This is a genomic window from Streptomyces sp. NPDC006314 (assembly GCF_040613075.1).
Classification (GTDB): Bacteria; Actinomycetota; Actinomycetes; order Streptomycetales; family Streptomycetaceae; genus Streptomyces.
Window position 1 is genome coordinate 1 of the sequence record NZ_JBEXRL010000017.1, and the last position, 55,339, is coordinate 55,339.

Annotated in this window: 51 protein-coding genes, 4 pseudogenes and 1 riboswitch (1 of these 56 cut by a window edge); of the genes and pseudogenes, 31 read left to right on the forward strand and 24 right to left on the reverse strand. The window is 72.5% G+C overall.

What is annotated here, in order from left to right; genetic code table 11:
- Positions 1 to 215 (reverse strand): cbb3-type cytochrome c oxidase subunit I (locus ABZ079_RS26900; RefSeq protein ID WP_356942026.1); only part of this gene is annotated, 215 nt, incomplete at its 3' end.
- Positions 216 to 321: 106 nt separating this feature from the next.
- Here ABZ079_RS26900 and ABZ079_RS26905 point away from each other — a divergent pair.
- Positions 322 to 819: pseudogene (locus ABZ079_RS26905) on the forward strand (sigma-70 family RNA polymerase sigma factor); the annotation flags it as partial.
- Between the two features lie 262 nt (positions 820 to 1,081).
- Positions 1,082 to 2,062 (forward strand): CU044_5270 family protein, encoded by a 981-nt coding sequence (locus ABZ079_RS26910; protein WP_356942027.1) that lies wholly within the window; start codon positions 1,082 to 1,084, stop codon positions 2,060 to 2,062.
- A gap of 4 nt (positions 2,063 to 2,066) precedes the next feature.
- On the opposite strand, the gene ABZ079_RS26915 is transcribed toward ABZ079_RS26910, so the two are convergent.
- Complete coding sequence (locus ABZ079_RS26915; protein ID WP_356942028.1) at positions 2,067 to 2,915, reverse strand: bifunctional 5,10-methylenetetrahydrofolate dehydrogenase/5,10-methenyltetrahydrofolate cyclohydrolase; 849 nt, start codon at positions 2,913 to 2,915, stop codon at positions 2,067 to 2,069.
- Between the two features lie 26 nt (positions 2,916 to 2,941).
- Positions 2,942 to 3,022: riboswitch (ZMP/ZTP riboswitch) on the reverse strand.
- A 304-nt stretch (positions 3,023 to 3,326) separates the two neighbouring features.
- Positions 3,327 to 3,692 (reverse strand): nuclear transport factor 2 family protein, encoded by a 366-nt coding sequence (locus tag ABZ079_RS26920; protein WP_356942029.1) that lies wholly within the window; start codon positions 3,690 to 3,692, stop codon positions 3,327 to 3,329.
- A 761-nt stretch (positions 3,693 to 4,453) separates the two neighbouring features.
- On the opposite strand from ABZ079_RS26920, the gene ABZ079_RS26925 reads away from it, so the two are divergent.
- Both ABZ079_RS26925 and ABZ079_RS26930 read left to right on the forward strand, forming a co-directional pair.
- Complete coding sequence (locus tag ABZ079_RS26925; RefSeq protein ID WP_356942030.1) at positions 4,454 to 5,071, forward strand: DUF4158 domain-containing protein; 618 nt, start codon at positions 4,454 to 4,456, stop codon at positions 5,069 to 5,071.
- 66 nt (positions 5,072 to 5,137) lie between these two features.
- Entirely contained in the window at positions 5,138 to 6,025 is an 888-nt protein-coding gene (locus tag ABZ079_RS26930) for a Tn3 family transposase (RefSeq protein ID WP_356942031.1), read from the forward strand.
- Between the two features lie 139 nt (positions 6,026 to 6,164).
- Here ABZ079_RS26930 and ABZ079_RS26935 read toward each other — a convergent pair whose 3' ends face one another.
- Entirely contained in the window at positions 6,165 to 7,037 is an 873-nt protein-coding gene (locus ABZ079_RS26935) for a hypothetical protein (protein ID WP_356942032.1), read from the reverse strand.
- Between the two features lie 303 nt (positions 7,038 to 7,340).
- On the opposite strand from ABZ079_RS26935, the gene ABZ079_RS26940 reads away from it, so the two are divergent.
- From ABZ079_RS26940 to ABZ079_RS26955, 4 genes are all read left to right on the forward strand, one after another.
- Entirely contained in the window at positions 7,341 to 8,609 is a 1,269-nt protein-coding gene (locus tag ABZ079_RS26940) for a recombinase family protein (RefSeq protein ID WP_356942033.1), read from the forward strand.
- A complete protein-coding gene (locus tag ABZ079_RS26945; protein WP_356942034.1) occupies positions 8,518 to 9,606 on the forward strand; it encodes an S-(hydroxymethyl)mycothiol dehydrogenase in 1,089 nt (362 codons plus the stop codon). The genes ABZ079_RS26940 and ABZ079_RS26945 overlap by 92 nt, the downstream gene beginning before the upstream one ends.
- Positions 9,606 to 10,235: an MBL fold metallo-hydrolase gene (locus ABZ079_RS26950; RefSeq protein ID WP_356942035.1), complete on the forward strand. Its 630-nt coding sequence runs from the start codon at positions 9,606 to 9,608 to the stop codon at positions 10,233 to 10,235. The genes ABZ079_RS26945 and ABZ079_RS26950 overlap by 1 nt, the downstream gene beginning before the upstream one ends.
- A 222-nt stretch (positions 10,236 to 10,457) precedes the next feature.
- The gene (locus ABZ079_RS26955; protein ID WP_356942036.1) at positions 10,458 to 11,372 is read left to right on the forward strand and encodes an SDR family oxidoreductase; all 915 of its coding nucleotides are present in this window, start codon (positions 10,458 to 10,460) and stop codon (positions 11,370 to 11,372) included.
- A 474-nt stretch (positions 11,373 to 11,846) separates the two neighbouring features.
- Here ABZ079_RS26955 and ABZ079_RS26960 read toward each other — a convergent pair whose 3' ends face one another.
- Positions 11,847 to 12,197: a hypothetical protein gene (locus ABZ079_RS26960; protein WP_356942037.1), complete on the reverse strand. Its 351-nt coding sequence runs from the start codon at positions 12,195 to 12,197 to the stop codon at positions 11,847 to 11,849.
- Between the two features lie 304 nt (positions 12,198 to 12,501).
- On the opposite strand from ABZ079_RS26960, the gene ABZ079_RS26965 reads away from it, so the two are divergent.
- Positions 12,502 to 13,005, forward strand: coding sequence for a hypothetical protein (locus ABZ079_RS26965; protein ID WP_356942038.1), 504 nt, complete (start codon positions 12,502 to 12,504; stop codon positions 13,003 to 13,005).
- Between the two features lie 90 nt (positions 13,006 to 13,095).
- On the opposite strand, the gene ABZ079_RS26970 is transcribed toward ABZ079_RS26965, so the two are convergent.
- Positions 13,096 to 13,725 carry a TetR/AcrR family transcriptional regulator gene (locus ABZ079_RS26970; protein WP_356942138.1) on the reverse strand — a complete coding sequence of 210 codons (630 nt, stop codon included), beginning with the start codon at positions 13,723 to 13,725 and terminating at the stop codon, positions 13,096 to 13,098.
- 112 nt (positions 13,726 to 13,837) lie between these two features.
- On the opposite strand from ABZ079_RS26970, the gene ABZ079_RS26975 reads away from it, so the two are divergent.
- The 7 genes and pseudogenes from ABZ079_RS26975 to ABZ079_RS27005 all read left to right on the forward strand — a co-directional run bounded on the left by ABZ079_RS26975 (position 13,838) and on the right by ABZ079_RS27005 (position 19,172).
- Entirely contained in the window at positions 13,838 to 14,422 is a 585-nt protein-coding gene (locus tag ABZ079_RS26975; RefSeq protein ID WP_356942039.1) for a dihydrofolate reductase family protein, read from the forward strand.
- Positions 14,423 to 14,479: 57 nt separating this feature from the next.
- Positions 14,480 to 15,262, forward strand: coding sequence for a VOC family protein (locus ABZ079_RS26980; protein WP_356942040.1), 783 nt, complete (start codon positions 14,480 to 14,482; stop codon positions 15,260 to 15,262).
- Between the two features lie 57 nt (positions 15,263 to 15,319).
- The gene (locus ABZ079_RS26985; RefSeq protein ID WP_356942041.1) at positions 15,320 to 16,201 is read left to right on the forward strand and encodes a GNAT family N-acetyltransferase; all 882 of its coding nucleotides are present in this window, start codon (positions 15,320 to 15,322) and stop codon (positions 16,199 to 16,201) included.
- A 332-nt stretch (positions 16,202 to 16,533) separates the two neighbouring features.
- Positions 16,534 to 16,758: pseudogene (locus ABZ079_RS26990) on the forward strand (oxidoreductase); the annotation flags it as partial.
- 432 nt (positions 16,759 to 17,190) lie between these two features.
- Positions 17,191 to 17,829: a maleylpyruvate isomerase family mycothiol-dependent enzyme gene (locus ABZ079_RS26995; RefSeq protein ID WP_356942139.1), complete on the forward strand. Its 639-nt coding sequence runs from the start codon at positions 17,191 to 17,193 to the stop codon at positions 17,827 to 17,829.
- Positions 17,830 to 17,947: 118 nt separating this feature from the next.
- Entirely contained in the window at positions 17,948 to 18,643 is a 696-nt protein-coding gene (locus tag ABZ079_RS27000) for a L,D-transpeptidase (protein ID WP_356942042.1), read from the forward strand.
- A gap of 337 nt (positions 18,644 to 18,980) precedes the next feature.
- Positions 18,981 to 19,172 carry a hypothetical protein gene (locus ABZ079_RS27005; RefSeq protein WP_356942043.1) on the forward strand — a complete coding sequence of 64 codons (192 nt, stop codon included), beginning with the start codon at positions 18,981 to 18,983 and terminating at the stop codon, positions 19,170 to 19,172.
- A 123-nt stretch (positions 19,173 to 19,295) separates the two neighbouring features.
- Here the strand turns inward: ABZ079_RS27005 and ABZ079_RS27010 are convergent, their stop codons facing one another.
- From ABZ079_RS27010 to ABZ079_RS27020, 3 genes are all read right to left on the reverse strand, one after another.
- Positions 19,296 to 20,681 carry a S1 family peptidase gene (locus tag ABZ079_RS27010; protein ID WP_356942044.1) on the reverse strand — a complete coding sequence of 462 codons (1,386 nt, stop codon included), beginning with the start codon at positions 20,679 to 20,681 and terminating at the stop codon, positions 19,296 to 19,298.
- A gap of 162 nt (positions 20,682 to 20,843) precedes the next feature.
- Positions 20,844 to 21,674, reverse strand: coding sequence for an SAM-dependent methyltransferase (locus tag ABZ079_RS27015; RefSeq protein WP_356942045.1), 831 nt, complete (start codon positions 21,672 to 21,674; stop codon positions 20,844 to 20,846).
- Positions 21,675 to 21,725: 51 nt separating this feature from the next.
- Positions 21,726 to 22,721 carry a hypothetical protein gene (locus tag ABZ079_RS27020; protein ID WP_356942140.1) on the reverse strand — a complete coding sequence of 332 codons (996 nt, stop codon included), beginning with the start codon at positions 22,719 to 22,721 and terminating at the stop codon, positions 21,726 to 21,728.
- 73 nt (positions 22,722 to 22,794) lie between these two features.
- Between ABZ079_RS27020 and ABZ079_RS27025 the strand changes: the two genes are divergently transcribed.
- Both ABZ079_RS27025 and ABZ079_RS27030 read left to right on the forward strand, forming a co-directional pair.
- Positions 22,795 to 23,973: a MalY/PatB family protein gene (locus ABZ079_RS27025; RefSeq protein ID WP_356942046.1), complete on the forward strand. Its 1,179-nt coding sequence runs from the start codon at positions 22,795 to 22,797 to the stop codon at positions 23,971 to 23,973.
- A 65-nt stretch (positions 23,974 to 24,038) separates the two neighbouring features.
- On the forward strand, positions 24,039 to 24,425 hold the full coding sequence (locus ABZ079_RS27030; RefSeq protein WP_356942047.1) for a PPOX class F420-dependent oxidoreductase: 387 nt from the start codon (positions 24,039 to 24,041) through the stop codon (positions 24,423 to 24,425).
- A gap of 21 nt (positions 24,426 to 24,446) precedes the next feature.
- Here the strand turns inward: ABZ079_RS27030 and ABZ079_RS27035 are convergent, their stop codons facing one another.
- On the reverse strand, positions 24,447 to 27,212 hold the full coding sequence (locus tag ABZ079_RS27035) for a hypothetical protein (protein WP_356942048.1): 2,766 nt from the start codon (positions 27,210 to 27,212) through the stop codon (positions 24,447 to 24,449).
- A 558-nt stretch (positions 27,213 to 27,770) separates the two neighbouring features.
- Between ABZ079_RS27035 and ABZ079_RS27040 the strand changes: the two genes are divergently transcribed.
- Together ABZ079_RS27040 and ABZ079_RS27045 are read left to right on the forward strand one after the other, a co-directional pair.
- Entirely contained in the window at positions 27,771 to 27,983 is a 213-nt protein-coding gene (locus ABZ079_RS27040) for a hypothetical protein (protein WP_356942049.1), read from the forward strand.
- 220 nt (positions 27,984 to 28,203) lie between these two features.
- Entirely contained in the window at positions 28,204 to 28,389 is a 186-nt protein-coding gene (locus ABZ079_RS27045; RefSeq protein ID WP_356942050.1) for a hypothetical protein, read from the forward strand.
- Positions 28,390 to 28,428: 39 nt separating this feature from the next.
- Here the strand turns inward: ABZ079_RS27045 and ABZ079_RS27050 are convergent, their stop codons facing one another.
- Both ABZ079_RS27050 and ABZ079_RS27055 read right to left on the reverse strand, forming a co-directional pair.
- Positions 28,429 to 28,845 carry a zinc ribbon domain-containing protein gene (locus tag ABZ079_RS27050; protein ID WP_356942051.1) on the reverse strand — a complete coding sequence of 139 codons (417 nt, stop codon included), beginning with the start codon at positions 28,843 to 28,845 and terminating at the stop codon, positions 28,429 to 28,431.
- Between the two features lie 158 nt (positions 28,846 to 29,003).
- Positions 29,004 to 29,747 (reverse strand): TetR family transcriptional regulator, encoded by a 744-nt coding sequence (locus ABZ079_RS27055; RefSeq protein ID WP_356942052.1) that lies wholly within the window; start codon positions 29,745 to 29,747, stop codon positions 29,004 to 29,006.
- An 847-nt stretch (positions 29,748 to 30,594) separates the two neighbouring features.
- Here ABZ079_RS27055 and ABZ079_RS27060 point away from each other — a divergent pair.
- Positions 30,595 to 31,437, forward strand: coding sequence for a hypothetical protein (locus ABZ079_RS27060; RefSeq protein WP_356942053.1), 843 nt, complete (start codon positions 30,595 to 30,597; stop codon positions 31,435 to 31,437).
- On the opposite strand, the pseudogene ABZ079_RS27065 reads toward ABZ079_RS27060, so the two are convergent.
- Positions 31,424 to 31,666: pseudogene (locus ABZ079_RS27065) on the reverse strand (hypothetical protein); the annotation flags it as partial. The gene ABZ079_RS27060 and the pseudogene ABZ079_RS27065 sit on opposite strands and share 14 nt — an antisense overlap.
- A gap of 212 nt (positions 31,667 to 31,878) precedes the next feature.
- On the opposite strand from ABZ079_RS27065, the gene ABZ079_RS27070 reads away from it, so the two are divergent.
- Both ABZ079_RS27070 and ABZ079_RS27075 read left to right on the forward strand, forming a co-directional pair.
- The gene (locus tag ABZ079_RS27070) at positions 31,879 to 32,622 is read left to right on the forward strand and encodes a peptidoglycan-binding domain-containing protein (protein ID WP_356942054.1); all 744 of its coding nucleotides are present in this window, start codon (positions 31,879 to 31,881) and stop codon (positions 32,620 to 32,622) included.
- A gap of 225 nt (positions 32,623 to 32,847) precedes the next feature.
- Positions 32,848 to 33,321, forward strand: coding sequence for a flavin reductase family protein (locus ABZ079_RS27075; RefSeq protein ID WP_356942141.1), 474 nt, complete (start codon positions 32,848 to 32,850; stop codon positions 33,319 to 33,321).
- Positions 33,322 to 33,403: 82 nt separating this feature from the next.
- On the opposite strand, the gene ABZ079_RS27080 is transcribed toward ABZ079_RS27075, so the two are convergent.
- The 5 genes from ABZ079_RS27080 to ABZ079_RS27100 form a co-directional block, all read right to left on the reverse strand.
- Positions 33,404 to 35,794, reverse strand: coding sequence for a SpoIIE family protein phosphatase (locus ABZ079_RS27080; RefSeq protein ID WP_356942142.1), 2,391 nt, complete (start codon positions 35,792 to 35,794; stop codon positions 33,404 to 33,406).
- 177 nt (positions 35,795 to 35,971) lie between these two features.
- A complete protein-coding gene (locus tag ABZ079_RS27085; RefSeq protein ID WP_356942055.1) occupies positions 35,972 to 36,352 on the reverse strand; it encodes a hypothetical protein in 381 nt (126 codons plus the stop codon).
- A gap of 468 nt (positions 36,353 to 36,820) precedes the next feature.
- Positions 36,821 to 37,738, reverse strand: a complete 918-nt coding sequence (locus ABZ079_RS27090; protein WP_356942143.1) for a MurR/RpiR family transcriptional regulator — start codon at positions 37,736 to 37,738, stop codon at positions 36,821 to 36,823.
- Positions 37,739 to 37,817: 79 nt separating this feature from the next.
- Positions 37,818 to 39,545, reverse strand: a complete 1,728-nt coding sequence (locus tag ABZ079_RS27095; RefSeq protein WP_356942144.1) for a phospholipid carrier-dependent glycosyltransferase — start codon at positions 39,543 to 39,545, stop codon at positions 37,818 to 37,820.
- A gap of 610 nt (positions 39,546 to 40,155) precedes the next feature.
- On the reverse strand, positions 40,156 to 40,845 hold the full coding sequence (locus tag ABZ079_RS27100; protein WP_356942056.1) for a nucleoside/nucleotide kinase family protein: 690 nt from the start codon (positions 40,843 to 40,845) through the stop codon (positions 40,156 to 40,158).
- A gap of 207 nt (positions 40,846 to 41,052) precedes the next feature.
- Here ABZ079_RS27100 and ABZ079_RS27105 point away from each other — a divergent pair, with 207 nt between their 5' ends.
- Together ABZ079_RS27105 and ABZ079_RS27110 are read left to right on the forward strand one after the other, a co-directional pair.
- Positions 41,053 to 41,793: a beta-phosphoglucomutase family hydrolase gene (locus ABZ079_RS27105; protein WP_356942057.1), complete on the forward strand. Its 741-nt coding sequence runs from the start codon at positions 41,053 to 41,055 to the stop codon at positions 41,791 to 41,793.
- Positions 41,790 to 44,132, forward strand: coding sequence for a glycosyl hydrolase family 65 protein (locus ABZ079_RS27110; protein ID WP_356942058.1), 2,343 nt, complete (start codon positions 41,790 to 41,792; stop codon positions 44,130 to 44,132). The genes ABZ079_RS27105 and ABZ079_RS27110 overlap by 4 nt, the downstream gene beginning before the upstream one ends.
- A gap of 270 nt (positions 44,133 to 44,402) precedes the next feature.
- Here ABZ079_RS27110 and ABZ079_RS27115 read toward each other — a convergent pair whose 3' ends face one another.
- The 3 genes from ABZ079_RS27115 to ABZ079_RS27125 are packed head-to-tail and all read right to left on the reverse strand — an operon-like array spanning position 44,403 to position 45,357.
- Entirely contained in the window at positions 44,403 to 44,606 is a 204-nt protein-coding gene (locus ABZ079_RS27115) for a hypothetical protein (protein ID WP_356942059.1), read from the reverse strand.
- A 56-nt stretch (positions 44,607 to 44,662) separates the two neighbouring features.
- Positions 44,663 to 44,977 carry a hypothetical protein gene (locus ABZ079_RS27120; RefSeq protein ID WP_356942060.1) on the reverse strand — a complete coding sequence of 105 codons (315 nt, stop codon included), beginning with the start codon at positions 44,975 to 44,977 and terminating at the stop codon, positions 44,663 to 44,665.
- Complete coding sequence (locus tag ABZ079_RS27125; protein ID WP_356942061.1) at positions 44,974 to 45,357, reverse strand: BlaI/MecI/CopY family transcriptional regulator; 384 nt, start codon at positions 45,355 to 45,357, stop codon at positions 44,974 to 44,976. Before ABZ079_RS27125 ends, ABZ079_RS27120 begins: the two co-directional genes overlap by 4 nt.
- A 186-nt stretch (positions 45,358 to 45,543) precedes the next feature.
- On the opposite strand from ABZ079_RS27125, the gene ABZ079_RS27130 reads away from it, so the two are divergent.
- The 4 genes and pseudogenes from ABZ079_RS27130 to ABZ079_RS27145 all read left to right on the forward strand — a co-directional run bounded on the left by ABZ079_RS27130 (position 45,544) and on the right by ABZ079_RS27145 (position 49,708).
- Positions 45,544 to 47,058 (forward strand): hypothetical protein, encoded by a 1,515-nt coding sequence (locus tag ABZ079_RS27130; RefSeq protein WP_356942062.1) that lies wholly within the window; start codon positions 45,544 to 45,546, stop codon positions 47,056 to 47,058.
- Positions 47,055 to 48,003 (forward strand): annotated as a pseudogene (locus tag ABZ079_RS27135) (lysylphosphatidylglycerol synthase domain-containing protein). Before ABZ079_RS27130 ends, ABZ079_RS27135 begins: the two are co-directional and overlap by 4 nt.
- 195 nt (positions 48,004 to 48,198) lie before the next feature.
- Complete coding sequence (locus ABZ079_RS27140; protein WP_356942063.1) at positions 48,199 to 48,819, forward strand: hypothetical protein; 621 nt, start codon at positions 48,199 to 48,201, stop codon at positions 48,817 to 48,819.
- A gap of 412 nt (positions 48,820 to 49,231) precedes the next feature.
- On the forward strand, positions 49,232 to 49,708 hold the full coding sequence (locus ABZ079_RS27145) for a DUF5709 domain-containing protein (RefSeq protein ID WP_356942064.1): 477 nt from the start codon (positions 49,232 to 49,234) through the stop codon (positions 49,706 to 49,708).
- Positions 49,709 to 49,932: 224 nt separating this feature from the next.
- On the opposite strand, the gene ABZ079_RS27150 is transcribed toward ABZ079_RS27145, so the two are convergent.
- Complete coding sequence (locus ABZ079_RS27150; protein ID WP_356942065.1) at positions 49,933 to 50,139, reverse strand: hypothetical protein; 207 nt, start codon at positions 50,137 to 50,139, stop codon at positions 49,933 to 49,935.
- Positions 50,140 to 50,336: 197 nt separating this feature from the next.
- Here ABZ079_RS27150 and ABZ079_RS27155 point away from each other — a divergent pair, with 197 nt between their 5' ends.
- Both ABZ079_RS27155 and ABZ079_RS27160 read left to right on the forward strand, forming a co-directional pair.
- Positions 50,337 to 52,175 carry a glycoside hydrolase family 15 protein gene (locus ABZ079_RS27155; RefSeq protein WP_356942066.1) on the forward strand — a complete coding sequence of 613 codons (1,839 nt, stop codon included), beginning with the start codon at positions 50,337 to 50,339 and terminating at the stop codon, positions 52,173 to 52,175.
- A gap of 201 nt (positions 52,176 to 52,376) precedes the next feature.
- On the forward strand, positions 52,377 to 52,613 hold the full coding sequence (locus tag ABZ079_RS27160; protein ID WP_356942067.1) for a hypothetical protein: 237 nt from the start codon (positions 52,377 to 52,379) through the stop codon (positions 52,611 to 52,613).
- 13 nt (positions 52,614 to 52,626) lie between these two features.
- Here the strand turns inward: ABZ079_RS27160 and ABZ079_RS27165 are convergent, their stop codons facing one another.
- Positions 52,627 to 53,946 carry a hypothetical protein gene (locus tag ABZ079_RS27165; protein WP_356942068.1) on the reverse strand — a complete coding sequence of 440 codons (1,320 nt, stop codon included), beginning with the start codon at positions 53,944 to 53,946 and terminating at the stop codon, positions 52,627 to 52,629.
- A 76-nt stretch (positions 53,947 to 54,022) separates the two neighbouring features.
- Positions 54,023 to 55,339, reverse strand: the 3' portion of a protein-coding gene (locus ABZ079_RS27170) for a SpoIIE family protein phosphatase (protein WP_356942069.1). The gene runs 1,422 nt beyond the window's last position; only the last 1,317 of its 2,739 coding nucleotides appear in the window; its start codon lies off the right edge, out of view; the stop codon is at positions 54,023 to 54,025.

The following is a 55,339-nucleotide window of genomic DNA, read 5'->3' on the forward strand; positions in this document are numbered from 1 at the left end:
AGCATCACGGTGCCGTGCATCGTGAACGCCTGGTTGAACTGTTCGTTCGACATCATCTGCAGGCCCGGCCGGGCCAGCTCGGCGCGCATGAGCAGGGCCATCACGCCACCGATCAGGAAGAACGCGAACGACGTCGCCAGATACAGCGTGCCGATCGTCTTGTGATCGGTGGTGGTGAGCCACTGCACGGCCCTGGTGTCTCTGATCCTCTTCACGTCCCGCCTGTGTCCGCGCCCGGCCGGTGGGTCACACTCGGACGGCGCGAGAAGCATCACGGAAGAAGGGTGTGACGATCCGGGGAGTGCCGGACACGAACCGAGCATGAGCAACGACGAGATCTTCGCCGCTGCCTATCGCGAGCACTACTGGGCGGTCAGCCGCTATGTCGCGAGGCGACTTCAGGGCCGGGCCGGCGAGGTGGAGGAAGTGGTGGCGGAGGTGTTCACCGTCGCCTGGCGGCGCCGCGGCGACCTGCCGGAGACGCCGCTGCCCTGGCTGTACGGGGTGGCCCGGAACTGCCTGGCTAACGCGGTACGCGGCTATGGGCGCCGGCGCCGGCTGGTGGACCGGCTGGGCAACGACGAGGCCGCGCACGGCCGGCACCTGGTGGACAGTCCCGACGCCGAGGCTCCGGGCGCCTGGGTGCACGAGGCGCTGGACCGGCTGTCCCCGGCGGACCAGGAGGTGCTGCGCCTGGCCGCCTGGGAGGAACTCGGCACCGAGGAGATCGCGGTCGCCCTGGGCTGCGGCAAACGCGCGGCGGTGATGCGCCTGCACCGCGCCCGCCGCCGCCTGCGCACCGAGATCGACCGCATACGGCCCGCGGCGACGCCGACCGACTCGCTGCCCGAGCACCGCATGCGGCCTGCCGCTCCGACGGCCGTTGCGTTGCCCGAGCACCGCATACCGCCTTCGGCGACGTCCCCCGACGCGCTGCCCGAGCGGTCACCCGGCGACGGCCGGTGGCCGACAGGTCCCGCCCGCACCGACGCCCCGACGGCCGCGGGGGAGGACGGTTCCGGCCGGCGATCGCCGTGCTCCGTGCCCACCGCCGACGCATGCCCGCCCAAGGACCCCCGCCATGCCTGACGAACTCGACCTCCTGCGCCACGCCAACCCGGTCCCGGCCGACGGCGCCGACTTCGGTGACGGCCCGCTGGATCACCGCGCCGAACGGCGGCTGGACCGGCTGCTGCACGAGCCCCGTCCGACGCGCCGTGCGCCGCGCGCCCGGCTGCTGTGGGGCCTCGCCGCCACCGGTGTCGTCCTCGCGACCGCCCTCGCCCTGCTGCTCGGCGGACCGAACACTCAGTCCGCCCTCGCCGCACCCCGGCCACTCACCGTCCACGCCCACTCCACGCCCGTACCGCTGGCGCGGCTTGCCGAACTGGCCGAGGCCGCCGCCACCGACGGCTCGCCGCGGCTGCGGAAAGGCACACATGCGCAGTCGTGGAGCCTCAGCATGAGCGACGGCGAACCGCCCGTCACCCTCCCCGAGGAGCGCGTCGTGCGCTGGCGGGCGGACGACAGCCACACCGAACTGGTCGTGGCGACCGACCCGCGTCGTCCGGGCCGCCCGGTCCTCACCGACGAGGGCGGCGATCCCCGTGTGGTGGCGGACGGCCATGTCCTGAGCCGGACCACGTACCCGCCGAGCTGGAGCGATGCCCCGCCCGAGGTACCCCCGCCGCACACCCCGGCCGCCCTGCGTGCCTACCTCGCCGAAACCGTGCGCAACGACTCCCCGGGCACCCCCGAACTCCTCGACGGCATCGCGGAGTTGCTGGGCCACTGGACGCTCGGAGCCCGCGAGTCCGCGGCTCTGGTGCGAGTCCTCGCGGACGCCAGGGGCCTGCGGCCCGTGGGACAGGTGACGGACCGGCTCGGCCGCCCGGGACAGGCATATGTCTACGGGGGCGCGGGCGGGGGCGGTCGGCGGATGCTGATCCTCGACCCGCGAACCGGTGCCGTCCTCGGCCTGGAGACGACCTTCACCCAGGACGACCCCGACTACGGGGTGAAGGCCGGTGACGTGATGGAGTACAGCGCCTGGATGCGCTGACCCCTTACGCTCCGAGCTGCCGGGCGGCGGCGTCGACGGTCTGCTCCAGCAGCGTGGCTATGGTCATCGGACCGACGCCGCCCGGCACCGGCGTGATCAGGGAGGCCCGCTCCACGGCCGAGTCGAAGTCGACGTCGCCGACGTTCCTCGGGTTGTAGCCGGCGTCGACCACGACCGCGCCGGGCTTGAGGTCCTGACCGCGGACCAGCCGCGGCCGCCCGACGGCGGCGACGACGATGTCGGCCTCACGAACCGCCGCCGACAGGTCCCGGGTGCGCGAGTGACAGTACGTCACGGTCGCGTCCCGGGCCAGCAACAGCATGCCCACCGGCTTGCCGAGGATCGCGCTGCGGCCCACCACCACCGCCCGCTTCCCGGCCGGGTCGACGCCGTACTCGTCGAGCAGCCGCAGGATGCCGCCGGGCGTGCACGAGACGAACCCCGGCAGGCCGAAGCTCATCGTGGCGAACGAGGCGAAGGTGACGCCGTCGACGTCCTTCTCCGGTGCGATGGCCTCGAACGCGGCCCGCTCGTCGATGTGATCGCCCACCGGGTGCTGGAGCAGAATCCCGTGCACCCCCGGATCGGCCGACAACTCCCGCAGGGTGCCGACGAGTTCGACGGTGGTGGTGGACGCGGGCAGGGCCACATGACGCGACTCTATGCCGGCCTTGCGGCACCGGTTCTGCTTCATACGGACGTACGTCACGGACGCCGGGTCCTCCCCGACCAGCACGGTCGCGAGGCACGGCGCGATGCCCGTCCGTCCGGCGAGGTCGGCGGCCTTCTTCGCGGTGTCCTCGACGATACGGCGGGCGAGGGCGGTGCCGTCCATGAGACGGGCCTGGGTCATGCTGCACACTCCTGAGCTGGATCGACTCTCCTCGCCCAGGCGCGCGGCATCCACCTCGGGCCGCTCCCCGGTGGTTGTCCACCTCAGCGCCAGTCACGGCCCGGGTACAGCGTAACCGAGGGTGGGTGCGAGGAGGGTCGGCCCCTCCGGCGCGGGCGGCGCTCTTCGTGGCCGGCCATGCCGGGTCCGCCGCGCACGCGGCGGCGCAGGGCGCGGGCGCGCTGCCCTCGGCACCGACCGGAGGAGCGCGGCGGACACCGGCAGACCCGCCGCGGAGGGCGGCACGCGCCGCCGATGGCGGCCCCTTCGGGCCTGGCCAGGGCTGCCCGAGCCGAGAAGGTCCAGGTCAGCCGGGTGGTGACCTGAACCCTCGCGACCGTCCTCGAGCCACCTGCCATGTTCCGGGTGTGCCTACTCGTCCCAGGCCTGGATGATCAACTGATCGGCGATCTTGCCGTCACGCAAGGTGACCATCGACTCGGCGAGAACCCGGGTGCCGTCCGCGTACTCGCAGGCCTCGCTGAAGGCGGCGTGGTCGCCCTGCACGACACACCGCTCCAGCTTGTGCGTCATGTCGCGGCTGTAGACGTCGTCCAGCAACTCGGCGATCTGGCCCCGGCCGTGCAGGACGGTGGGGTGGCTGGGCTGGTTGTTGTGGTCGACGATGCGGATCTCCGCGTCGTCGGCGTAGAGCGACAGAAGGGTGTTTCCGGTGTTCCCTTCTATGCCCCTGCGCAGAGTCTCGGCGTCGAAGACGGAGCCTGTCGAGGTGCCCATGGTGACCTCCTTCAGGCGCCCGCGGCCCGACGAGGAACGGGCCGCTCGGGCCCCACCTTCGAGACTCCTCCGGCCCGGCGGCCTCGGCAAGCGCAGGCGGCGCGCTCCGCCTCCCGCGGGTCTCCGGACAGCTGCAACGGTGAAACATCTCAACGCGCTGAACCAGCCGAACCAACGGGAGCAGCCCACGCCCCATCGCGCCGGTGCTCGGTCTGCCGTCCGCCGTCCATCGATCCCGCACCCCGTACCAGGGCCGCCTTGACCGGGACGGCCCTCGCCGCTGTCGGGCCCAGGCCATGCCGGCACGCCGGCCGTCACCTCACACCGGTCCGCACCCGCAGCGCCTGCCGGCCCGGAGCAGGAGCGAAGAGAGACGCAGGGACGTCCGGCAGGCGGCCGGGAAGCAGGCGGGTGAGCGCGCCCCCGGGGCCCGGCTCCAGCCAGGTGCGGGCGCCGTCCTGGAGCAGCCGGCCGACCGCCTCCGCGAACCGGACCGGCGTAGACGGCGCCCAGCTCCCGGCTCGCCGGTCCCGGAGCCCACCGGGCGGGTGGTGATGTCGCAGAGGAGCGGGAGGCGCGGTGCCCGCGGGTGGAGGGTGGCCGGCGTACGGCCGTAGGCGGCCGTGTTCTCGTATAGCTGCCGCCATCCGTCATGTAGCAGAACGTGATGGATCTGCGGTGTGGTTCTGCGCTTTCCGTCCAGGTGGGGCGGGTGGTCGCCACGATGTGGAGATCCAGTTGCTTGAGGCGCGGAGGCATCGGTGCGGCAGGAGTGGGAGCCGGAGGACCTGATCGAGGTCTGGACGCTTCTTGAGGACGAGGTTGTGCGGCTCCGGAACAAGACCGGGGCGAACCGGCTGGGCTTCGCCCTGCTGCTGAAGTTCTTCGAGGTCGAGGCGCGTTTCCCTGAGAGTGCAGGGGAAGTCCCGGCGCCCGCGGTGGTGTACGTGGCTCAGCAGGTGAGGGTGCCCGCCGAGCAGTGGGCCTCGTACGACTGGCAGGGCCGGGCGATCACTCGACACCGTACGGAGATCCGTACGGCTTTCGGGTTCCGGGCGGGTACCGAGGAGGACCAGGAGCGGCTGGCGGAGTGGCTGGCCGCAGAGCTGTGTCCGGTGGAACTCTCTCGCGAGCGTCTGATGGCGGCCGTGGTGGCCCGGTGCCGCAACGACCACGTCGAGCCGCCGGCCCCGGGCAAAGTGCAGAGGCTGGTGGGCCGGGCGGTCACGGACTTCGAGGCCCAGTTCTGCCGCAGCAGTCGCCCGAATTCACCTCGGTGGCCACCCGCGAGAACCTGTCGAAGGACGTGCTGCGGCGCAGGCTGCTGCTGGTCCTGTTCGGACTGGGCACGAACATGGGCATCAAGCGGGTCGCGGTGACCGGCAAGCACGGCGAGTCGGAAGCGAAGCTGCGCAGGGCACCAGCGCTACCGCGGGCCCGGGGTGATGATCTACTGGCATGTGGAGCGAAAGTCCGTCTGCATCTACTCCCAGCTCAAGAGCTGTTCGGCCTCCGAGGTCGCCTCGATGATCGAGGGTGTGCTGCGGCACTGCACCGACATGGAGGTGGACCGGCAGTACACCGACACCCATGGCGCGTCCATCGTCGGCTTCGCCTTTGCCCACATGCTCGACTTCAAGCTGATGCCGAGGCTGAAGAACATCGGCTCCGCGAAGCTGTACCGGCCGGCGGCCGGTCAGGACGAGAAGTGGCCGTACCTCGCGCCAGTGCTGTCCACCAAGACGATCAACTGGGATCTGATCGCCCAGCAGTACGACCAGATCGTGAAGTACACCACCGCCCTGCGCCAGGGCACCGCCGAGGCCGAGCAGGTCCTGCGGCGCTTCACCCGTGGCGGCCCCAAGCACCCCACGTACCAGGCGATCGAGGAACTCGGGCGGGCGGTGCGTACGGCGTTCGTGTGCGACTACCTCGCCGACGTCGAGATGCGCCAAGAGATCCACGAAGGGCTCCAGGTGGTGGAGAACTGGAACTCCGCGAACAAGGACCTCTTCTACGGCAAGGACGGCGACCTGGCCGGTGCGGACAAGGAGTCCCAGGAGGTCAGCATGCTCGCGCTGCACCTACTCCAGTCCGCATTGGTGCACGTCAACACGCTGCTAATGCAGGAGGTCCTGGCTGATCCGAAGTGGGCGGACAAGCTGACCGACGCGGACCGGCGGGCGCTGTCGCCGCTGTTCTGGACGCACGTGAATCCGTACGGCCGGTTCGAGCTGGACATGAACAGCCGCCTCGACTTGGACCTGTCCATCCGGACGACGGTGCCTGGCCCACGCACCCCGCACGATGAGGCAGCCGCGACCCCAGCGTGACACCCGGACTACCGATCCTGGCAGGAGCCGTGATCAAGACGATGTTGCCGGGACGCTTCAGCGCCCCAGCAACATGCTGAGTGGCCGGGCTAATGGAACAGCCGCACGCCCCGGCCCTCGCGGGGCCTTCAGCAATGGCCTATTGGATCAGATCGGTATGCGTATAGCACTTCGGGCAGAAGTAGAGCTGCAGATTATTCGCGTCGGAGACCTGGATACCGGGCGGGTTCGACACAATGTCGTTGTCGATCACGGCGATGGCCTGCTCCTCGTTCGGGACCCAACCCCTTCTGTAGTCGCGGCATTCATTCGAGGCGATGGTCAGCAACGGGCTCATCGCGGAGCCACAGTTGATGCAGAACCGGGCGATGGGATCGGTGAGGCCCCACGGCGGCCAGCCACCGACCTTCCATCCGGGAGCTTCGGACAACTCGGCGGAGTAGAACTCATCCGGTTCCTCATAGGAATCATCTATCTCGACGCCGGCCGCATGCCACGCGGTCCAGTCCCTCAGCTGCTGCTTCAACTCCTCGTCCAGCTCCAGAATGTTGGGGTACTCGGTGACTTGCTCCGGTGCGAGCACGCACGGCTCCGGCGTGTAGCCGTACTGCGCTTCGGTCGGTTTGGGCGGCGAGGCGAGGATGTGGGTGACGTCGGCGGCAGTTCGCCAGAACAGCTCAGTCGTAGGCTTGTACTCCGGCGGGTGCTCAGAGGGACACCACAGCACCTGGAGCAGATCGGTCCGTCCGGGCGGTCGCAGCAGGGGCACGTCGCGCACGTACAGCTGCGCCACTGGCAGAAGGGGAGAGACCGGACCCTCATGCCACTTGTCGCAGTACAGCCATGGCTGTCCGGCGGGCCACAGCAGCGGCCCGCCGACCGAACTGTCGTACGGTGACGGAGAACCGGGGCGGGGATGTAGCCGGGTTGTCGTGCGTGCTAGCGGGGCCAGTTGAGGGAAGATCGCGGCCACGTCGAACGGCCGTGGTGGGGTGGTACGGATGATGCTCATGGCGGCGATACTGCCAGCAGCCTCCGACAATCGGCGTACGACGAGATCAGCCGCGGCCCCGCCCTTCCCGTGCGAAGACCACCACCGCGTCAGCATCGGTACACCGCTCCATCACTCACCAACTCCAGCGCGATCTACGCCGGGACGAGGCATTGAGTCATTCTCATAAACGGCCCTTTGCCCGAGCAAGATCCAACGTGATGGCCTGTCGGCCGCGAAGCGCCGCTCCGGTTCTCAGAACCCGTTCTCACCCAAACGCGGGCTAAGGTATTTCTGAGAATGGTTTGTGACAGCATCCAGGGCATGGCGGCCCCTCAAGAAGGCTCCCCGAGTGACGTGGACGACGTCGAGCGCCACCCCTGCCCGCGCTGCCGGGCCGAACCCGGCTCGCCGTGCCGCTCGCGCTCCGGCGCGGTCGCCGGCGCCTACCACACCGGCCGCTTCACCAAGGTGCCCCGGCTCGCCAAGCTCCTGCGCGTACCCACCCCCGCCGACCGCAGCCCCGGCCAGCCCTGGCGCCCCGGCACCCCCGTCCCGCTCGCCCTCGCACCGGACACCCCGAGCGCCGACATCCGCATCGGGTACGCGCGGTGCTCGACGCTCACCCAGGAACTCCAGTCCCAGCTCGACGCCCTCGCCAAGCACGGCATCGAGCGCGACAAGGTGTTCTCCGAGAAGATCAGCACCCGCGTACGGGTCCGGCCCCAGTGCGAGGCCGCGCTCGCGCTCGCCCGCCAGATCAAGGCCCACGCCCCGCACTGCCGGGTCATCTTCACCGTGTACGAGATGAAGCGCCTGGGCCGCGACGCCGCCGAACTCACCGCACTCGCCGACCACCTCACCGCCCACGGCCTGGTCCTGGAGATGCTCGCCGGACCGCTGCCCGGCATGTACGACCCCAGCGGGCCCGGCCGCCTGCTGTTCGCGTTCTTCGCGGCGATGGCGGAGACCGAACGGGAGAACATCCGCGAGTCCACGCTCGAAGGGCTCGACACGGCGGCCCGCAAGGGCAAGCACGGCGGCCGCCCGCCCGTCATCACCGAGGACATGCTGCACACCGTGCTCCGGTGCCGCGCGAACGGCGAGTCCGTCGAGCAGATCCAGCCCGACCTGATCATCCCCACCGGCAAGCGCAAGGGCCAGGCCCCCAGCGTCGCGAGCATCTACCGCGCACTCGCCGAGCACGAGAAGCAACAGGCGCACCCCGAGGCCGTCGAGCAAGCGCACGCCGACTTCGCCAACCTCCAGCGATCGAGGCACGCGCAGGTCTCGTCCAGGGCTCGCCTCGCAGACCCCTCACGGGGCCCACTTCCACGTGACCGTCCTCGGGTCTCTCCACGGCCTCTCCGGTGGGGTCCGGATCCGCGGCGGCCGCCGTCGGTGGCCGGAAAGATCCACGGTCACCCTCGTGGTCCGCCCCGCTACCGATCGGTCGCGCGTAGGGTCGGCAGGGAAGGCAATCGAAGGAAGGGGCCAGAGCATGGCGCAGGAAGTACGCGGCGTGATCGCACCGGGCAAGGACGAGCCCGTACGGGTCGAGACGATCGTGGTACCGGACCCTGGCCCCGGTGAAGCCGTCGTGCGCGTCCAGGCCTGCGGCGTCTGTCATACCGACCTGCACTACAAGCAGGGCGGCATCTCCGACGACTTCCCCTTCCTCCTCGGCCACGAGGCCGCCGGTGTCGTGGAATCGGTCGGCGAGGGCGTCACCGAGGTGGCACCCGGTGACTTCGTCGTCCTCAACTGGCGTGCGGTGTGCGGCAACTGCCGGGCCTGTCTGCGCGGTCGGCCCTGGTACTGCTTCAACACGCACAACGCCGGACAGAAGATGACCCTAGCCGCCACCGGGCAGGAACTCTCCCCGGCGCTCGGCATCGGCGCGTTCGCCGAGAAGACGCTGGTCGCCGCCGGGCAGTGCACCAAGGTCGACCCGGCCGTCTCCCCGGCGGTCGCCGGACTGCTGGGCTGTGGGGTGATGGCCGGCATCGGTGCCGCGATCAACACCGGCGGCGTTGGCCGGGGCGACTCGGTGGCCGTCATCGGCTGCGGCGGCGTCGGTGGCGCGGCCATCGCCGGGTCGAACCTGGCAGGCGCGGCGAAGATCATCGCCGTGGACATCGACGACCGCAAGCTGGACAAGGCCCGCACCCTCGGCGCCACCCACACCGTCAACTCCCGGCAGACCGACCCGGTCGAGGCGATCCGCGAGCTGACCGGCGGCTTCGGTGCCGACGTCGTCATCGAGGCCGTCGGCCGCCCCGAGACCTACCAGCAGGCCTTCTACGCCCGCGACCTCGCCGGCACCGTCGTCCTCGTCGGCGTCCCCACCCCCGAGATGAAGCTCGAACTGCCGCTCCTGGACGTCTTCGGCCGCGGTGGCGCCCTGAAGTCCTCCTGGTACGGCGACTGCCTGCCCACCCGCGACTTCCCCGTGCTCATCGACCTGCATCTGCAAGGCCGCCTGCCGCTCGACGCGTTCGTCACCGAGACCATCCAACTCGACGAGGTGGAGAAGGCGTTCGAGCGGATGCACCACGGTGACGTGATGCGCTCGGTGGTGGTGCTGTGATGACCACCCGCATCGAACGACTGGTCACCTCAGGACAGTTCACTCTCGACGGCGGCACCTGGGACGTCGACAACAACGTGTGGATCGTCGGTGACGAACGTGAGGTGATCGTCATCGACGCCGCCCACGACGCCGAGGCCATCGCCGAGGCCGTGGCCGACCGCCGGCTGACCGCCATCGTGTGCACCCACGCCCACAACGACCACATCGACGCCGCCCCCGCCCTCGCGGACCTCACCGGTGCCGTCATCTGGCTGCACCCCGACGACCTGCCGCTGTGGAAGCTGACCCACCCGAACCGCGACCCCGACCGGCACCTCGCCGACGGCCAGGTCATCGAGGCCGCCGGCGCCGACCTGACCGTCCTGCACACCCCAGGACACGCCCCCGGCGCGGTCTGCCTGTACGACCCAGGCCTCGGCACGGTCTTCACCGGCGACACCCTCTTCCAGGGCGGCCCGGGCGCGACCGGACGTTCCTACTCCCACTTCCCGACGATCATCGACTCCATCCGCGACCGTCTCCTCACCCTCCCGCCGGAGACCAAGGTCCTGACCGGCCACGGCGACCCCACCACCATCGGCGCCGAGGCACCCCACCTGGAGGAGTGGATCAAGCGGGGGCACTGACGGCCGAGGTCTATCGACGGGTGCGGTCCGGCGGTCCGCTCCCGGGGGGCTGCGGTCGGGTGTCGCGGGTGCCGTCGTCCAGGCGTTCGTGAACGATCGCTGCGGATCGCCGTCGTCGGCGACCGGCCGGTGAAGCGACTCCGCCGAAAACACGACAGAAGATGTCCGGCTTTCCCGTGACAGTGGATGACGACAGCAGTCGCACCGCACAGGAGGCCGGACATGTCAGGACCGCTGAAGGGCAAGGTCGCGCTGGTGGCCGGGGCGACCCGGGGCGCCGGACGGGGCATCTCCGTCGAACTGGGCGCGGCCGGCGCCACCGTCTACGTCACCGGCCGCAGCACCCGCGCCCGCCGCTCGGAGTACGACCGCCCCGAGACGGTCGAGGACACCGCCGACCTCGTCACCGCGGCCGGCGGGTGCGGCATCGCCGTACCGGCCGACCACCTGGACCAGACCGCCGTACGGGCCTTGGTGGAGCGCATCGCTGACGAGCAAGGCCGCCTCGACGTCCTCGTCAACGACATCTGGGGTGGCGAGAAGCTCTTCGAGTGGGACACCCCCGTGTGGGAGCACGACCTCGACAACGGGCTCAGACTGCTCCGGCTCGCCGTCGAGACGCACGCCGTCACCAGCCACTACGCGCTGCCCCTGCTGCTCCGGCGGCCAGGCGGCCTGGTCGTGGAGGTCACCGACGGCACCGCCGACTACAACCGCGACACCTACCGCGTGAACTTCTTCTACGATCTCGCCAAGTCCTCCGTCCTGCGCATGGCTTTCGCCCTCGGTCACGAACTGGGGCCGCGGGGTGCCACGGCGGTGGCGCTGACCCCGGGCTGGCTGCGCTCGGAGATCATGCTCGACGAGTTCGGCGTCCGTGAGGACAACTGGCGCGACGCTCTCGACCGCGTCCCGCACTTCGCCATCTCCGAGACCCCCCGCTTCACCGGCCGGGCCGTCGCCGCCCTGGCCGCCGACCCCGATGTCGCCTGTTTCAACGGGCAGTCCCTGTCCAGTGGCGGACTGGCCCGGGTGTATGGCTTCACCGACCTCGACGGCAGCCGCCCCGACGCCTGGCGGTACCTGGCCGAGGTGCAGGACGCGGGCAAGCCGGCGGACGTCACCGGGTATCGGTGAGCCGCACGGTCTCCCGGTTCCGGGGAAAGGGCGGGGTGAGCCATGGGGAACCGACCAGTGGACTGTGGTGACAGAGACGGAACCGGGGGAGTCGCCGTTCAACGTGGTCGTGCATCAGGAGGTGCGATGACGCCGAGGTCTTCGACAAGAACGGCGCCCCGGTGGGCACGCTTTGAGGCGGCTGCCGGCAGCGGGTCGGTGCGAGCACCAGCAGCGTGCCGGTGCTCGCGGACCATGCAGGAGTCCACGGAGATGTCCCAGTCGATCTCGCCTGCGGCGTAGGCCGCCGCTTGGACTGCTGAAACGGTCGCAGCCGTTCCCACTCGGCGTCTGTCAGAACACCCCGCCCCATGTCCACATCAACGACCCGGATAGTGAGTAGTCACATGGTCGGCCGGACAAGTCCTGGAACCTTGGCGCACCGGATCGGGGCCACGCAGTGCCGCAACTCACCTGCGGGACGCACCAAATCGGTCAGAGCCTGTCGTAGGTGTAGCAGTAGGTCCAGTCGCCGTCCTGCTCCTTCGGCACCCAGCAGTCGGCCACTCGGATCGTGCCGCCCGGCTTGCCCGAGTCCAACTGGGTGCCGGTGATGCGGATCCAGCCTCTCCAGTACCATCCCGGCACGTGGGTGTAGCCGTCGGGAGTGTTGACGCCAGTGCAGGTGTAGTCGCCGTTCTGGTTGCCGCCACAGATGGAGATCTTGTCAGAGTAGTGCGTAGCAACGATCACCTGTTGCCCGTTGGTGCCGGCTGCGGCGGGAGCGGCTCCGGTGAAAACGGCGATACCTGCCACGGCCGCTACAGCCGCTATGCCTGCCGTCATTTTAGGCATGTTGTTCCTCCGTGTGATGCGGTCTAGCGATCTTGAAATCATCGCACGCGAAGCGTGGTGACCTCATCACCTTTTGATCCGAGACGCTTGCGCGGCACGTCCGGCGCAGCCCTCTCACATGGGCGACTGCTGCCGCCCGCGGCTCTGTCCGCTCGAATCACCCAGCGACCCGCGTCCCCAGACCCGCCGGCTCCATACCCCACGGCTCCACCTGATCCGCGGTCACCACGCGACGATCATTGCGGGCAGGATGACCCACGCGGCGAGTGCCGCCGCGGCACCAGGGAGACCCCGCATGGCTGACTGCTATCCGTACCGAATCGCGACCAGGAGAGGCGACCTGACGCTGATCTGGCGGCCCGGAGAGGGCGATGCCCCCGATGGGCTCGTCGTTGACGACCTGGGACGAATCCTCGCGTTCCACGACCGCAAGGCGCTGCGGGAATACTGTGATCACCATGGCTGGGAGCTCGTCTGGGAGGGCGAAGCCACTCTCGATCTGGACGTCGTACGGCGGTGGGTCGAGCACCCCGACCTTGCCCCGGTCACGGCAGGACTGCTGCTGGACGCATGGAACTTCCTCGAAGACCTCTCCCACAGCCTGAAGGCCGGCCCACCCCTCCCGTCCCAAGGACCGATCCACGACAGCGCCTACGAAAAGATCTACGGCGGCGAAGCTCTCGAACCGACCGCTGGCGAGGGAGCCTGGACGGACGAGGAGGCCTCGGCCGTGCGCGAACTCCTCCGCGCGGGGCTGGACCTCTGGGAACAGCTGGTGCACGGGTCCGCAACCGGCTGATCGAACATACGAGTCTTCCGTACGCACCAGCTCGACTGCCGCTGTAGTGAACCGCGACCAACGTCATGCGAGTCCGGACGTGCGGCGAGGTCACGGGGCTGCGGCGGCGGGGTGGTTGGCGAGGGCGGCGGCGAGGAGGGTGCGGAGGTGCTCGGCCTCCGGAATCAGGGTGGCCTCGATCTCGTCGTCGGAGTGGCCGGCCAGGGTGAGTTCCTGGATGCGCCGGAACAGCAGACGGTCCGCTGCGGCGATCAGGGCGGCGGCGGCCCGGGGCGCGATGGCCGGGACGGGATTCGGGGTGACGGCGGCCAGAGTCCTGGCAAGCGACTCCTCTCGCTGGTCGTGCAGTTCGCGCAGCCGGGCGCTGAGGGTGGGGCTGTCGGTGACCATGCGGGCGAACGCGGGGCCGGTGAAGCCGACGACGGGGCTGTGGTCCAGCAGGGCGGTGCGGAAGGACCGTCCCAGCGCGGTGAGCGGCTCGTCGCCGGGCTCCCGCTCGGCGACGGCTCGGGCCAGGCCCTGGGTGAATGCCTCGTGGTGGTCGAGGGCCAACTCCTCCTTGCGGGGGAAGTAGTTGGTGACCGTCTTCTTGGCGACGCGCGCCGCGGCCGCGATCTCGGCGATCGTGGTCTGCTCGAAGCCCTGTTCGGTGAAGAGCCTGGTGGCGCAGTCGGAGATCGTCTGCCTGGTCTCCTGCTTCTTGGACTCGCGGAGCCCCATCTCGGTAGCCATGGAGAAATCTTATACCCGTCGCAAAATTATGCTTGACGGACTGAAGCCTCCTAGGTAAAGTTACATCCGTCGCAAAATTCGCCTGAAGGAACGGACTGGCATGCGCAAGCTCACCTATTTCGTCGGCACCACGATCGACGGCTTCATCGCCGCCCCCGAGGGCGACTTCGACTTCTTCAACCCGCACGTCACCGAGGACTACGTCCCGCACCTGATCACCGAGTACGCGGACGCCCTCCCGACCCCCGCCCGCACCGCCCTCGGCGTCGGGAACGCGCCCAACACCCGCTTCGACACGGTGCTCATGGGCCGCGGCACCTACGACCCCGGACTTGTCGCCGGCCTCACCAGCCCGTACGCCCACCTGCGGCAGATCGTCCTCTCCCGCTCGCTCGCCACCAGCCCGGACCCGGCCGTCGAGGTCACCGCGGAGGATCCGGTGAAGCTGATCCGCCGGCTCAAGGAGGAGGACGGGCTCGGTATCTGGCTCTGCGGCGGCGCCGACCTGGCCGGCCAACTCCTGCCCGAGATCGACGAGCTGATCGTCAAGCAGTACCCGGTCGTGGCCGGCTCTGGCATCCCGCTCTTCCGCGCCGACTTCTCGCCGCGCACCTTCAAGCTCACCGACAGCCGCGTGTTCGAGGGCGGGAACCTCGTCCTCACCTACGCGAAGACGTCCCACTAGCAGCGCAACCGCCCCGCGCCGCACCCGATCCACCACCCGAACCTGCCAGGAGCCATCTTGCGCGTCACCACCTCCACCCTGTCCCTCACCGTCGCCGACGTGGAGACCTCCCGCGACTTCTTCTGCACCCACCTCGGCTACCAGGTCGCCATGGCCGCCGACGGCTTCGCATCCCTGACCCGCGGCGGCGACGCCGCGGCCGACATCGTGCTGCTCCGCAGCGGCACCGAGGTCCTCCCGCCCGGGCAGCGCGAGCGGCACGCCACAGGTCTGATCCTCGCGCTCACCGTCACCGGCATCGAGGCCGAGGAGCAGCGTCTGCGCGAGGCGGGCGCCCCCATCACCATGCCGCTGCGTGAAGAGCCCTGGGGCGAGCGGCTGTTCCAGCTGACCGACCCGAACGGGATCGTCGTCCAGCTCGTCGAATGGGCCACCCCCGAGGAGCCCACGCAGACCGAGAAGCCCGGCATCCGCGTGCTCACCCCCGCCGCCGAGAACGTCACCGAGTCCCCGAACGCCCGCATGACCGGTCTGGCCGCTCCCAGCCGTGGCAGCACGGAACTCAGCACCTGGACCGTCGCGATGGAGGCCGGCCAGACCGGCCCCGAGCACCTCATCAGTCGCGAACAGGTCTGGACGGTGACCGTCGGCGTCCTCGAAGTCACCTGCGACGGCCGCAGCGAGAAGATCACGGCCGGGCAGACGTTCGTCCTCCCGCCGAACGCGCTCCGCCAGGTCCACGCCCCGCAGGCGGCCGAGGCCCACGTCGCCATGCTCTCGGACGGCGTGGCCTCCGTCCCCGGCACCGAGGGCACCCGGGTCCTGCCCTGGGCCCGGTGACGGCCCCACGCAGGACGAACCCCACCCCTGGCACATCCTTCCCTTGACGGAGACGACTTGTCCGTACGCATCACCGCCCTGTCCGCCCCCGAGGAGACCTCCGCCGGGCGCCGCCTGGGCTGGCTGGCCTCTGACCCCGACGGCCACCCCGTCGGGTCCGCCTCCCTGCAACTTTTCACCAAGGAGGGGCAGCGTCACCTCGCCGAGCTGGACGTTCAGGTCCACCCGGCCGAACGGGGCCGGCGGGTGGGCTCCCTCCTGCTCGCGGCGGCCGTCGCCGCCGCCCGCGAGGACGGCCGGCGTGCCGTCATATCCCGGGCCCAGTCCGACTCTCCCGGCGCCGGCTTCCTCCTCGCCTCCGGTTTCCGCGCAGTGCTGGCCCTGACCTATGCCCGACTCCCGCTGGCCGACGTGGACCTTCCCGCGCTCACCGCCATCACGGAGAATCCGCATGCCGGCTACCGGCTGGCGGCGTGGGAGGGGATGGTGCCCGGCGAACTCGCCGACACCTTCGTGGCGTCACGCCGCGCCATGGACGACATGCCGGTGGGCACCGTCGACTACGGTACGGTCGTCTGGGACCTCGATCGGGTACGGGCAGCGGCCTCCGTCATCGCCGCACGCGGGGACGTACTCCACACCGTGGCGGCCGTCGACCGGTCGGATGGCTCCATCGCCGGCTTCACCGAACTCGTCGTCCCCGGCAGCGGGACGGGCGACGCCCAGCACTACGGAACGGCGGTGCTGCCCCAGCACCGAGGTCGTGGCCTCGCCCGCTGGATGAAGGCCGCCTCGATCGTCCAGGCGCGTGAACGTCACCCCCGCCTCGGCGGCCTGCTGACCGACACCGCCGACAACAACCCGTACATGCGGCGCGTCAACGACGAACTCGGATACCTTCCGACGCACACGGCCCACGAGTACCAGCTCGACCTGTAGGCGGCTGGCGCAGCGGCCTTGCACCGCCCGGCCGCAGAAACGCGCCTCGGCCCGGGCGCCGGCTCTGAGCGGCCTGCCGCACCGCAGGCACCGGCGTACATCTCCCCGGCCCGCCCCGCCTTCATTGGGCGGCTTCGGGCTGGTCACGGCCACGTTTCCGCCGTACGCCGCGGGCGTCGGACCGGCGTGCCGGTTCAGTCGTCCTGGTCGTCCTCGACGGCGTCCGAATCCCGGAGGTGGCGCAGGGCCTGGCCGCTTGCCCTGATGCCGAACAGGTGGCAGCCCGGGAAGTTGATGTGCCGGTCCTTGAGCGGCGAGAGCCGGGCTGGGCGAACCTCGTGGCGCCGGGCACGGTCCGCACCCCGGCGTGGGAAGGACGCCGCGACCTCGGTGCCGTACGCGCCCTGTACCCCGCTCGGCCGGGTCGGCGAGTCCGAGGACGTCCGCCGCCCGCGGTCGCCTTCCTCGCCTCCCGCTGCGCCGCCCGGAGCACCGGCACCACCCTTGTGGCCGACGGCGGTCTCACCGCGGTGAACACCGGCTTCCAGGCGGCCGTGCGGCACTTCTCTGAGTGTCGGCCCGAGGCCGCAGCCAGCGCGTCCAGCACGCGCACGGTGTCGGCCCCGGCGGTGCGCCAGTTGCTGAACGCGGCCGGCCCGCAGGCCGGGCACCCCGCCGCACACCGTCGCCTTCACCCACGCCACCCCGGACTCGGCGGCCGCCCGCGCCGGGGCGCCCACCCGCTCCGCTCGAGGATCTTCCGGTGCCCGGCGCGCCGGGGGTGCCGCGGAAGCGCGGTAGAAGGAGCGACCGGCCGTCGGGCGGTGGCGGGCGGGGGCAGATGCGGCCGCTCGGCGGCCCGGGGGAGACCCGCCGCGTCCCCGACCGTGACCAAGTACCGCGACTGCCTCAACCCCATAACGGATCATGCTGGGTGCGAGACGGATCATGTCTTGGACTTCCCGACTCCGCGACAACACCCTGGAGGCATGGGGAAAGCAGCAGACACCGCAGACACAGCCGCCGCCATCGCCGCGGAGCGTCGTGAACTGGCCGATCTCCTGGAGGCGTTGACGACCGCGCAGTGGGAGGCCCCCAGCCTGTGCGCGGGCTGGCGGGTACGGGAGGTCGTGGCGCACATGTCCATGGGGTTCCGGTACCCGACCGGGAAGGTGCTGCTGGAACTGCTCAAGGCACGCGGCAGCCTCCACCGCATGACCGACCGGCTCGCCCGCAGCGACGCTGCCGCCCACAGCGACGCCGATCTCGCCGCCTTCCTGCGCACCCACGCCCACCACCCCTGGAAGCCCCCGGTCGGCGGCCTGGCGGCCGCCCTCGGGCACGACGTCGTCCACGGCCTGGACGTCACCGTCGCCCTGGGCCTGGACCGCGCGGTACCAGAGGACCGGCTGCGGATCCTGCTCGACGCCGTCGACCCGCGCGCTTTCCGTGTCTTCGGTACGGACCTCACCGGTGTCCGGCTGTGCGCCGACGACCTCGACTGGTCCTTCGGCGCGGGCGCACCCCTGCAAGGCCGCGCCCAGGACCTGCTGCTGGTCGCCTACGGCCGCAAGCTCCCCGCCGGCCGGCTGCGCGGTGACGAAGTTCACCGTTTCGTCACAGCCTGACCGGAACCACAACCATCGCCTCCCCGGACAGGTCTAGTAGTCCGACATCGCGGGAACCGCGCAGGGAGACACCCCGGGGAGGCCCTGGGGAAAATGGGGAGAAGGGGAAGTGTCCGACATGGGGGACATACGTAGACGAGGTGTCGTGGCGGCGGGCGTCACCGGGTTGGTGGCGCCGCTCGCGCTCGCCTTCACCGCCGCACCGGCCCAGGCCGCGAGCTGCACCACGCAGGCGGGGCCGTACCAGAAGCAGGTGGAGAAGTTCCTGGGCCGTCCGGTCGACGGCAAGCAGTCCGCCGCCGACTGCAAGGCCATCCAGGCCTTCCAGGACAGGCACGGCATCACGCCCGACATCGGCTACGCCGGACCCGTCACCTGGGGTGTGATGGATCTGATGAACAAACAGAAGGCCGTCGGGAGCAACCCGAACAAGGACGGTAAGTGCCCGGTGAACAAGGGCCGTATCGCCTGCGTGAACCTCACGCTCCAGCTCAGCTGGATCCAGGACGGCAAGAAGCTCGTCTACGGCCCCGTACCCGTGCGCACCGGCCGCGACGGCTACGAGACCCGCACCGGCCTGAAGAGGATCTACTGGCGGGACATCGACCACGTCTCGAACATCTACGACGTGCCGATGCCGTACAGCCAGTTCTTCGACGGCGGCCAGGCCTTCCACTCGGTGGGCCTGAGCATGTGGAATCCCCCGGGTTCGCACGGTTGCGTCAACATGACCCCGACGACCGCCAAGAAGTACTGGTCGCTGCTGAAGAACGGCGACGACGTCTTCGTGTACGGCCGCAAGCCGGGCACCTGAGCGCTCACGCCTCAGGTGCGTCCCCGAGTCGGGGATCGCCAGCCGGACCCCGCCCTGCCGTACCGACTCGTGCGCGATGACGCCCGGCAGGGCGTGGCGGGCGGCCACCCACTCCTGGTGAACGACTTCGTCACCGCCGTCCACACGCGCACACCGCCGCCGGTCAACGTCGGGAGAAGGCCTGCCTGGGTTCCGGCAGCTCGCTGATGTCCTTCACGCCCTTCTCGTCCTGCCGCAGCGCCAACGAAGGGCTTGACGCATTGACGTGATGAGTAACACGGTCCGAAATGTCCATAACGCGCGCACTTACTCACAACGTCTTCACCTCGATCGGCATATGCTTCACAGCATGTCCACCACTGTTGAAGCCGTCTCCGAGCGATCGGCCGCGGAGGTCAACGAGGAGATCCGGGCCCTGTGGCTCCGGTCGGGCGGGACACTGACGACCGAGCAGCGCGCGGAGTACCAGCGCCTCGTGTTGGAGTGGGCCGCCGCGGCCCCCCGGTCGCGGCCGCACCGGGCGGCCTGAACCACCCGGCACACACCGCGCCGTACCGTCCCGGGCACCCGTGAGCGAACGAACGGGTGCCTTCTCATTGCACCCCCGAGCCCGCGGCGGCCCCTGAAGCCCTGGGCCCGGCCGCCGCCCCTGTCAGCCCCACGTGGCCGAGTAGTGCCGCTGATACGCCTTGCGGTCCTGCTCGGCCCGGATGAAGCGGGTCGCGACCAGCGCGATCAGACTCCCCGCGATGACCAGCAGGCCCGGTCCGATGTTCCGGGTGTCCGTCAGCCGCGCCAGCAAGGTCGTCCCCTCCGAGGCACCCGTGACCGGCGCCGCGGAGCCCGGCGAGGCCGCGCTGGGAGCCATCGCGCCCTGCGACGCGGAGGCCGACGGCGCGGTGGAGGGCGGTGCGCTCTGAGCCCCGCCCGCGTTCTGCGCCGACGCGATCAGCCGGACCCCGAGGGTCGCCATCGCCTTCGTCACCGGCTGGAAGAACGTCGTCCCGCCCGTCGTGCAGTCACCGTTACCGCCCGAGGTGACGCCCAGGGCGATGCCCTCGGAGAACAGCGGGCCGCCGCTGTCGCCGGGTTCGGCGCACACGTTGGTCTCGATGAGCCCGGTGACCGTCCCCTCCGGGTAGTTGACGGTCGCGTTCAGCGCGGTGACCTGGCCGTCGCGCAGTCCGCTGGTGCTGCCGCTGCGGAACACCCGCTGTCCCACCGCCGGATCCGCGGCCCCGGTGATCCGTACGCCCTTGCCGCCGCCGATCGCGACGACGTCGGCACCCGCACCGGCCTTGCCGGACGCGTACTGAACGAGGGAGAAGTCGCTGCCGGGGAAGGCGGTGTTGACGGTCCTGCCGAGCTGCTGGTTTCCCTGGTTGTCGGCGAACCAGGTGGATCCGGCGGGACCGCAGTGACCGGCCGTGAGGATGAAGTCGCTCTGCCCGTTGGTGACGTTGAAGCCCGCCGAGCACCGGCCGCCGGTCGACAGGATCGGCTGGGCCCCGTTCAGCCGGGTGGTGAAGGTGCCCTTCCTGCGTTCCATGTGCACGAAGCTGCCGATCTTCGTGGCAACTTGGGTCATCCGGGACCAGTCACCGGCGGTGACCGTGCTGTCCGCCTGCACCATGACCCGGTTGGTGCGGTAGTCCACCGCCCACGCCGTGCCGGCCACACGTGGCGCCGAACGCAGCGTGGCGGTCGCCGACTTGAGTTCGTTCATGCTGTGGGAGACGACCTTCGCCGCGGCTCCCGCCCGCCGTACCGTCCGGGCCGCCGCGTCGTCGGTCACCGCCACGACCGGCCGCCCGTCGGCGCCGATCCAGCTGCCCGCCGTCCGCGCGGTGCCGAGCCGCGCCACCAGCGCCGCGCCGGTGTCCCCGGCGCCACCGGCGGAGCTGAGCGGTCTGGCGGAGGCCGGAGGGGTCTCGCTCGCCATGGCCGCCTGGGTGACCATCGCGCCCCCCAGCAGGAGTCCGCCGACCGCCGCCAGCCGTGTCACTCGCCGGACGACCCGTCGTCGTGCGTGCCGCATGCATGGCTCCCGAAGCCGAACCCAGGTGCGCGATGCCCGTCCCGGCATCGCGGGGCCCTCGGTCGTCGAGGACCCGTTCCTCCATACGGATCCGGCGCCGGCGGCGTTCACCTACGGCGGTACTCTTCCCGCGGTGCGCTTCTCGCGTTGCTCGCTCGGTGTTCAGTTCTTGCGGGCCACCCCGCCGAACATGGCGACCTCCTCGGGCTCGCCCCCGTGTGCGTGCTCCGGGCGCCAGCGGGAGCAGGACACCACACCCGGCTCCAGCAGTTCCAGGCCGTCGAAGAACCGCACCACGTCCTCGGGGGTGCGCTGGGTCAGCTTCGGAGTGCCGTGCTCGTTCCAGAACTTCACCGCCTCGTCCACGTCCGGCATCGACGGGCTGGTGATGGTGTGCGACAGCACCAGGTGGCTGCCCGGCGGCAAACGGTCCACCAACTGCCGTACGAGACCGTACGGGTCCTCCTCGTCGCCGATGAAGATGACCACGCCGAGCAGTATCAGCGCCACCGGCTCGCTGAAGTCCAGTGTCCGCGCGGCGTGGTCGAGGATCGCGTCGACGTTGCGCAGGTCCTCGTCCAGATAGTCGGTGCGGCCCTCGGGCGCGCTGGTCAGCAGAGCCCGCGCATGGGCGAGGACGAGCGGGTCGTTGTCGACGTACACGATCCGGGACTCCGGCGCGATGCCCTGGGCGACCTCGTGCGTGTTGTCGGCGGTGGGCAGCCCGGTCCCGACGTCCAGGAACTGCCGGATGCCCACCTCACCGACCAGGTGCCGCACCGCGCGACCGAGGAACAACCGGTCGGCGCGCGCGTACTCCCCGATGCCCGGGTGCAGTTGGCGTATCTGGTCGCCCGCCGCGCGGTCGACCTCGTAGTTGTCCTTGCCACCGAGCCAGTAGTTCCAGATCCGGGCGGTGTGCGGCTGGCCGGTGTTGATGCGGGCGCGCAGCGACACGGCCACGTCGTCGGTGGCTGCCGGGTTGTCGGTCACGGGGGTCAGCTCCTGGATGCCAGAGGGCGATTGCAGCATGCAAGACGCAATCTAGACGGCCGAGTTGATCCCCGCCGCCCGTCCGGGATTTTCCAGCGGCGGACCGATACTCGCCCAGTTCACCGTGTCCCCCCAGACCGACTCGGCCCCGACGTACGGCCGCAGGCGCGCGGTGAGGACCGGGTCCCCGTCGCCGTCCAGGGTGTCGGAGGCGATCTTGCGGGCGATCCCGGCCAGGAAGTCGGCGATCTGCACCCGGCCGTCGTCCCGGGAGTCGACCAGCCGCAACCCGCCCAGCCCGATCCCGTCCCGCCGGGCGGACTGCACGATCCGGGCGATCCGCCCCGGTGTCAGCGAGTTCTGCTGATCGTGCACCAGCGTGACGGTCCGCCCGCCGGCGCTCCAGTGGGCGGCCGTCAGCCGGATCGCCGGGAACAGCGGGTTGAGCACCGGAAACAGGGGCGGTGTGCGCTGCACCCGCAGCCGGTAGGCGTTCGCGCGCGGCCGGGCGGCGGCGAGCCGCCGCAGGACGCCCGCCGCCTCGGTGTCCGGATACGCCCGGCTCAGCGCGTCGACGGTCCGGAAGAACGGTGCGCCGGCGGCGGCCGGGTCGCCGTCCGGGCGGACGCGCAGCAGGCGGTTCGCCCCCTCCAGGAACTCCCGCCACTCCGCCGCGCCGAAGGTGCGCGGCCCCCGCCGGTACAGGGTGCGGGCCTGCGCCGCATCCTCCAGCAGCAGCCCGACGACCCGGTCCACGACGAAGTACGCCTTCTCCGTCAGATGCACATGGGCCCGGCCGTGGATCGGCCCGCCCTCGGCCAGCAGCCACTCCAGCACCGCCCGGTGCTTCTCGCGCAGCAGATGGTTCGCCTTGTACTCCTCCGCGGGCGACCGGATCCGGCGCCGGATCTCCCGTACGCACTCCTCGGCCACGTCCGCCGGCAACGCCACACTGGCGTGCGCGAACACCGCGGTGTTCCCGCCGACCAGGTTCTCCCCGTCCGATCCGGACTCGTCACAGGCGACCTCGGGGAAGCCGCCGTCCACAGCGGCCTCCGACCACCCGTCCGTCCCCGTGTCCGCGTTCCCGCTCACGCCGCAGCCCCCTATCTTGAGCCCCATGACCAGCATCCCGCACGACACCCCCGGCGAACCGGACCCGCTGCGCGCCCTGGACCTGGCGCGGCTGCGACGTCGTACGAGTTTGAAATGGCGCACCTACCCCGAGGACGTGCTGCCGTTGTGGGTGGCCGAGATGGACGTCCCGCTCGCCGAACCCGTCATCCGGGCCGTCACCGACGCGCTGGCCCTCGGGGACACCGGGTACCCCGTCGGCACCGCCTACGCCGAGGCGCTCGCCGCCTTCGGAGCCGAACGCTGGGACTGGCACGGGATCGCCGTCGAGCGCACCGCGATCGTTCCGGACGTGATGCTCGGCGTCGTCGAGATGCTCAAACTGGTCACCGGGCCCGGCGATCCGGTCATCGTCAACTCACCGGTGTATCCGCCGTTCTTCCAGTTCATCACGCATATGGACCGCCGGGTGGTCGAGAACCCGCTCGGCACCGGTCTGCGCATCGACCCGGCCTCGCTGGAGGAGACCTTCCGGCAGGCGACGGCGGGCGGCGGACGCGCCGCCTACCTGCTGTGCAGCCCGCACAACCCCACCGGCACCGTGCACACCGCCACCGAACTGGCGGCCGTCGCCGGTCTCGCCGAACGGTACGGCGTCCGGGTCGTCGCGGACGAGATCCACGCCCCGCTCGTCGCCCCCGGCGTCACCTTCGTGCCGTACCTGAGCGTGCCCGGCGCCGAACGCGGCCTGTCCCTGATGTCGGCCAGCAAGGGCTGGAACCTGGCCGGGCTCAAGGCCGCCGTCGCCCTGGCCGGGCCCGCGGCCGGAGCCGACCTCGACCGCCTCCCCGAGGAGGTCGGCCACGGCCCCAGTCACCTCGGCGTCATCGCCCACACCGCCGCCCTGCGCGACGCCACCGGCTGGCTCGACGCCCTGCTGGCGGGGCTCCGGGCCAACCGGCACCTGCTCACCGGCCTGCTGGCCGAACACCTGCCGGCCGTCCGCCTGCACGCCGCCGAGGCCACCTACCTCGCCTGGCTCGACTGCCGCGCGCTCGGCCTCGGCGACGACCCCGCCCAGGTCTTCCTCGACCGCGGCCGGGTCGCCCTCAGTTCCGGCCTGCCCTTCGGCACCGGCGGCGCGGGACACGTACGCCTGAACCTGGCCACCTCGCCCGACATCCTCACCGAGGGGATACGGCGCATGGCGGCGGCGCTGTCGTGACCAGGTGGCCCGTTCCGGTCATCCGGCCCTCCTCGACCGGCGGGCCGCCTCCTAGACTGCCGGACATGGACGACACGCGGCTGGAGCGGCTCGGCTCCGGGAAGTACCTGCTGGTGACCAGCTACCGCAAGAACGGCACCCCGGTCGCCACCCCCGTGTGGGTGGTCCGGGACGGTGACACCCTCGGTGTGTGGACGGCCGCCGACAGCTTCAAGGTCAAGCGGATCCGGCGCCGCCCGGACGTCCTCGTCGGCCCCTGCGACCTGCGCGGCAACCCCACCGGCGACCAGTCGCCGGCCACCGCCGAGATCGCCGACCCGGCCACCACCGCCCGCTACCGCGACCTCATCGCCCGCAAGTACGGTCTCGTCGGCCGCCTCACCCTGCTGGGCAGCCGGCTGCGACGCGGCCGGGACGGCACGGTGGGCATCCGGGTGACCCTCACGGACTGAGGGCCACCCGGGCGAGGCGTCCTAGGGCTGGGACGCGTTCACCACCGATCCGTTCAGCACCAGGCCGCCGGACTGCGGTTCATCGGTCTCCGGGTCGATCTGCCGGAACCGCACCGACTCCACGGGCTCCGTCACCCGGTCCTTCACCGTGGGCACGGTGATGTCGGCGCTGGTGCGCCCCGAAGGAATGTCCACCCACAGGTAGAGCCCGTCCACCTTGGACAGCCGGCGCTCCGGGTCCGGCTTCGCTCCGGCGGTGTCCCGCAGCCAGTTCGCCGGAACGTCCTTGGTGGACAACTCCGGACCGCTGACCGGCACGACCTTGAACAGCGCGCTCATGTCCACGTCGACCGCCTGGGACAGCGACACCCGCCACTTCAGCGAGTGCCCCTCGGAGACCCGGTCCGCGATAGGAGTGACGGTCATCGCGGGGGCCGGGTCGTCGTCGTGGACGGTGATCCCGCCGTGGTAGGAGCCCACGACCGCGCCGCGGACCGCCTTGACGAGAACGTCGTGCGACACGTCGGTGCCGTACCGCGTGTTGCCCTTCACCTCGACCGGTACGTCGAGATCATGGCCGCCCGCACGCACCGTGACCAACCGGTCCTTCGCCCGGCCGGTGGCCGGGTCGACGACGTACACCCGGACCTGCCCGCTGCCCCGGCCCGTCACCTGGACCGGAACGTGGTAGGTGCGCACGCCCGAGTCGCCCTCGTCCACGGTGGCGCGGCCGATGTCGACACGCGGCAGCGCGGCAGCCCGCACCGCGGGCGTCCCGGCCCGCCAGCCCCAGGCGTCCATGAGCCAGGCCCGCCCGGACGCCGAACGCGGCATCAGCACAAGGGACTTGACCGACTTCAGGTCGAGTCCGGCGCGGGTGGCCGCCGTCAGCGGCACCCGGAACTCGCGCGCCCAGTAGGACGCGGTCCGCTCACTGCCCGGCAGCCCGTCGGCCCGGACCCGGCCGAGCGTCGCCTTCCGGCCTGCGGCGTCGGTGAGGGACACGTCCAGCTGCGTCCCCCGGGAGTTGGGCGGCACGAACAGCCGCAGCGCCAGGGAGGTGGCACCGGACAGCGACAGAGGCTTCCTGGCGGTCACCCGCACCGGGCCACCGGCGTGCGTCCAGCGCAGCGCGACCGCCTTCCGGCCGGCCTCCCGGTCGGTCTCCCACTGCGCGAAGTGCGGCGAAGAGCCCTTCGCCCCCTGGCCCAGGCAGGCCTTGGCCGGGCTCGGGTCCACCGCGGCGCACAGCTTGCCGCCGGTCACCGACACCCCGCCGTCCGGCAGGAACCCGGCTCCCCGGCGCGCACCCACCGCGTGGCTGAGGACCCGCGCGGGGTCCGCCGACGGCGCCCGCTTCCCGGAGCCGTCCAGCAGCGGTCGCACCCGGTCGTCCCCGGCAAGGAACAGCCGCGCGGCGGCCGCGATGTACGTCGAGCCCGCCCGGTGCTGCTGGTCGGCGGTCAGCCGGGTCGCGGCACGCTTGCCGCACACCGGGTCCCGGTGCTGCGAGTCGTCGGAGAAGTCGTCCTGGGCGGGCGCCGCGGCCTGGCCCGGCGTCCACTCGGAGTTGAAGAAGTTGTGGTTCGCGCCGATGACGTACACGGCGCTGTGCAGCGCGGTACCGCTGCTGACCGCGCGCGTGCCGTCGACGTACACCTCGCCCTGCAGGTCGGAGACGTCACCGTCGCAGCCCGGCAGGATCGTCACGGACGGCACGTCGGGCACCGGGTTCTGACCGAAGACGGTGGGGCCGATGAGGACCGTGCCGCGGATGTTCCAGCGGACCGGGCCGTGGTAGCCGTCCTGGTCGGCGGGCGGCGGGTACAGGCTGTCCAGCGCCGCCCGGTTCACGCCCTCACCGCCGCGCGAGTGCCCCACCAGCAGCACCCGGGACAGATCGGCGCGGGGCGCGTCGCGTACGACCGCCGGTGCCGTCTCGGGGTGCTCGGCCCACTCGGCCCACCGGGCCAGGTGCTGCCGCACCAGCGAGGAACGGGCCTGCGCGCCGCCGTCCTCGGCCGCCCAGTCCTGGCCGTTGACGCCGTTCGCCGAGATCGACACGGTCACATAACCCTGCGAGGCCAGAAGCTTCTGGTCGCGCAGATAGCCGCGGTGGCTGGGCACCGGCTTCGTGCCGGCCTTGCAGGGCCATTCACCGGTGATGTCCTGGCCCTTGTAGCAGGTGGAGTGGCGGCCGTGCAGGAACAGCGCGAGCGGACGCCCACCGGACGCGCCGACCGGGGTGACGACCACCGCGCGCATCTCCACCGGCGCAGAAAGACCGGGCAGCCGGACCGACTTCAGTCCGTACTCGCCCGTCTTGGTGCGGTACGAACCGGGCTTGCCCGGGTCCACACCGTTGGCGGGCAGCGGGGCCGGCGGCCGGGCCGCCGACGCGGTACCGGCGGCGTCGGATGCGTCCAACCGGCGCCCGCCCGACCAGACCTGAAGACCGCTCAGCTTGTTCGTCCGCTGCGCGTCGAGTGGCAGCCGGAAGGTGTGCCCGTCCTTGCCCGGCTTCGGCACCCCCAACAGGCGTTCAGCTGAGCGGAATTCGACCCGGGCGTCCCCCATCGGCAGCGGCCGGTCCGACCGCCACTCCAGCTGCGGCGCCGAACGTCCGTCGGTGATCCGCCACCCGGGCGGCAGGGCCCCGCCGTCCGAGGCCGCCAACGTCCTCACCTGTGAAGGTGGTTGAGCTTGTGCGACTGCCACCCCAGGGGATGCTCCCGCCACCGCGAGCAGCGCGGCGGCGGTCACCCCTATGTACCGGGCACGGACCACTGTTCCTCCTCGAACCCCGAGCACGGGCGTCCCGTCCGTACCGGGAGCCCCTCGCCCCCGGAGGATGGAACGGGGAGCCTGCGGGTTGCCTGTGCGGCGGAGGTGATCGATCACACCCGGCACCGGCCCGACGGAGGGCGCCGGCCACGCGGTTGCGGGACCGCGCCCCGCTGGCGATCTCCGTGGCGCCCAGCCGCCCGATCGCCGGGGGCCGGCGAGCACGTTGCCAGGGCGGTCCAGCGGCTACCGCGCTCGCGGCGCCGGACCTGCATCGATCACCGGCCCCTGCGGGGAGCGAGCGCGACGTCCGTCTCATCCGCGACTGGACGGCGAATGGCAGGGAGAGGCCACCCCCATGAGCCGAACTCGGCATCCGCTGTGCGCCGCCATCGTGGGAACCGGGCGCGGACCACCGCCGCCCAGTCGGACCCCGACCGCCTCCCCGAGACGCTCGCCGGGAGGACTTGGGACAGGCGTCGTCACCCCCGTCGGCTCCGCCCGCGACCACTCCATCGTGGCCACCCCTGCGGGCCGCTGCCGGGCGGTCACCGGGAAGCCGTGACCGTCGGCGCCGGGCGCTGCGCCCGCGTCCTCGAAACCGCCGAGGCCACCGGCACCTACCTGGCCGTCGCCTTCGCCCACCGCTTCCACCCGGTGCACGAGACGCCACGTCGGCCACTGGAAGTGCGCACCCTGCCCGGCCGCTGGCTCGACGCCGAGCACGACGACGGCTGCCTGCGCCTGACCGCAACGTCCTCGACGGCCCCATGACCATCGGGGCGACAAGTCGGTCCTCGTCCGTTGTACGCGCGGCGCCACGGCGACCTACGCAGCCACCGGCCTCGCGGGTCTCGGCCGTCAGCGGCGCCCCGCACGGGGACACCCCCGGCACAAGGGCGGCGTACGGCTCCCCCTGGGCCCGCGGTGGCGGCCGCCGGACGGCGTCCCGCTTGCGGCCGGGCACGGGGCACACGGCGGGGGAGCCCCCGCGTTGGACGCGCTGTTCGGTCCGGTGGACGCAACCGGCCACGCGGTGGACGCACCGGCCTGCGCGCCGACGGCCGCCGCACGCGACGGAGCGCTCGCCCTCGCCGTCGGCCTCGGCGCCGACCGTGCCTTCGAGACCGGGCGACCCGTCGCCGTAAAGGAGTTGATGCCGGAGCGGTGGCGCCGGTGACGCGGCGGCCGGCCGCCCGCCCTCAGTCGCGTACGGCCGTCAGGTCCAGGCCCGGTAGTGCTCGTCCACCAGCTGGAAGACCGGCTCGCCGCGCACCGGGTCCTTGGCGGTCGACAGCCGGACCCGGTCGCCGCTGTGGATGCCGACCGGAGGGCCCATGACCCTGCCCCGGACGACGAACCCCTCGGCCATCTCTATGAGCGACACATTGCGCGCCGCCGGGGTGTTGCGGTGCACCACGGTCGAGTGCCGGACGGTGCCGATGCCCTCGCTGCGCTCCGTGCGCAGGTCGCTGCCCTGACACACCGGACACAGCAGCCGGTGGTACATCGCCGTGCCGCACCAGGTGCAGCGTTGGAAGAGGATGGCGTCCCTGGAGTCCGCGGCAGCGGGGTCGAGAACACCCGCCGCGGAACCGGCCGCCGGATGCGTGGCGCTTGCTGAGTGGTGGTACACGCTGGTCAACTCCCTGCGCTCGGCCGGAATCCCGCGTGCCCGGCGCGACCGCGCACGCGTGTGCCCGGTAGCCGTGCCACCGTGCACGCCGACAGGGTATGGCACTCAGTGTCACCCGTAAAGGCACTCCGTACCCTGAATTTCCGGCCCTCGCGGGATCAGGCGCGACCGAGGGCCGTCTCCCACTCCTGCACCACCCGCCATACCGGGGCGTCCCGGCGCGAGACGAGCACCACCACGTCCTCGGGGTGCTCGTCCTGCTCGCCCGCCGGCACCGGCCCGATCCGGCCGGCTCGCGTGGTGGCATCCGGGCGGCCGAACGCCCGCTGCACGTACCCGAGGGCGTGGTCCACCGCCGCACCCGCGTCATCCCTGCCGTCCGACCGCAGCCAGGAGCGCAGGGCGTTGTTGTGCGCGGCGACGACCGCGGCCGCGATCACATCGGCCCGCAGTGTCCCGTCGGGCCGACCGGCGAACCGCCCGCGCAGGTACTCGGCGAGCGCACGCTCGTAGCGCCACACCACCGACAGCTCGTAGGCGCGCAGGCCCGGCACCTTCTTGGTGAGGCGGTAGCGCTGGACGGAGAAGGTCGGGTTCTCCGCGTACATCCGCAACACCATCCGGGCCGCGTCGCACACCCGCCGCACCGGTTCGTGTTCCTCGCCGCTCGCCGCGAGAAAGGCGGTCATGTCGGCCAGGCAGCCCTCGTGGTCGGGGAAGACCACGTCCTCCTTGGAGGGGAAGTAGCGGAAGAACGAACGCCGGCCGACCCCGGCCAGCGCCACGATGTCGTCCACGGTGGTCTGTTCGTACCCGCGTTCCAGAAAGAGCCGGAAGGCCGCCGCTACCAGGGCGTCCCGCATCGGCGGCTTCGCGGCCGGCGCCGCACTGCTGGAGCTCATGGACGGGAAACGTAGCACCCGGAGCGCATTCCTGGCACTCAGTGCAGGGTGCTGCCCCGTATGGGGGAACTGAGTGCTGCGAGGACGCCGGGTGAATATCGAAGTGTTCCGATCGACGGGGTCGATCAGCGAACATCTCCGGGCTGCGCACCGTCCGCGAGACGGCGCCCGCGATCGGCGCGGACGCCCCCTTCGCCGCCCTGGCACCGCACCACCGATACCGCCGCCTCGGTGCGCAGCCCCACCGGCGCCGAGTCCGACACCCGCGCCGGGAGACTGGAACCCCGGTTCCTGGACGCCGTCCAGCGGGAGGCCACCCTGCTTCCGGGCGGGCGCGAGCTCCTCGCCCTGCTCCAGGAGTCGGACACCCTCGGCGGCCCCGGTGCCGGCGTCCTCGCGGCCCGTCGTGGACGCCGTCCCGGGCATGCCCGCCGCGGAGGGCCCCCGCCTTCTACGCCACGCCGCCGCGGGCGAGTCCCGCCGGACCAAACCCACTCCCGACGCCTACCTGGCCGCCACCCCGGGCCCTGCGCGACCACGGCGCCTGCCCCGCCGAGAACTCGCCCACCCACCGGGGTCACCGCGACCGAGGCGGCAGGCTGCCGTGGGCTCGCGGTGCCGTCGTGCACCCGGATCGCCCCGGCGCCCTGCCGCACCGTCCGCCGCGGTATGACGGGCCTGGCCGTCGCGACCTCTGGTCGGTCGGCCTCCAGTACCGGGGCGGCGGCCGGTGCCGGGGGCGGCCGAAGCGGCCGGCACGCAGCGACGTAACCTTTCTCCACCGCGCCGGCACCGGCCCCGCGCACACCGGCTTCGCCGAATACGGCCCCGCTCGAGGAGATCCCGCATGCCCCCCGTCCGCCCCCGCCTGCTCTACGTCACGGACCTGGCGTACCAGGCCCGCGGGCGCCGCTACTGCGACGAGGACATCCAGCTGACCTCCCGGCTGCGCGCACACTTCGAGTTGGCCCTGTGCCATCCGCGGGACGCGGCGGCCCTGATGGACGCCTTCGACGCGGTGGTCGTCCGCAACAGCGGTCCCGTGCTCGGCTACGAGAAGGAGTACGAAGCCTTCCGTGCGAGGGCGCTCGCCACCGGCGCCCCGGTGTACAACCCGCTCACCGGCAAGGCGGACATGGCCGGCAAGCGGTACCTGCTCGACCTGAGCGCCGTCGGTTTTCCCGTCATCCCGACCGTCGGCCGCGCCGAGGACCTGCACCGGCTGCCCTCGGCCGAGCGCTATGTGGTCAAGCCCAGGCTCGGTGCGGACTCCCTCGGCATGCGGATCGTCCCGGCCGGGCAGATCGCCTCGCTCGCGACCGGCGACGTCCTGATCCAGCCCTGCGTCGACTTCGCCTACGAGGTGTCCTTCTACTTCGTGGACGACGACTTCCAGTACGCCCTCTACGCCCCCCACCCCGATCGCCGCTGGGACCTCGAGCCCTATGCGGCCACCGCCGCCGACCTGGAGTTCGCCCGGAGATTCATCGACTGGAACGACCTCGGGCACGGCATCCAGCGTGTCGACGCCTGCCGGGCCCCCGACGGCGGGCTGCTCCTGGTCGAACTGGAGGATTTCAACCCCTACCTGTCCCTGGAGGCCCTGCCGGAGGAGGCCAGGGACGCCTTCGGCACCGCGTTCACGGCGTCCCTGAGCCGGTTCGTGCGGGGAGCGCTCAGCCCGGCCTGACGGTGATCCGCTGCGAGGCGCCCGCCGTGCCGTCAGGTCGCCGAAGGGCCTCGGCCGGCACCGGCTCCGCCCTGACGCCGGGAGCGTGGCCGGTGCGGACGTGCCGGCGGCGACCGCCCGCCGCCAGGCCGGGGTCTGCCCGGTCCGCACGCATCGGATCGCTCACGGCGATCACGGCGGTGCCGTCCCCCTTCTCGCTGGTCACCACGCAGCATGGATCGCTCGCGGTGAGCGTCCGGCCGTACCGTGGGACCGGAAGGTGACCCCCGCGAAGCCGAGCGAGGGAACAGAACGCCTTGCCGGCTGTCGGCGTCGGCGAGCCCGGCCGGCCGGCCGCCCGGGACGCCGCCGACGGGGCCCGACTGAACGGGGCCGCGGCGCGCGCCGTATCTCACCACGGGGACCCGGACTCCCGTACACACGGGACGGAAGGAGAGCCAGGTGCCGACACCGCCCGAACCCGAACCGCCACATCCCGGACCGGTCCTGGAACCCGTCCGGGTCCTGCGGCTCCGCCGCTTCGACGCCCTCGCGGAGCTGATGCGGGAGATGCGCCCGGACCCGGTCGCATACGAGCCCGTCGGCACGCCACCCGGGCCGCACCGCACCGCGGCCCGGCCCCCGGCGGCCGCCGAGGAGGAGACCCGGGAACTGCCGCCCGTGCCGGCCGGCCGTCCCCGGACCACGCCCACCACCGGCGTGTTCGGTCCCGGACTCCGGCGGGCCGCCGTCGCCGTGGCCGTGGTGGCGGCCGCACTCGCCGGATTCGGCTGCGCCCTGCTGCTTCCCGGCCGCCAGGAGGCCGCCGCGACCCCACGGCCCACCGGGCCCGCGACGACCGCACCGCCCGCCGCCGCGCCGGCCACTCCGGTCCCCGACTCACCCGCTCCCACCGCGTCGGCAGCACCCACCGCCGCCGACCCCGGCGCCCCCGACCCCGACGGCCCCGGCACCCTCCGCCAGGGCGACACCGGCCCCGAGGTCACCGACCTGCAGGAACGCCTCCTGAGCGTCCCGGACGTCTACCGCGGCGGCTCCACCAGCGGTACCTACGACACGACGCTCACCGAAGCCGTGGCCCGCTTCCAGCTCTGGTACGGCATCAGCGGCGACGAGACCGGCGTCTACGGCAACGACACGCGCCGCGCCCTGGAATCACGGACCGGCCCCGGCGACGATTCGTGAGCGGCGGGCCGGGAACACCAGGGAGGCGAGGCGGGCGTACCCACGTCCACTGTGGGAACTGAGACGGGCCCGAGCGGCGAACGGGAGCGAAGCGGCATGGCGAACACGGAGCCGGAGACCGGCGGCACGGCGCAAACCCCCGGGGGGACGGAGAACCTCGGCACGGCGGCGACCTCCGACACGGCGGCGACCTCCGACACGGCGGCGACCTCCGACACGGCGGGTATGGACGGCTTCTTCGACCGGCTGGACCCCGACATGTGCGTCGTCACGGCCGTGGCCGACGGTGAGCGCGCCGGGTGCCTGGTGGGCTTCGCCTCGCAGTGCTCCATCCACCCGCCCCGGTTCACCGTGTGGCTGTCCAAGGCCAACCACACCTACCGCGTCGCCCGGGCCGCGCAGCACCTCGCCGTTCACCTGCTCACCCGGGACCAGCAGGGCCTCGCCCGGCTCTTCGGGGGCGAGACGGGCGACGAGGTCGACAAGTTCGCGCGGCTGGACTGGTGGGAGGGGCCCGGCGGCGCGGCCGTCCTCACGGACGCGGCGGGCTGGTTCGTCGGCACCATCCTCCACCGCACCGACGGCGGCGACCATGTCGGCTTCGTCCTCGACCCGCTGCGGTGGGGCGAGGGGCGGGGCGGGCCGCTGCTGCGCCTGTCCGACGCGGTCGGCATCGACGCCGGCCACCCGGTGGACTGAGCCGATGGACCACCCTCCGCCGGGACGTGGACCGGGGTGCCCCGGCCGCCGTTTAGCCGGAGGGCGGCCACCGCGATACCGGCTAGGCGTACCCGTCCTGCACGTCCCCCTCCAGCGGCATCCTGATGTCCAGCACGCACACGTCGTCCCGCCGCTCGTCCGCGAGCATCGTGGCGAGCAGCGCGTCCAGCGAGCCGGACTCACCGCAGCCGTGGGAGCGCACCGCCTCGGCCAGCCGGGTGAAGCCCCCGTCCAGTCCCTCGCCGGGGCGTTCGACCAGGCCGTCCGTGTACAGCAGCAGCCGGTCGCCGGGTTCCAGGCGGAGTTCCGCCGACTCAAAGACGGGGGCCCCGCTCGCGCCGAGCAGCATGCCGCCGGGACGGTCGAGGTAGCGCACCTCGCCGTGGCGCACCAGCAGGGGCGGTGGGTGCCCGGCCTGCGCCCAGGCAAGAACCTGCTCGTCGGGGTCGTACCGGGCCAGAACCATGGTGGCGGTGGTCTGGCTGTCCCGGGAGTGCAGCAGCAGCTGGTTGAGCCGCGCCAGCGCCCCGGTCAGCGAGGAACCGGTGCTGACCATGCCCTTGGCGGTGAACCGCAGCTGCGCCATCGTGGCGACGGCGTCGATGCCGTGACCCGCCACGTCGCCGACGACGAACAGGGCGTCGTAGTCGGGCAGCTCGATGGCGCTGAACCAGTCGCCGCCGACGTGGATGCCGGACTGCGCGGGCAGATACGCGACCTCGACGCGCAGCCCGGCCAGCCGGACCGGCTTGCTGGGTAGCGGCAGCAGGGCGTGCTGCAACCGGGCGGCCAGGGCCCGCTCGGCCTGCAGGATCCCGCGCTGCAGCAGCATCGCGCGCTCGCTCTCCACCAGCGCGAGTTCCGCGCTGCGCTGCGCGGTGAGGTCCTGCACGAAGCCGTGCACCTCGACCGGGGAGCCGTCCGGTTCGGTGACGGCCTCCGCGACCATCCGCAGATGCCGGACGCCCTGGGGTGTCTCGATGCGGAACGGTACGTCGAACGGGCGGGCGTTGCGGACGAGTTCGCCGATGGCGCGGGTCAGGGGCCCCGCGTCCTCCGGCAGGGCCTGGCCCGGCAGCTGGTCCAGCCGGAGCGGTCCCCGTGCGGGGCCCCGGCCGAGCACGGTGTACGCCTGTGCGGACCAGGAGATCTCCTGGGTGATCAGGTTCCAGTTCGCCCAGCCGAGGTTGCCGAGCCGCTGCACGTCCGCGAGGCGCTGCTCCTGGCGCTCCACGGGGTCGTGGCGCAGCCAGGTCACCAGCAGGCCGTCGCCCAGCGGGGCGGCCCGTACCGAGTAGGTGGCGGTCACGGGTGCTCCGTCGGAGATGTCCTGATAGACGAAGGGCTCGCCGTCGAACGGCACTCCGGTCTCGAGGGCCTGCAGATAGCCGTGCCACAGCGATTCGCCCGCCACGGACGGGTAGCTCTCCAGGATGTGCTTGCCGACCATGTCCCGTCCGGTGCGGCCGAACACGTCGACCGCTTCCGCGGTGGCCGCGTCGATGCGGTAGTCCTCCACCTCGCCGGAGGCGGTGCGCAGCGGGGTGAGCAGGATCGCGGCGCCCGGCAGCGCGTCGAAGACCGCCTGGACGGTCTGGGTGACGCCGTCCTCGTCGGGGCGTTCGGGCGGGGCGTCGAAGGCCCGCAGCCGGCCCGCGCACAACCGGGCCACGGCCTGCAGCAGCTCCCGCTCGTGCGGCTTGAACGGCCGGCCGTGCCGGCGCAGCACGCCCAGGGCGACGCAGGCGGCGTTCCCGGCGGGAACGGGCAGCCAGGCCCGGGTGAGCCACCGTTCGGGCGGGTTCCCGATCAGCAGGTACCGGGTGCGGTCCGCGGGGAGGTCCTCCAGCCACCGTGGCTCGCCGGCCTGCAGGGCGTCGAACGCGGGCACCCCGCTCAGCGGGGGGACGTGCCGCCACTGGGCGGCGAGGGTGGCGTCGATGCCGGCGTGCCCGATCAGTTCGAGCCCGCCCTCGGGCAGCCGTTCGTAGAGCATCACGGCGTCGGCCCGCACCTCGGGCGTCAGGTGTTCCAGCAGGCAGCCGGCCAGCTCGTGCGGCGAGCCGACCCGGACCAGATCCCGGCCGATGTGCCCCAGCACCTCCGCCATGTCCACGGTGCCGGCGGGCGCGCCGTCCCCGGAGGCGACGGTGGCGGGTGGTCTCATGGGTGACGCCGGGGCGGTGCCGGAGGGCTGTTCCCGGGGCGGCGGCAGGGCGCCCAGGGTGAGCCAGCACTGTTCGAGGAGTGTGCGGTTGCCGTCCTTGGCGCGCTGCAGCAGTTCCTCGTGGGCGGCGCTCGGGGTATACCCGGTGACCGCCATCAGGGCGCCCTTGGCCCGCTCCAGGACCGCCGAGGTCGCGGCCACGTCCCGCAGCCGTTCGATCTCGGCGCGCTGCCGGGCCACGACCTCGGCCAGCGCCGTCAGATCGGCGCCGTGGCCGGGGTCCATCGGGGGCGCGGGCTCGCTCGTCACGCGATGAGCATTGCACACCTGGGGCCCTCCGATCACTCGTCTGCCGGATCGGGGCTCGGGGCTCGGGGCGCGGTTCACGGGGAGGCGGGCCGGCCGCGCGAAGGCGCGAACGGCACGGGCCGGAACCGGCGGGGGCGGGAGGCGGGTGGGGGTTCAGCGGCCCGTGCCGCGGCCGCCGAGCGCCTCGGAGACCGCGCGGACGCTGCGCGCGATGTGCTGCAGCTGCAGGACCTCGGCCGCGTACATCTTGATCGTGTGCTCGATGACCGACTCGGGCAGCCCGAGCATCGGCAGTTCGGCCCGCGCGGTCTGCAGTGCGGTCCGCGCCACCCGGATCTCCTGCTGGACCTGGATCTGTGCGTGCCGGGCGAGCAGGACGGGATGCCGGATGAGTGCCGGATAGCTGGCGTAACGCGCGGGGATCAGCTCGCGCAGCCACTTGGCCGCGGAGCGCTCCCAGTCGTAACTGCCCGGCGTCTTGACCTGACAGGGCCAGTCGGGGCTGATGCGCGTGCTGGTCAGGGGCATGATCATCGCTTCCGGTGTGCGGCGTCGTGAGGGTGGTCCGACGGGTTCGGGGCGGCTCCGGCCTAGGGGATGGCCGGGGCCGCCCCGGGCGCGTCGCGCAGACGATGCGCCCCGGTACACCCCGGGCGCCGACGTGGGTAGGAGACGGCGGCTGGGGGTGTCCGCGCGAGGGCCCCGGGCGTCGGGAGGCGGCGCTGCGTGCGGTGGTGCATACGCATGGGCGGTCCGTCGGCTTTCTCGGGGCGGTGTACGAGCAGTGGGTCCGCGGGTGCGGAACGTGCCCGTGAGTGGTTCGGGCGCGATCCGTGAGCAGTATTTATATATGCCGACCGCTTTGCAAGACGTATGAAAACATTCATGCGCGAAATGCGGTGAATGGTCCCCGTCCGGGTGGCGGAGACCGCAAGATCTTCACGAGTCCCCGGGTCCGACGGAAGGATCGGCCGGGCGGGTCCGGCCGTGGTGGGAGACCGATCAGTCCTTCAGGAAGAACTGGTGCTGATCGGAGAGCTGTTCGTACTTCTCCAGGCGGGCCTGGGTGCGCTCCGGATCGGCGTCGGTCATGGCCTGCAGCAGCGCCGCGGCCAGCACACCCGGCGCGGCGTAGGAGTCGAAGACCATCCGGGAGCCGGTGCCGGTGGCGAAGGCGACGTCGGCCTCGTCGGCCAGTGGCCCGAGCGCCAGATCGGTCACCAGGGCGACCTTCAGACCGGCACCGCGCGCCACCCGGATCGCCTGGAGCGTCTCCTGGGAGTGCCGGGGCATGGCGAAGGCCAGCACCCAGGTGCCGCCGGCCTCGCGGGCCTGCAGCAGCGTGTCGTAGGCCACGCTGCCGCCCCGGGTCACCAGCCGCACGTCGGGGTGGATGCGGCGGGCGGCGTAGCCGAAGTACTCGGCCAGCGACACCGAGATGCGCAGGCCCAGCACGGTCAGCGGGGTGGAGCGGGACAGCTCGCGGCCGACGTGGATGACCCGGTCGGGGTTGGCGAAGTCACGCCGCAGGTTCTCCAGGTTCTCGATCTCGGCGTCGACGGCCGCCTGGAGTTCGTTGGCGCGGTCCTCCTCGCCGGGCCCGCCGGCGAGCGTGCTCAGCGCGATCGACTGGAGCCTCTCCCGCAGCGCGGGATAGCCGCTGAAGCCGACGGCCGCCGCGAAGCGGGTGACGGACGGCTGGCTGACGCCCACCCGGTCCGCCAGCTCGGTGATCGACAGGAACGCGGCCTCGGTGATGTGCTCGATCAGGTACTGGGCGATGCGCCGCTGCCCCGGTGACAGACGGGGGCCGTCGAACAGCTCCCTGAGCCGGGAGGTCGGGGCGGCCTCGGCCTCGGGCGCGGTCTTGCCCGAGGTGATCGCTGATGCCTGTGCGCGGGCCTGCTGCGGCGAGGGCACCGGTCCGCCTCCTTTGTCTGCCACGAGCACTCAACATAGCTCACCGACCGCCGTGACCAGGGGGTTGCGTGAGTGGCGCTCATCGCCGGTAGAGGCTGATCGAATGACCCACGTCACCGACCGGCCGGCTGCTGGCGATCAGCTCGGCGAGCCTCCCGTGCGCCTTGGCGACCGCCGAGTCCGACACCACCAGCAGCCCGTGCACCCGCTCCGGCGCCACCGTGCGCGGATCGGCGGCGTGGATGCCGTAGGACGACGGCACTCCGGCGCCCTTGTACACCAGCCACACCCGCTCGCCCGGGTACCGCCGGTGCAGCCGGTCCGCGAGCCGGCCCAAATCCTGCCCCCAGTCCACGTTCGAGTCGTGCAGCAGCCGATGGGTGTGCGCGGGGCCGCCGAACGCCTCGTTGGCGTACGGCAGGTAGTACGGGAACGTCCGCAGTGAACTCACAGCCGTGAACAGCACCAGCGCGCCGGTCAGGAGCCCGGCCCACCGCCGGCGCGGCGCGAGCACACAGGCCGCCGCCACCGCGGCGAACACCGGCACGAACAGCGCGTACCGGGTCCCGAAGTCGCGTGCCCCCGTCATCGCCACCGCGAGCAGCACCACGGGCGGCAGCAGCAGGTACGGCGCCGCGGGCCGCAGGCGTCGTACCGCCACGACCGCCACCGCACCGGCCGCGCCCAGCGCCAGCAGCCCGAGCGGCGTCTTCACCAGCAGGGCGGCGGGCAGGTAGTACCAGAGGGAGCCGGTGTACAGGTGACCGAAGAGATAGCCCTGCCACGGGTAGTCCTCCAGGCCGAACTGCACCCGCATCCCGGCCCGGTACGCAGGGGGGACGGGAAGGAGGTCCACCAGCCGGCCGCGCAACCCGTGGACGGCCGGGACGGGTTCGGCGGGGGCGAACCGCAGGCGGGGGTCGACGGCCAGGTACGCGGCCCACACGACGGCCAGCGCCACCAGCGCGACCACCGCGGCACCCACAAGCGCCGGCAGCACCTGTCGCCGGCGGCCGGCGGCCAGACCCGCGAGCCCCGGCAGCAGCTTCCCCCGCCGCCCCGCGGCCGACACCGACACCGCCGCCAGCGCCATCAGCAGCGGCACCGCCGGCAGCGCGCTCATCTTGGTCGCGGCAGCCGCCCCGAGAGCCGCCCCGGCGAGCGGCAGGTACGGTCCCGGCCGCCGTCGTGCCCGCCACACCAGCCAGACCGACGCCAGCACGAACCCGGCCGCGGGCACGTCCAGCGTGGCCAGTGAACCGTGCGCGATCACATCGGGCGAGAAGGCGTACAGCGCGAGCGCCACCAGTCCGCCCGCCGTCCCCGCCACCTCACGGGCGAACGCGAAGGCGACCAGTCCGAACAGCAGAGTCAGCGCGATCACCGGCAGCCGCGCTCCCAGCATCAGCCGCCAGGGGTCGTTGCCCGACTCGTACAGCAGATGCCGGCCCACGGCCCCCTGGGAGCCGGTGTACGACGGGTCGTAGCGCGGGTCGGCCACCGCCACACCGGCCGCGACCAGCAGCTTGCCGAGTGGCGGATGCTCGGGGTTGTAGCGCAGGCGGTGCCCGCGCAGATAGTCGGCGGCCGTCGCCACGTACACCGGTTCGTCGATGGTGGGTGTCTGCTGCATGGCCGTGGTGACCATCGCCGCCGCCATCTGTGCCAGCAGCACCACCACCAGCAGGGGCACCAGCCAGCGCCGGTGCCGGCGCGGCCCGGTGGACGGGCGGGCCGGGGACGGCCGCGCGGATCCCCCGACGGAGACCTCACGGGTGAGGAGCGTGTGCTCTTCGCTTGCCATCATCCGCCCCGCGGTGGCACCGGTCGTACGGCGGCGGAAGCGCTCGGGGGCCGGATCATGGCCCTGCCGTCGCACCGCTCCCGCCACCGGAGGCGTCACCGCTCCACGAGTCGTACCGACAGACCCTCTGCCGTGTACACGGGTACGGCCCGCAGCCGGGCGGAGTTCACCTCGATCCGGTCGAACCGGCCGCGCGGCCGGGACACGTCGGGAACCGGCAGCGTGCTGCCCGCGGCGGGCGGTGGCTCGGTGCCCGGCCGCAGCACACCACGGCCGAGGCGCCCGGCACGGCCACGCGCCCGACCGTCAGCGGCGCCTTGCCGCCGGCACACGGGTGCCCTCCGGCATGCCCGCGTCATGGGGGTACGCGCCGAGCACCCGCAGCCGCCCGGCCATCGGCAGCCTGCCACCGGCGAGCCGCAGGCCGCCGTGGCCGGGGCGTCCTCGCAGCCGGGCACACCCAGCCTCGCGCCGGCTCCGCGTCCCGGTCGTAGGACGGCGGACAGGCCGCCTCGTCCAGCGCCTCCTGGCACTCGGCCGCGGGTGTCTCCTCCAGCCGCTCCCGGTCGAGCGCGAGTACCGTGCCGTCCAACACCGTGGAAGAGCAGCCCAGTCAGTCGTGCCCGTGCCCGGTCGGCGGGATGTCCGGCACGGCGTACGGCGACGGCAGCGCGTCGGCCGGCACCACCAGGTCCGCCCGCTCCCGTGTCGTCGCGACCAGGTCGGCGTTGCGCTGGTCGGTGCCCAGCACCCAGCCCACGGCGGTCTCGTGTTCCTTGCCGAACTCCTCGTGCCGGGCCACCAGTCGGCGGATCCGCTCGTCTTCGGCGACCTCGCAGAACCACACCTCGTCCAGGCACGGCCGCACCCGCACCCACCAACCCTCTTGAAGCAGCAGGTAGTTGCCCTCCGTCACCACCAGGCGCGCGGCCGGCGGCACCGGGATCGAGCCCGCGATCGGCTGCTCCAGCACCCGCTCGAACCCGGGCGCGTACACCACCTCGCCGGTGTCCTCGCGCAGCCGTCGCAGCAGCGCCGCGTATCCGGCCGCGTCGAAGGTGTCCGGCGCGCCCTTGCGGTCCCGGCGGCCCAGCCGGTCCAGCTCGGCATCGGCCAGATGGAAGCCGTCCATGGGCACATGCGCCACCCACGGCGGACCGTCGCCGTTGAGGGCACGCACCAGATGCTCGGCGAGCGTCGTCTTGCCCGCACCGGGGCTGCCCGCGACACCGAGGACGGCCCGCCGGCCGTCCCGGGTGAGCGCACGGGCACGGGTGAGGAGATCGTCGAAGGTCAGCGGCACAGGAGAAAGTGTGGCACCGATGAGTTCCGGCGGGCCGCGGAGCCCCCTGCCGGGGCTATGCGGCGAGAACGGCCGCCGGGGGGATCGCCCATGAGCCCCACTCGTTCCCCCACGACAAAACCCCGCACGGAAGGCTTTGCCGAGAAGTACGCACGGTGTGGTGTGCGCCACCCACTGGAGCGCGTCTCACGGGGAACAGTCCTGGGTATGACTCAGCTCGGTCTGCCCGACGGAATCCAGGCCTGCCTCTTCGATCTCGACGGGGTCGTCACCAAGACGGCCGTCGTGCACGCGGCCGCCTGGAAGGAGACCTTCGACGCGTTCCTGCGCGACTACGAGGGCGAGCAAGGGCGGCCGTTCGACGCGGGCGCCGACTACGACGAGTACGTCGACGGACGCCCCCGCGCCGACGGCGTCCGCGCCTTCCTCGACTCGCGCGGCATCCACCTGCCGGAAGGCACCCCCGGCGACCCACCCGACGCCCGCACCGTGCACGGCCTCGGCAACCGCAAGAACGACCTGCTCCTGGCGAGGATCCGCACCGGCGGAGTCGAGGCCTACGAGGGCACCCTGCGCTATCTGGAGGCGGTCCGCGCCGCGGGGCTGCGCACGGCGATCGTCTCCTCCAGTGCCAACTGCCGGGACGTGCTGAGCTCCGTCGGCGCCGAGCACTTCTTCGACGTCCGCATCGACGGCGTGGTCGCCGCCGAGCGGAACCTGCCCGGCAAACCGCACCCCGACACCTTCCTCGCCGCCGCCCGGGACCTCGGCGTCGAGGCGTCCCGGGCGGCCGTGTTCGAGGACGCGCTGGCCGGCATGGACGCGGGCCGCGCGGGCGGCTTCGGTTATGTCGTCGGCGTGGACCGAGTGGGACAGACCGACGCCCTGTACGCCCACGGCGCGAACACCGTCGTGAAGGACCTCGCCGAGCTGGGAGGCGAGCAGTGATCGCCGAGCGGTCGTACGCCGTGGAACCGTGGGCCGTACGGGAGACGGCCCTCGACCTGGACGTCCTCGCCCAGAGCGAGTCGGTGTTCGCCCTGTCCAACGGCCATGTCGGCTGGCGCGGCAACCTCGACGAGGGTGAACCGCACGGCCTGCCCGGCAGCTACCTCAACGGCGTGCACGAGGTGCACCCGCTGCCGTACGCGGAGGCCGGTTACGGTTACCCGGAATCGGGTCAGACGGTCATCAACGTCACCAACGGCAAGGTCCTGAGGCTGCTCGTGGACGACGAGCCGTTCGACCTGCGCTACGGCCGGCTCGTCGCCCACGAGCGGGTGCTGGACCTGCGCCGCGGGGTGCTGGAGCGGACCTGCGAGTGGACCTCGCCGGCCGGATCGACGGTCCGGGTGCGCTCGACCCGGCTGGTGTCGCTGACCCAGCGGGCGGTGGGCGCGGTGGCGTACGAGGTGGAGGCCGTCGGCAGCCGCAGCCGCGTGGTGATCCAGTCGGAACTGGTCGCCAACGAGAGCCTGCCCGAGTCCAACGGCGACCCCCGCGCGGCGATCGCGCTGAAGTCGCCCCTGGAGGAGGAGGACCACTTCGCCTCCGGCAACCGGTTGCGGCTGGTGCACCGCACCCGGCGCAGTGGCCTCAGGGTGGCCGTCGCCGCCGACCATGTCGTCACCGGCCCGGAGCGCACCACCACCCGCAGCGAGAGCGGTATCGACGTGGCCCGGCTGACCGTGACCTCCGTGCTGGAGCCGGGCCAGAAACTCAGGGTGGAGAAACTGGTCGCCCACGGCTGGTCCGGCGCCCGCTCGCTGCCCGCGATGGCCGACCAGGTAGACGCCGCGCTCGCGGCCGCCGCACACGACGGTTGGCAGGGCCTGCTGGCGGACCAGCGGGCCTGCCTCGACGACTTCTGGGCCCGCGCGGATGTCGAGGTGGAGGGCGACGAGGAGATCCAGCAGGCCGTCCGGTTCGCCCTCTTCCACGTCCTGCAGGCCGGGGCCCGCGCCGAAGGACGCGCCATCCCCGCCAAGGGGCTCACCGGCTCCGGGTACGACGGGCACGCCTTCTGGGACACCGAGATGTTCGTGCTGCCCGTGCTCACCCACACCGCGCCCGCGGCCGTCGCCGAGGCGCTGCGCTGGCGGTACAACACCCTGGACGAGGCCCGGGAACGCGCGTCCCAACTCGGGCTCGACGGGGCCTCGTTCCCCTGGCGGACCATCGCCGGCTCGGAGGGATCGGCGTACTGGCCGGCCGGCACCGCCGCCTTCCATGTGAACGCCGACATCGCCGACGCCGTCGTCCGGTACGTCGGGGCCACCGGCGACACCGCCTTCGAACGCGAGGTCGGCGTGGAACTGCTGGTGGAGACGGCCCGGCTGTGGCGGTCGCTCGGTCACCACGACAGCCACGGCGTCTTCCACCTCGACGGCGTCACCGGGCCCGACGAGTACAGCGCGGTCGCCGACGACAACACCTACACGAACCTCATGGCCCGGCAGAATCTGCTCGCCGCGGCCGACGCCGTCGAACGCCACCCGCGCGAGGCGGAGCGGCTCGGCGTGGACGAGGAGGAGAGCGCGGCCTGGCGGGACGCCGCCGAGGCGATGTACGTCCCGTACAACGACGAACTCGGCGTCCACGAACAGCACGCCGGATTCACCCGCTACCAGCGCTGGGACTTCGCCGGCACCCGTCCCGACCAGTACCCGCTGCTGCTGCACTTCCCCTACTTCGACCTCTACCGCAAACAGGTCGTCAAGCAGGCCGACCTGGTACTGGCCATGTACACGTGCGGTGACCACTTCGACGAGGAGCAGATCGCCCGGAACTTCGCCTACTACGAGCCGCTGACCGTACGCGACTCCTCCCTGTCCGCCTGCTGCCAGGCCGTCATCGCCGCCCAGGCGGGCCATCTGGGGCTCGCCCACGCCTACACGACCGAGGCCGCGCTGATGGACCTGCACGACCTGGAGCACAACACCCGGGACGGGCTGCACATCGCCTCGCTGGCCGGTACCTGGATGGCGCTGGTGGCGGGCTTCGGCGGCATGCGCCGCGACGGCGACCGGCTGCGCTTCGCGCCCCGCCTGCCCGAGCGGCTGAGCCGCCTCGCCTTCCACGTCCAGTTCCGCGGGCGCCGGCTGCGCGTGGACATCGGCGCCGACAAGGCCACGTACGCCCTGCTGGAAGGCCCGCCGCTGACCCTGCACCACCACGGTGAGCCGCTGACGGTGAGCACCGACGAACCCGCCGTGCGGCCCGTACCGGCGATCGTCCGCCGGCCCGCCCCCGAGCAGCCGCCGCACCGCGCGCCGAACGGCGGCTGAGCGCCACCGCGGCGCGAGGAACACCGCGACGCCGGTCCCGCAGCCCTCGGGTCGTGCCGGTCGAGCCGGCGGTGGGAGGCAGGCTCGGGGGCCTTGGGCCCGGTGCCGGGTCAGGAGCCAGGCCCGGCCGTCGGGCGCGCCGGCCGGGGCCGGCCCGCGCGCTTCGGGGCGGACCCCCGACTCGTCGATCTCGACGTCCGGTGGGAAGCGACGTACGGACGGTGAAGTGACCCCGCTCCGGTCCCCGGCCACCGCCGACGGAAAGTGACGTCAGTTCAGCCCACCGGACAGCAGTCCCGCCAGGTCACCGGCCGGGTCGGCGGTGAGCAGCACCAGGGTGAGCCCGTCGGTGGGTGCGAGGGCCCGTCCGTGCGTGAGGAGCACGCGTCGCTCGGCGGGTTCGAGCGCGCCCAGCATCGCCGAGGTGACCAGGATCCGGCCCGGACGGTCCGGGACCGCGAACGCCCGCGGCACCTCGCAAGAGGCGACGATCAACCCGGTGCCGGCCGGCTGCCCCGCGCACAGCCACCTCAGCGCCCGCCGCGCACGGCAGGGCGCACCCGCAGGGCGGCGACCACCGGCGCCGGGCATGCGGCGGGCCCGAGCACCTCCGGCACCGGGTCGGTCAGCGCGCCCGTGTCCTTCCGCGTCCCGCGGACCGGCGGCGCGTCCCCGGTCAACGCGGCGGCCGCCAGGAAGAGCGATGAGGCGTGGCCGCTGCCGTCGGCCCGGCGGCCGAGGCCCGCACGCGCGCGGCGAGCGCCGGAGCGGCCCGCCGGGCGAACACGGGACCGAGCCGGCAGCAGCAGCGACGACACCGGCGGGGTCTGCCCGTCGACCCTCACGCGCCGCCCTCGGCGAGCAGCTCGCGCAGCGCCCGCCCCTCCTCGGCACTCAGCCCGGTCACGAACTGCTGGAGCGCGGCGATGGGGTCCGGCCCCCGGTCCAGGGCCTCGTGCATCGCCGCGGCGGTCAGCTCGGCCGCGTTCTTGGCCGGCCGGTACGCGCCGCGCCGCCCGCCGGCGTCCCGCAGCACCAGCCCTTTGTCGTACAGGCGTTTGAGGATCGTGTGAACCGTGTTGTACGCGAGTCCGCCACCGATTCCGGTCTGGATCTCCGCCGGGGTCAGCGGCCGCTCGGTGGCCCACAGGGCGGCCAGCACCTCGCTCTCCAGCTTCCCGGCGCCGCGCCGCGCCGCGCCGCCGCGGGACCCTGTGCCAGCCATGCGCCAACCTTACAGCGCGTAGGGCCGTCGGCCGGATGGCCTACCCGACCGGCGGGCGTCTCAGATCTTGGTTAGTTTGGCGGTGTTTTCACCGGGTTGTGCGCCGTTGTCCTCCAGGTTCCGACCATGGTTCTGCCGGGTGGAGGGTGACAGTGGCCCTCAGGCTGTAGGGGTAGAGGGGTGATCATGGCCGGCAGCGCGCACGCCACACTCGGCGGTATCCGGCGCGAGCGCTCACGGCGCCCGTCCGACCGCACCGGGGGCCTGCGGACCGAAGCGCCGCTCGCGGCCGTCGCGGCGGCCTTCACCTTGGCCCAACTCCTCCTCGTCCGGCCAGGCATGGGCCTCGGCTGGGACGAGACGGTGTACGTCAGCCAGGTCAGCGCGCACGCGCCCGCCGCCTTCTTCAGTGCACCCCGCTCCCGGGGTGTCTCGCTACTGGTCGCGCCCATCGCCTCCTGGTCGTCCTCGACGGCTCTGCTGCGGATCTACCTCGCGTGCCTCTCCGGCCTCGCCCTGTACCTGGCCCTGCGCGCCTGGCGCGGCTTGTTCCCGGTCCGGGTACTCGCCCTGGCCGGCGCCCTCTTCGCGTCCCTGTGGGTGACGCTGTTCTACGGCCCGCAGGCCATGCCCAACTACTGGGTGGCCGTGGGCGCCCTGGCCGCCGTGGCCTGCTTCCTGCGCGCCGGCGCCGACCGTGCCGGTCCTGTCGCCCGCGCCGGCCGTGCCGACCGCGGTGCCCTGTGGGGCCTTGCGGCGAGCGCGGCACTGATGGCGTGGATGCGGCCCATGGACGCCGTCTGGGCCGTCCTGCCGCTTCTCGCCCTCGGTCTGCTGCGCGGCCGCCGGCGGGCGTTGTGCGTACTGCTCGCCGGGCTCGCGGCCGGGGCCGTCGAATGGGTGATCGAGGCGTACGTGGGTTACGGCGGCCTCGCGCGCCGCCTGTCCGACGGCTCGGCGATCCAGGGCGGTATCGGCTGGCACCTCGCCGTCGCGGACCAGCTGCGCAGTCTCGACGGGCGGACACTGTGCCGGCCGTGCACCGGAGCGCTGCCGAACCCGGTGCTCATCGTCTGGTGGTGCGTGCTGCCCCTGCTCGCCGTGCTCGCGTCGGCCGCCGCCCTCCGCGCCCGGCGTACGGCGGCCACGGCGCTGCCGCTCGTCTGCGCGGCGACGGCCGCCTTCCCGTACCTGTTCCTGATCGGGTACGCGGCGCCCCGCTTCCTGCTGCCCGCCTACGCCCTGCTGGCCGTTCCGGCCGCCCAGGCGCTGATGACGCTGCCGGACCTCCCGCGCCCGAGCCGGCGCCCCGTGGTCGTCACACTGGTCTGCCTGGGCCTCGCCGCCCACCTCGCCGTACAACTGGCCGTCCTCGTGCGCACGGTGAACGGCACCACCGCCTCCCACCGCGCCTGGTCGCGCACCGCGGCCGCCCTGCACCGCCTGGGCGTCCGCCCGCCGTGTCTGCTCACCGGCCATGAGGCCATTCCGGTGGCCTTCTACACCGGCTGCTCCTCGGCCGCGACGAGCGGGCACAACGCCAACACCACCGAGGACGGCATCGCCCGGACCGCCCGGCGGATCCCGGCGGCCGTACTCGTGCCGGCGGGTGCCCGGCCACCCGGATACGCCCGCGACTGGGCGTCCGCACCCCTCGGCGAAGTGCGGCTGTACTACGTCGTACCGGAGGCCGGCTCATGACATCCGCGGCGGAACTCACCGGCTCCCCCGGCCGACGGCGGGCCTACTGGCATACCGGGGTCTGCCTCGCCGTACTCGTCGGCGCGCTGTACCTGGCCCGCCGGTACTGGCCCGCCGTCGAGAGCGGGGCCGTACGGCTGGCGGTCGCCGACCCGGGCTGGCTGCTGGCCGGCGCCACGGCGGCCGTAGAGGACCTGGGCGGCCTCCGCACTCGCCCAGCAGGGTGCCGTCTTGCGGCGGTTGCCCGGGCCCCGGCTGGTCGCCGCGCAGTTCGCCGCCTCCGCCGCCAACCACGTCCTGCCCGCGGGGCTCGGCGCGGGCGCGGTGAACCTGCGGTTCCTGATGCGCTGCGGGCTGCCGGCCGGGCGCTCGGCCAGTGCGCTCGCCGTCAAGGCCACCGCGGGTGCCGCCGTCCGCCTGGCACTGATCGCGCTGCTCGCCCCGGCCTGCCCGGGGCTGCTGCGCCTGCCGCGCGCCTCCCCGGCGGTGTTCGCCGCCGTCCTGGGCCTCGGCGTACTCGTGGCGGTCCTGCCGGTCACCCGCCTGTGGCCGCGCTGCCGACGGGCGCTCACGGCCGTCCTGGCCGACATCCGCGCGCTGCACGCCTGCCCCGCCCGCGCGGCGGCCCTGTGGGGCGGCTCCCTGGCCTTCGCCGCACTGCACGCGCTGGTCCTGATCGCCGTCACCCAGTCCGTCGCACTGCCGCTCGCCCCGCCCCAGGTGGCCCTGCTGTACCTCGCCGCGAGCAGCGCCGCCGCCCTGCTGCCCACCCCGGGGGGTCTCGGTTCGCTGGACGCCGCGCTCGCCCTCGCCCTCACCGTGTCCGGCACTCCCGGGGCTGCCGCCGCGTCCGCCGTGCTCGGCTACCGGCTGCTGACCGTGTGGCTGCCCCTGCTCCCCGGTCTGCTGGTGCTCGGCGTGCTGGTGCGGCGCAAGATTCTGTGAGGGCCCGGGAGTCTCCACCACGCCCGCTCCAGACAGGAGTCGGGTACAGGCCTGCCGGGCGAAGGCCTTCTTCAGGCCGGGGGCGTCGTCCCGCACCGAGTTCCTGACCGGGCACCGGCCCCGGCTCCTGCCCACCGCGCCCCGGTTCCCGGCCGCCGCCCGGAGGGCACCCGACCGGTCCCGCACGGCACCACCGTGCTCGTCCTGACCTACCGCGACGGCGAGCTGATCCCGGGCGACCGCCGGGCCATGATGGGCGACCTCATCGCCCGGCGCGACCTGGAGACGGGGTACCCCGCCGACGGCCACGAGAGCATCCCGACAACCCTGGGCGCCGACGCGACCCGCCTCGCCGCCGTGATCAGGCAGATCCTCGCCCAGGCCCTGCAGGGTGTCGCCGTCTTCCCGCTGCTCGTCGGCTGCGACCTCACCGCGTCCGGGAGCGGACGCGGCCGGATCCTCAGCTTCGACGCGGCCGGCGGACGGGACGAGAAGCGGCGCTCCCACGCCGAGGACTCCGGCTCGCCCCCCGTAGGCCCGGGCCCGGCGAAGAAGCAGTTCCGGCCGGGTCTTGACCGCCGTACGTTCCCGTCGTCTCCGTCGTCACCGAGGACGGATTCGAGCGGCCGCCGGAGACGGAGACGGAACTCAGCCGCGAGACGGTCCGGCAGCGCACCGGCCGCCCGGACGGCCGCAGGCGACGCCCTGACCGTGCACGGCCGGCTTCCCCTCGGCTTTCCCTCCCCATGGGGTAGCCCTGCCGCGGCCTTTACTGCACGAGAGTTGCTTGAGCAGGGGGACGGCGTAAGGCTGTAGCCCCACAGCCCCTCAGCCACACCCGCATCACCGAGGGAACCACCTCCCGATGACGGCCGCCCCTGATTCCACTCCGTCCCTCCCCGCTCATGCCGAGGCCACCCTCGGCATGGCACCGCGTCCACGGCTCCATGACGCGGCAGGAGTGGAATCAGGGCCGGCGGGACGGCCCGCTGCGTCCTCGCCCCGCACATCCTCGGCTGGAGCACGCACCGTCTTCGCCCGCGCCCTGCCGCTCTCCCTCGGCATGAAGACCCTGGCCGACCGGTCCGCGACAACACCTCGCGGGAGAAGCCGACGGCGGGCCCGGCCGGACGGTCCGCCGACTGACCTGCCCGGGCGCCGACGGGGTTAATGATCCGCCTGTGGGAAACGCGGACCTGGACCGCCCGTGAGACAGAAGGAGGCGACGATGAGCGACCAGCCGTCCGAGCAGACCCCGATGGCGGACGACGCCTACCAGCCCACCGGTACCAACGAGGAACAGGAGGACGCGGGCCCCCTGGACCTGCAGGACGCGGTCGGCGAGCGCACCTACGACGACATGCTCGACGAGGGCTACTCCCCGCCCGAGCGGCCGCTGGGCGTCACCAGGCACGGCACCACCGCCGCCGAGCAGCACGAGGGGGAGACGCTGGACGAGCGGCTCCGCCAGGAGGAGCCGGACGTGGACGCACCGGCCGGTGACGAGATCGGTGACCTGCCCGGCGGCGAGGGCGAGCCGGTCGACCCCGAGGCGGGCGCCTCCCGCGCGGGCCGCCTGGTCGCGCCGGACGAGGGCGCCCACACGAACACCGTCAAGGAGGAGGTGGCCGTGGACGTCGGCATCGACGGGGGAGCGGCGGGGGCGGAGGAGGCGGCGATGCATGTGGTGGAGGAGGAGATCTGATCCCGTCGGCCCGGGGGGAGTGGTCCCACCCGGGGGCGCGGGCAGCCGCCCCGCCAGCCACCGACCGCGCCCGGCACCGCCCGCGGCGCCGCCGCACCGGTCGAGCCGGTCGCCCCGGCCACCGGCGTCGATACGCCCGGCCCGGGGCCACAGCCATGACACCGGCCGGGCGCGCGCTCGCCCGGCCGGTCTCCCCGTTCGTTCCCTGAGTTCCCCGGACCGCCCTAGGGCAGCAGCTTCTCGATGGCCGCCAGACCCTCCGTCTCCAGCTTGCGACGCGCCCAGTCGAGCGTCTTCGGGGTGACGTCCCTGCCCGCAGCCATCACGAGGTCCTCGGGGGTGACATCCCTCGAGGGAGCGGAGTGGAGCAGGGCGTCCGGGGTGCAGTGGTCGTCGGACGACCGGGACTCTTCGGGTGTGGATGTCGACATGATGCCTCCTCCTCGGTCCGGATGACCGCATCCGTGCCGGTGCCTCCGAATGGGGCACCCTCTCACCATTGCCCGCCTCGGCACACCCTGCATCCGGAAGCGCCGCTCGAGCGGGGTGTGGAGCGCCTGCCCACGCCAGACGAGAGCACTCGCTCCTAAGCTGGAAAACACCCGCACCACGTACCGGGAGGCCGTCGATGGCCGAGTCGCCGTTTCCCCAGAACCTGCCCCGCAGCCCCCGCTACCTGCCGATCGCCGAGCACGGACTCATCGGCGACCTGCGCACTGTGGCACTGGTCGGCAGCAACGGCACGATCGACTGGTACTGCTGCCCGGCCTTCGACTCCCCGAGCGTCTTCGCCGCCATTCTGGACGCCGAGCGCGGCGGCCGCTTCGAGCTGGCCGCCGCCGTACCGGCGCGCACCAAGCAGTTCTACTTCCCCGACACCAATGTGCTGATCACCCGCTTCTTCACCGAGGACGGTGTCGGGGAGGTGCAGGACTTCATGCCGGTCGCCGGTGAGACCCCCGCCGAAGTGATCCGGCACCGGCTGATCCGGCGCGTGGTGTGCGTACGCGGCACCGTCCCCTTCCGCGTGCGGGTCGCCCCACGCTTCGACTACGGCGCCGCCCCGCACACCCTGCGCACCCTGGACGGGATGGTCCTGTTCGAGTCGCCCCACCGGTCGCTGGCGCTCACCTCGACCGTGGCCCTGGAGTGCGACGGCCTCGACGCACGCGCCGACTTCAAGCTCGGCGAGGGCGAGTCGGCGGTGTTCGCCCTCGACCAGGTCGACGGCGAGGTGGCCCCGCGCGGCTGCGCCCACGCCGAGGCCGAGCACCAGTTCAACGCCACGGTCGTCTACTGGCGGCGCTGGCTGCGCCAGTCCCGCTATCGGGGCCGCTGGCGGGAGATGGTGCACCGCTCCGCGCTCACCCTCAAGCTCCTCACCTACGCCCCCACCGGCGCCATCATCGCCGCCCCCACCACCAGCCTGCCCGAGCAGATCGGCGGCGAGCGCAACTGGGACTACCGGTACGTGTGGGTGCGCGACGCCGCCTTCGCGGTCTACGCGCTGCTACGGCTCGGCTTCAGCGGTGAGGCCGAGGCGTTCATGCGGTTCCTGACCACGCACATCAGCCCCGGTTGCGGTGACGGCTCCGGTCCGCTGCAGATCATGTACGGCATCGACGGCCGCGCCGAGCTGCCCGAGCGCGAGCTGCCGCACCTGGAGGGCCACCAGGGCTCCGCCCCGGTCCGGGTCGGGAACGCCGCCGTCGGCCAGCTCCAGCTGGACATCTACGGCGCCCTGATCGACTCCATCTACCTCTACGACAAGTGGGCGCAGCCCATCTCCAGCGGCCAGTGGGACGATGTGTGCCGGCTGGTCGACTGGGTGTGCGACCACTGGGACCAGCCCGACGAGGGCGTGTGGGAGACCCGCGGCGGCCGGAAGACCTTCCTCTACTCGCGTCTGATGTGCTGGGTCGCCATCGAGCGCGCCATCCGCCTGGCCACCCACCGCGGACTGCCCGCCGACCATCGCCGCTGGCGGCAGGCCCGTGACACCATCTACCGGCGGATCATGGCCCGCGGCTGGTCCGAGCGCCGGGGCGCCTTCGTGCAGTACGAGGGCGGCGACGTCCTCGACGCGTCGCTGCTGATGATGCCGCTCGCCAAGTTCATCGCCCCCACCGACCCCAAGTGGTTGTCCACCCTGGACGCCCTCACCGAGGACCTGGTCTCCGACTCCCTCGTCTACCGCTACGACCCGCAGGCCAGCCCTGACGGACTGCGCGGAGACGAGGGCACGTTCTCCATCTGCTCGTTCTGGTACGTCGAGGCACTGGTCCGGGCCGGCCGGCTCGACGAGGCCCGGCTGGCCTTCGAGAAGATGCTCACCTACGCCAACCATCTCGGCCTGTACGCCGAGGAGATCGGCCGTACCGGCGAGCAACAGGGCAATTTCCCGCAGGCGTTCACCCATCTGTCCCTGATCAGTGCCGCGTTCAACCTGGACCGCGCCCTCGGGTGAACCGCCCCGGGCGTCCCGCCCCCGGCCCCCGAGGCCCGGGACCGGTACGGCCCACGACGCCCGATTCGGCGCGGTCGTCGACCAAGAGGACCGAAGTGGGCGAACCTGATGCCATCGGGCGGTGTGTCCGCAGACCGCCCGGGTACCCGGGATGTCCGAAAGCGGAATCGACACAGGGTCGACAGAAGGAGGAGACCCCGGATGACCAGCACCAGCGAGACCGGCGACCTCACCGGCACCCGCGACAAGGACTACAACCTGATCTGGTACGTCGAGGCGTGCCTCAGCAACGCCCTGCGCCTGGAGCAGTACATCCAGGACGCCGAGCGCGACAAGGACAACGAGGTCGTGGACCTGTTCCGCAAGGCCCAGGCCGACAGCCGCAAGGGCGCCGAACTGGGCAAGCAGCTGCTGCGCTCGCGGCTGAACGGCGGCTGACCGCCGCCCTCGCTCAGGCGAACCGGGAACTCGGGACCGGCCCGGCGGACCGGACACGCGCCCGGTCGCCGCGCAGCCATGTGCTCCTGGCGGCCGTGGCGAACGCGGCGAACTCCGCGTCGGTGTCCTCCGGGCCCTCGCCGTCCCCGGGATCCGCCGCCGGGTCGGCACCCACGATCCCGGCGGCGATCTCCGCCGCCGTACGACCGTCCGCCGGGCCGCGCTCGACGCCACCGTCCGCGCCTTGGCGGAGCTGCTCGCCCCAGGGCGCCACGATCGACTGATGCAGCAGGCCGACGCTGTCCGCGGTGATCGCGGGCGGGTCCGTCCAGCAGCTCACATGCGCGTGCAGCACCTCTCCCGGGGCGCGCTCGAAGAGGTTCCCGATGAGGTCGGGGCCACCGTCGTGCTCCGCGAGGCCGTCGAGGTCGTACACGACCACCACGGTATCCGTCCGGCCGGGCTCGAACGGCTCGGCCGGCAGGCCGAGAACCTCCGCCGCGGCCAGGCCGAGGATCGTCGAGTCCCGGTCCGGCAGCAGGGACACCGAACGCGGCCGTGTCTCCGTGGCGTCCAGCAGCGTCCGCAGCCGCAGCAGGGCGCGCAGGCACTGGGCGGGGCTGTCCTGCAGCCAGGCGTAACGCCCGTTCATGCCCGAGGCGAAGCCGAACGGGGACAGCGTGCCGAGAACGGTGCCGCTGATCACGTACTGCCAGCCGCGCAGATCGGTCGGGTCGAGCGAGCTCACCCGCTCGGCGCCGGCCGCCCGGGCGAGCATGCGGTTCTGCCGTTCCCGAGCGGGCCGCCACACGTCGTCCTCCGGGTCGCCCAGTAGCGCGTGCTGACGCCGCGCCAGCTCGAGATCACCCGCCATGACGGCGTTGAACACCAGCAGATAGCGGTCCGGCCAGTCCTTGAACGTGTCCTCATGGCGGGCGAGTTCGGTCACCGCCTCGCGGTGCCGGCCCTCGGCCTCGTAGGCGGACACCAGCTCCCGCAGCACGACGAGCGAGCCCTCGCTGCGGCGCAGCGCCTCGCGGAGCGCGGGCACCGCGAGGTAGGGCACACCGCGTTCGACGCACGCGTACCCGAAGCCGTAGAGCGCTTGGGCGCGTTCGGGGTCGGCGGCCAGCGCGGCCGCGGCCTCGGCGAGGTCGTCGAAGCCCGCCGAGCCGGCGGCCCGCCGCACCACGAGCGCGACCTCTGCGAGCGGCTGCTCCTCGCCCGCCACCCGCAACTGCCGCAGCGCGCCGGGCACATTCCCGGAGTCCAGGGATTCCCACGCCTTGAGGAGTTCGGCGGACCTGGGGCGGCGATTTCTGCGCGAGAACATGCCGGAGATCATCACCCGCTGCCTGTCGTGTCCTCAACACATTTGTGCCCAGGGGAGGCGGCGGGCGCCAGGAGGCTCACGGCAGCGGCTGCTCCGCCCAGATGATCTTGCCGTTGGGGGTGTAGCGGGTGCCCCACCGCTCGGCGAGCTGCGCGACCAGGAACAGCCCCCGGCCGCCCTCGTCGGTGTTCGCCGCGTACCGCAGATGCGGCGAGGTCGTACTGCCGTCGGAGACCTCGCAGATCAGCGTGCGGTCGCGCAGCAGCCGTACGCCGATCGGGCCGCGTGCGTAGCGGATGGCGTTGGTGACCAGTTCGCTCAGGACCAGCTCGGTCGTGAACGCCAGCTCGTCCAGACCCCAGTCGTCCAGCTGCCGGGTCACCGAGGCCCGTACCTCGGACACGGCCGCCGGGTCGGACGGCACCTTCCACTCCGCCACCCGGTCCGCGCCCAGCACGCGGGTGCGGGCCACGATCAGTGCCACATCGTCGCTCGGCCGGTTCGGGAGCCGGTCCAGCACGGTACGGCAGGTCTCCTCCGGGGAGGCCCCCGGCGTACGGCGCAGCGCGTCGCGCAGCATGTCGAGCCCCTCGTCGATGTCCCGCTCCCGGTCCTCCACCAGCCCGTCGGTGTACAGCACCAGGCGGCTGCCCTCCGCCAGCTCCAACTCGGCCGTCTCGAACGGCAGGCCGCCCAGGCCCAGCGGCGGTCCGGTGGGCACGTCCGCGAAGTCCACGCTGCCGTCGGGATGCACCAGCGCGGGCGGCGGATGGCCGGCCAGGGCGACGGTGCACAGCCGGGAGACCGGATCGTAGACCGCGTACAGACAGGTCGCGCCCGTGACCACCCCAGCGCCCTCCGCCGTGGTCTCGTCCTGGTCGATCCGGACCACCAGCTCGTCCAGCAGGCCGAGGAGTTCGTCGGGCGGCAGATCGAGCGCGGAGAAGTTGTGCACGGCCGTGCGCAGCCGGCCCATGGTCGCCGCCGCGTGCAGCCCGTGCCCCACGACGTCGCCGACGACGAGCGCCACCCGGGCGCCGGAGAGCGGCAGCACATCGAACCAGTCGCCGCCCACACCGGCCTGCGCCGGCAGATAGCGGTAGGCGATCTCCAGGGCACCCTGCTCGGGCAGCGACCGCGGCAGCAGACTGCGCTGGAGAGTGACCGCCATGCTGTGCTCCCGCGTGTACCGGCGCGCGTTGTCGATGGACACCGCCGCCCGCGCCACCAGTTCCTCGGCGAGGGCCAGTTCCTCCGAGTCGAACGGCTGCGGCTTCTCCGACCGCCAGAAGTTCGCCACGCCCAGCACCAGGCTGCCCGCCCGGAGCGGCACCGTGATCAGCGAGTGGATGCCGTACGCCAGCACCTGGTCGGTGCGCTCCAGATCCTGCGC

What these genes read in the sequence shown, in the direction of transcription:
- ABZ079_RS26940 (WP_356942033.1), top strand. Translation starts at nt 7,341, where the DNA reads ATGGCGGCCCCTCAAGAAGGCTCCCCGAGTGACGTGGACGACGTCGAG.
- ABZ079_RS27165 (WP_356942068.1), bottom strand. Translation starts at nt 53,946, where the DNA reads ATGTTCTCGCGCAGAAATCGCCGCCCCAGGTCCGCCGAACTCCTCAAG.
- ABZ079_RS27005 (WP_356942043.1), top strand. Translation starts at nt 18,981, where the DNA reads ATGCTTCACAGCATGTCCACCACTGTTGAAGCCGTCTCCGAGCGATCG.
- ABZ079_RS26950 (WP_356942035.1), top strand. Translation starts at nt 9,606, where the DNA reads ATGACCACCCGCATCGAACGACTGGTCACCTCAGGACAGTTCACTCTC.
- ABZ079_RS27145 (WP_356942064.1), top strand. Translation starts at nt 49,232, where the DNA reads ATGAGCGACCAGCCGTCCGAGCAGACCCCGATGGCGGACGACGCCTAC.
- ABZ079_RS27000 (WP_356942042.1), top strand. Translation starts at nt 17,948, where the DNA reads ATGGGGGACATACGTAGACGAGGTGTCGTGGCGGCGGGCGTCACCGGG.
- ABZ079_RS27060 (WP_356942053.1), top strand. Translation starts at nt 30,595, where the DNA reads ATGCCCCCCGTCCGCCCCCGCCTGCTCTACGTCACGGACCTGGCGTAC.
- ABZ079_RS26910 (WP_356942027.1), top strand. Translation starts at nt 1,082, where the DNA reads ATGCCTGACGAACTCGACCTCCTGCGCCACGCCAACCCGGTCCCGGCC.
- ABZ079_RS26965 (WP_356942038.1), top strand. Translation starts at nt 12,502, where the DNA reads ATGGCTGACTGCTATCCGTACCGAATCGCGACCAGGAGAGGCGACCTG.
- ABZ079_RS27080 (WP_356942142.1), bottom strand. Translation starts at nt 35,794, where the DNA reads ATGGACCCCGGCCACGGCGCCGATCTGACGGCGCTGGCCGAGGTCGTG.
- ABZ079_RS27025 (WP_356942046.1), top strand. Translation starts at nt 22,795, where the DNA reads ATGACCAGCATCCCGCACGACACCCCCGGCGAACCGGACCCGCTGCGC.
- ABZ079_RS26970 (WP_356942138.1), bottom strand. Translation starts at nt 13,725, where the DNA reads ATGGGGCTCCGCGAGTCCAAGAAGCAGGAGACCAGGCAGACGATCTCC.
- ABZ079_RS26935 (WP_356942032.1), bottom strand. Translation starts at nt 7,037, where the DNA reads ATGAGCATCATCCGTACCACCCCACCACGGCCGTTCGACGTGGCCGCG.
- ABZ079_RS26915 (WP_356942028.1), bottom strand. Translation starts at nt 2,915, where the DNA reads ATGACCCAGGCCCGTCTCATGGACGGCACCGCCCTCGCCCGCCGTATC.
- ABZ079_RS27055 (WP_356942052.1), bottom strand. Translation starts at nt 29,747, where the DNA reads ATGAGCTCCAGCAGTGCGGCGCCGGCCGCGAAGCCGCCGATGCGGGAC.
- ABZ079_RS27105 (WP_356942057.1), top strand. Translation starts at nt 41,053, where the DNA reads ATGACTCAGCTCGGTCTGCCCGACGGAATCCAGGCCTGCCTCTTCGAT.
- ABZ079_RS27030 (WP_356942047.1), top strand. Translation starts at nt 24,039, where the DNA reads ATGGACGACACGCGGCTGGAGCGGCTCGGCTCCGGGAAGTACCTGCTG.
- ABZ079_RS26955 (WP_356942036.1), top strand. Translation starts at nt 10,458, where the DNA reads ATGTCAGGACCGCTGAAGGGCAAGGTCGCGCTGGTGGCCGGGGCGACC.
- ABZ079_RS26920 (WP_356942029.1), bottom strand. Translation starts at nt 3,692, where the DNA reads ATGGGCACCTCGACAGGCTCCGTCTTCGACGCCGAGACTCTGCGCAGG.
- ABZ079_RS27085 (WP_356942055.1), bottom strand. Translation starts at nt 36,352, where the DNA reads ATGATCATGCCCCTGACCAGCACGCGCATCAGCCCCGACTGGCCCTGT.
- ABZ079_RS26945 (WP_356942034.1), top strand. Translation starts at nt 8,518, where the DNA reads ATGGCGCAGGAAGTACGCGGCGTGATCGCACCGGGCAAGGACGAGCCC.
- ABZ079_RS27160 (WP_356942067.1), top strand. Translation starts at nt 52,377, where the DNA reads ATGACCAGCACCAGCGAGACCGGCGACCTCACCGGCACCCGCGACAAG.
- ABZ079_RS27150 (WP_356942065.1), bottom strand. Translation starts at nt 50,139, where the DNA reads ATGTCGACATCCACACCCGAAGAGTCCCGGTCGTCCGACGACCACTGC.
- ABZ079_RS26960 (WP_356942037.1), bottom strand. Translation starts at nt 12,197, where the DNA reads ATGACGGCAGGCATAGCGGCTGTAGCGGCCGTGGCAGGTATCGCCGTT.
- ABZ079_RS27130 (WP_356942062.1), top strand. Translation starts at nt 45,544, where the DNA reads ATGGCCGGCAGCGCGCACGCCACACTCGGCGGTATCCGGCGCGAGCGC.
- ABZ079_RS27075 (WP_356942141.1), top strand. Translation starts at nt 32,848, where the DNA reads ATGGACGGCTTCTTCGACCGGCTGGACCCCGACATGTGCGTCGTCACG.
- ABZ079_RS27125 (WP_356942061.1), bottom strand. Translation starts at nt 45,357, where the DNA reads ATGGCTGGCACAGGGTCCCGCGGCGGCGCGGCGCGGCGCGGCGCCGGG.
- ABZ079_RS26930 (WP_356942031.1), top strand. Translation starts at nt 5,138, where the DNA reads ATGATCTACTGGCATGTGGAGCGAAAGTCCGTCTGCATCTACTCCCAG.
- ABZ079_RS27155 (WP_356942066.1), top strand. Translation starts at nt 50,337, where the DNA reads ATGGCCGAGTCGCCGTTTCCCCAGAACCTGCCCCGCAGCCCCCGCTAC.
- ABZ079_RS27095 (WP_356942144.1), bottom strand. Translation starts at nt 39,545, where the DNA reads ATGATGGCAAGCGAAGAGCACACGCTCCTCACCCGTGAGGTCTCCGTC.
- ABZ079_RS26975 (WP_356942039.1), top strand. Translation starts at nt 13,838, where the DNA reads ATGCGCAAGCTCACCTATTTCGTCGGCACCACGATCGACGGCTTCATC.
- ABZ079_RS26995 (WP_356942139.1), top strand. Translation starts at nt 17,191, where the DNA reads ATGGGGAAAGCAGCAGACACCGCAGACACAGCCGCCGCCATCGCCGCG.
- ABZ079_RS27010 (WP_356942044.1), bottom strand. Translation starts at nt 20,681, where the DNA reads ATGCGGCACGCACGACGACGGGTCGTCCGGCGAGTGACACGGCTGGCG.